Origin of the sequence: Nonomuraea harbinensis (genome assembly GCF_019396385.1) — a bacterium.
Classification (GTDB): Bacteria; Actinomycetota; Actinomycetes; order Streptosporangiales; family Streptosporangiaceae; genus Nonomuraea; species Nonomuraea ferruginea.
The window spans coordinates 286,185-337,725 of sequence record NZ_JAHKRN010000004.1 but is presented as its reverse complement, the minus strand read 5'-3'; the positions used below and the strand labels follow the sequence as shown (position 1 = coordinate 337,725).

General features: G+C 70.6%; 47 protein-coding genes (1 of these 47 running past the window's edge). 26 read left to right on the top strand and 21 right to left on the bottom strand.

What is annotated here, in order from left to right; genetic code table 11:
• Positions 1-71: 71 nt before the first annotated feature.
• The gene (locus KME79_RS06560; RefSeq protein WP_219543681.1) at positions 72-1,958 is read right to left on the bottom strand and encodes a Xaa-Pro dipeptidyl-peptidase; all 1,887 of its coding nucleotides are present in this window, start codon (positions 1,956-1,958) and stop codon (positions 72-74) included.
• A 277-nt stretch (positions 1,959-2,235) separates the two neighbouring features.
• Between KME79_RS06560 and KME79_RS06555 the strand changes: the two genes are divergently transcribed.
• From KME79_RS06555 to KME79_RS06530, 6 genes are all read left to right on the top strand, one after another.
• Positions 2,236-3,309, top strand: coding sequence for a BMP family lipoprotein (locus KME79_RS06555; protein WP_148036934.1), 1,074 nt, complete (start codon positions 2,236-2,238; stop codon positions 3,307-3,309).
• Between the two features lie 87 nt (positions 3,310-3,396).
• Positions 3,397-4,941, top strand: a complete 1,545-nt coding sequence (locus KME79_RS06550) for an ABC transporter ATP-binding protein (RefSeq protein ID WP_219543680.1) — start codon at positions 3,397-3,399, stop codon at positions 4,939-4,941.
• Positions 4,941-6,080: an ABC transporter permease gene (locus KME79_RS06545; RefSeq protein WP_219543679.1), complete on the top strand. Its 1,140-nt coding sequence runs from the start codon at positions 4,941-4,943 to the stop codon at positions 6,078-6,080. Before KME79_RS06550 ends, KME79_RS06545 begins: the two co-directional genes overlap by 1 nt.
• Positions 6,077-7,339 carry an ABC transporter permease gene (locus KME79_RS06540; protein WP_219543678.1) on the top strand — a complete coding sequence of 421 codons (1,263 nt, stop codon included), beginning with the start codon at positions 6,077-6,079 and terminating at the stop codon, positions 7,337-7,339. The genes KME79_RS06545 and KME79_RS06540 overlap by 4 nt, the downstream gene beginning before the upstream one ends.
• On the top strand, positions 7,336-7,731 hold the full coding sequence (locus tag KME79_RS06535; protein ID WP_148036938.1) for a cytidine deaminase: 396 nt from the start codon (positions 7,336-7,338) through the stop codon (positions 7,729-7,731). The genes KME79_RS06540 and KME79_RS06535 overlap by 4 nt, the downstream gene beginning before the upstream one ends.
• Entirely contained in the window at positions 7,731-9,005 is a 1,275-nt protein-coding gene (locus KME79_RS06530; RefSeq protein WP_219543677.1) for a thymidine phosphorylase, read from the top strand. Before KME79_RS06535 ends, KME79_RS06530 begins: the two co-directional genes overlap by 1 nt.
• 44 nt (positions 9,006-9,049) lie before the next feature.
• Here the strand turns inward: KME79_RS06530 and KME79_RS06525 are convergent, their stop codons facing one another.
• Together KME79_RS06525 and KME79_RS06520 are read right to left on the bottom strand one after the other, a co-directional pair.
• Complete coding sequence (locus KME79_RS06525; protein ID WP_219543676.1) at positions 9,050-10,048, bottom strand: hypothetical protein; 999 nt, start codon at positions 10,046-10,048, stop codon at positions 9,050-9,052.
• Between the two features lie 32 nt (positions 10,049-10,080).
• Positions 10,081-10,470, bottom strand: coding sequence for a MarR family winged helix-turn-helix transcriptional regulator (locus tag KME79_RS06520; protein WP_219543675.1), 390 nt, complete (start codon positions 10,468-10,470; stop codon positions 10,081-10,083).
• A gap of 165 nt (positions 10,471-10,635) precedes the next feature.
• On the opposite strand from KME79_RS06520, the gene KME79_RS06515 reads away from it, so the two are divergent.
• From KME79_RS06515 to KME79_RS06500, 4 genes are read left to right on the top strand one after another with little or no spacing between them, the layout of a single operon-like run.
• The gene (locus KME79_RS06515) at positions 10,636-11,211 is read left to right on the top strand and encodes an AMIN-like domain-containing (lipo)protein (RefSeq protein ID WP_219543674.1); all 576 of its coding nucleotides are present in this window, start codon (positions 10,636-10,638) and stop codon (positions 11,209-11,211) included.
• Between the two features lie 4 nt (positions 11,212-11,215).
• Positions 11,216-11,569: a cupin domain-containing protein gene (locus KME79_RS06510; RefSeq protein WP_219543673.1), complete on the top strand. Its 354-nt coding sequence runs from the start codon at positions 11,216-11,218 to the stop codon at positions 11,567-11,569.
• A gap of 16 nt (positions 11,570-11,585) precedes the next feature.
• Positions 11,586-12,659 (top strand): adenosine deaminase, encoded by a 1,074-nt coding sequence (locus KME79_RS06505; RefSeq protein WP_148036944.1) that lies wholly within the window; start codon positions 11,586-11,588, stop codon positions 12,657-12,659.
• Positions 12,656-13,267: a hypothetical protein gene (locus tag KME79_RS06500; protein WP_219543672.1), complete on the top strand. Its 612-nt coding sequence runs from the start codon at positions 12,656-12,658 to the stop codon at positions 13,265-13,267. Before KME79_RS06505 ends, KME79_RS06500 begins: the two co-directional genes overlap by 4 nt.
• A 102-nt stretch (positions 13,268-13,369) precedes the next feature.
• Here KME79_RS06500 and KME79_RS06495 read toward each other — a convergent pair whose 3' ends face one another.
• Positions 13,370-14,134, bottom strand: a complete 765-nt coding sequence (locus KME79_RS06495) for an SDR family oxidoreductase (protein ID WP_219543671.1) — start codon at positions 14,132-14,134, stop codon at positions 13,370-13,372.
• A gap of 122 nt (positions 14,135-14,256) precedes the next feature.
• Here KME79_RS06495 and KME79_RS06490 point away from each other — a divergent pair, with 122 nt between their 5' ends.
• The 3 genes from KME79_RS06490 to KME79_RS06480 all read left to right on the top strand — a co-directional run bounded on the left by KME79_RS06490 (position 14,257) and on the right by KME79_RS06480 (position 16,384).
• The gene (locus tag KME79_RS06490; protein ID WP_246639355.1) at positions 14,257-14,847 is read left to right on the top strand and encodes a TetR/AcrR family transcriptional regulator; all 591 of its coding nucleotides are present in this window, start codon (positions 14,257-14,259) and stop codon (positions 14,845-14,847) included.
• A 67-nt stretch (positions 14,848-14,914) separates the two neighbouring features.
• A complete protein-coding gene (locus KME79_RS06485; RefSeq protein WP_219543669.1) occupies positions 14,915-15,421 on the top strand; it encodes a helix-hairpin-helix domain-containing protein in 507 nt (168 codons plus the stop codon).
• A gap of 99 nt (positions 15,422-15,520) precedes the next feature.
• Positions 15,521-16,384 carry a hypothetical protein gene (locus KME79_RS06480; RefSeq protein ID WP_219543668.1) on the top strand — a complete coding sequence of 288 codons (864 nt, stop codon included), beginning with the start codon at positions 15,521-15,523 and terminating at the stop codon, positions 16,382-16,384.
• 680 nt (positions 16,385-17,064) lie between these two features.
• Here KME79_RS06480 and KME79_RS06475 read toward each other — a convergent pair.
• The 8 genes from KME79_RS06475 to KME79_RS06440 all read right to left on the bottom strand — a co-directional run bounded on the left by KME79_RS06475 (position 17,065) and on the right by KME79_RS06440 (position 25,824).
• Entirely contained in the window at positions 17,065-17,796 is a 732-nt protein-coding gene (locus KME79_RS06475; protein WP_219543667.1) for an enoyl-CoA hydratase/isomerase family protein, read from the bottom strand.
• Positions 17,793-19,283, bottom strand: coding sequence for an AMP-binding protein (locus KME79_RS06470; protein ID WP_308248815.1), 1,491 nt, complete (start codon positions 19,281-19,283; stop codon positions 17,793-17,795). Before KME79_RS06470 ends, KME79_RS06475 begins: the two co-directional genes overlap by 4 nt.
• Positions 19,276-19,950, bottom strand: coding sequence for a TetR/AcrR family transcriptional regulator (locus tag KME79_RS06465; protein ID WP_219543666.1), 675 nt, complete (start codon positions 19,948-19,950; stop codon positions 19,276-19,278). Before KME79_RS06465 ends, KME79_RS06470 begins: the two co-directional genes overlap by 8 nt.
• 123 nt (positions 19,951-20,073) lie before the next feature.
• A complete protein-coding gene (locus KME79_RS06460) occupies positions 20,074-21,471 on the bottom strand; it encodes an ATP-binding protein (protein ID WP_308248814.1) in 1,398 nt (465 codons plus the stop codon).
• A 77-nt stretch (positions 21,472-21,548) separates the two neighbouring features.
• Positions 21,549-23,183 (bottom strand): phospho-sugar mutase, encoded by a 1,635-nt coding sequence (locus KME79_RS06455; protein ID WP_246639354.1) that lies wholly within the window; start codon positions 23,181-23,183, stop codon positions 21,549-21,551.
• Positions 23,180-23,983: a purine-nucleoside phosphorylase gene (locus KME79_RS06450; protein WP_219543665.1), complete on the bottom strand. Its 804-nt coding sequence runs from the start codon at positions 23,981-23,983 to the stop codon at positions 23,180-23,182. Before KME79_RS06450 ends, KME79_RS06455 begins: the two co-directional genes overlap by 4 nt.
• A 1-nt stretch (position 23,984) precedes the next feature.
• Positions 23,985-25,289, bottom strand: a complete 1,305-nt coding sequence (locus tag KME79_RS06445) for a M20/M25/M40 family metallo-hydrolase (RefSeq protein WP_219543664.1) — start codon at positions 25,287-25,289, stop codon at positions 23,985-23,987.
• 82 nt (positions 25,290-25,371) lie between these two features.
• Positions 25,372-25,824 carry a gamma-glutamylcyclotransferase family protein gene (locus KME79_RS06440; protein ID WP_148036953.1) on the bottom strand — a complete coding sequence of 151 codons (453 nt, stop codon included), beginning with the start codon at positions 25,822-25,824 and terminating at the stop codon, positions 25,372-25,374.
• A 71-nt stretch (positions 25,825-25,895) separates the two neighbouring features.
• Between KME79_RS06440 and KME79_RS06435 the strand changes: the two genes are divergently transcribed.
• Both KME79_RS06435 and KME79_RS06430 read left to right on the top strand, forming a co-directional pair.
• A complete protein-coding gene (locus KME79_RS06435; RefSeq protein WP_219543663.1) occupies positions 25,896-27,290 on the top strand; it encodes an NAD(P)H-quinone dehydrogenase in 1,395 nt (464 codons plus the stop codon).
• Positions 27,291-27,342: 52 nt separating this feature from the next.
• Positions 27,343-27,915 carry a dihydrofolate reductase family protein gene (locus KME79_RS06430; protein ID WP_219543662.1) on the top strand — a complete coding sequence of 191 codons (573 nt, stop codon included), beginning with the start codon at positions 27,343-27,345 and terminating at the stop codon, positions 27,913-27,915.
• Here KME79_RS06430 and KME79_RS06425 read toward each other — a convergent pair.
• Positions 27,885-28,520, bottom strand: a complete 636-nt coding sequence (locus KME79_RS06425; protein WP_219543661.1) for a class I SAM-dependent methyltransferase — start codon at positions 28,518-28,520, stop codon at positions 27,885-27,887. The two genes, KME79_RS06430 and KME79_RS06425, sit on opposite strands and share 31 nt — an antisense overlap.
• Positions 28,521-28,537: 17 nt before the next feature.
• Entirely contained in the window at positions 28,538-29,512 is a 975-nt protein-coding gene (locus tag KME79_RS06420; protein WP_219543660.1) for an NAD(P)/FAD-dependent oxidoreductase, read from the bottom strand.
• Between the two features lie 238 nt (positions 29,513-29,750).
• Between KME79_RS06420 and KME79_RS06415 the strand changes: the two genes are divergently transcribed.
• Positions 29,751-30,077, top strand: a complete 327-nt coding sequence (locus KME79_RS06415; RefSeq protein WP_219543659.1) for a hypothetical protein — start codon at positions 29,751-29,753, stop codon at positions 30,075-30,077.
• Positions 30,078-30,375: 298 nt separating this feature from the next.
• Here the strand turns inward: KME79_RS06415 and KME79_RS06410 are convergent, their stop codons facing one another.
• Positions 30,376-31,377 carry a glycoside hydrolase family 113 protein gene (locus KME79_RS06410; RefSeq protein WP_246639352.1) on the bottom strand — a complete coding sequence of 334 codons (1,002 nt, stop codon included), beginning with the start codon at positions 31,375-31,377 and terminating at the stop codon, positions 30,376-30,378.
• Between the two features lie 102 nt (positions 31,378-31,479).
• Between KME79_RS06410 and KME79_RS06405 the strand changes: the two genes are divergently transcribed.
• Positions 31,480-32,094 (top strand): TetR/AcrR family transcriptional regulator, encoded by a 615-nt coding sequence (locus KME79_RS06405; protein ID WP_308248813.1) that lies wholly within the window; start codon positions 31,480-31,482, stop codon positions 32,092-32,094.
• Between the two features lie 20 nt (positions 32,095-32,114).
• On the opposite strand, the gene KME79_RS06400 is transcribed toward KME79_RS06405, so the two are convergent.
• The 3 genes from KME79_RS06400 to KME79_RS06390 are packed head-to-tail and all read right to left on the bottom strand — an operon-like array spanning position 32,115 to position 33,534.
• Positions 32,115-32,741: a dihydrofolate reductase family protein gene (locus KME79_RS06400; RefSeq protein WP_219543657.1), complete on the bottom strand. Its 627-nt coding sequence runs from the start codon at positions 32,739-32,741 to the stop codon at positions 32,115-32,117.
• Complete coding sequence (locus KME79_RS06395) at positions 32,738-33,208, bottom strand: SRPBCC domain-containing protein (protein ID WP_219543656.1); 471 nt, start codon at positions 33,206-33,208, stop codon at positions 32,738-32,740. The genes KME79_RS06400 and KME79_RS06395 overlap by 4 nt, the downstream gene beginning before the upstream one ends.
• Entirely contained in the window at positions 33,205-33,534 is a 330-nt protein-coding gene (locus tag KME79_RS06390) for an ArsR/SmtB family transcription factor (protein WP_148036966.1), read from the bottom strand. The genes KME79_RS06395 and KME79_RS06390 overlap by 4 nt, the downstream gene beginning before the upstream one ends.
• 136 nt (positions 33,535-33,670) lie before the next feature.
• Between KME79_RS06390 and KME79_RS06385 the strand changes: the two genes are divergently transcribed.
• From KME79_RS06385 to KME79_RS06360, 6 genes are all read left to right on the top strand, one after another.
• Positions 33,671-35,968: a TIM-barrel domain-containing protein gene (locus KME79_RS06385; protein ID WP_219543655.1), complete on the top strand. Its 2,298-nt coding sequence runs from the start codon at positions 33,671-33,673 to the stop codon at positions 35,966-35,968.
• On the top strand, positions 35,965-37,266 hold the full coding sequence (locus KME79_RS06380; RefSeq protein ID WP_219543654.1) for an ABC transporter substrate-binding protein: 1,302 nt from the start codon (positions 35,965-35,967) through the stop codon (positions 37,264-37,266). The genes KME79_RS06385 and KME79_RS06380 overlap by 4 nt, the downstream gene beginning before the upstream one ends.
• Positions 37,267-38,130, top strand: a complete 864-nt coding sequence (locus KME79_RS06375) for a carbohydrate ABC transporter permease (RefSeq protein ID WP_148036969.1) — start codon at positions 37,267-37,269, stop codon at positions 38,128-38,130.
• Positions 38,127-38,948, top strand: coding sequence for a carbohydrate ABC transporter permease (locus KME79_RS06370; RefSeq protein ID WP_148036970.1), 822 nt, complete (start codon positions 38,127-38,129; stop codon positions 38,946-38,948). The genes KME79_RS06375 and KME79_RS06370 overlap by 4 nt, the downstream gene beginning before the upstream one ends.
• 25 nt (positions 38,949-38,973) lie before the next feature.
• A complete protein-coding gene (locus KME79_RS06365; RefSeq protein ID WP_219543653.1) occupies positions 38,974-41,850 on the top strand; it encodes a glycoside hydrolase family 3 protein in 2,877 nt (958 codons plus the stop codon).
• 222 nt (positions 41,851-42,072) lie between these two features.
• Positions 42,073-44,763, top strand: a complete 2,691-nt coding sequence (locus KME79_RS06360) for a cellulose binding domain-containing protein (RefSeq protein WP_219543652.1) — start codon at positions 42,073-42,075, stop codon at positions 44,761-44,763.
• A gap of 27 nt (positions 44,764-44,790) precedes the next feature.
• Here KME79_RS06360 and KME79_RS06355 read toward each other — a convergent pair whose 3' ends face one another.
• On the bottom strand, positions 44,791-45,714 hold the full coding sequence (locus tag KME79_RS06355; protein WP_219543651.1) for a carbohydrate ABC transporter permease: 924 nt from the start codon (positions 45,712-45,714) through the stop codon (positions 44,791-44,793).
• Positions 45,711-46,700 carry an ABC transporter permease gene (locus tag KME79_RS06350; protein ID WP_308248812.1) on the bottom strand — a complete coding sequence of 330 codons (990 nt, stop codon included), beginning with the start codon at positions 46,698-46,700 and terminating at the stop codon, positions 45,711-45,713. The genes KME79_RS06355 and KME79_RS06350 overlap by 4 nt, the downstream gene beginning before the upstream one ends.
• 132 nt (positions 46,701-46,832) lie before the next feature.
• Between KME79_RS06350 and KME79_RS06345 the strand changes: the two genes are divergently transcribed.
• Positions 46,833-48,026 (top strand): RNA-guided endonuclease InsQ/TnpB family protein, encoded by a 1,194-nt coding sequence (locus tag KME79_RS06345; RefSeq protein WP_308248816.1) that lies wholly within the window; start codon positions 46,833-46,835, stop codon positions 48,024-48,026.
• Between the two features lie 39 nt (positions 48,027-48,065).
• Here the strand turns inward: KME79_RS06345 and KME79_RS06340 are convergent, their stop codons facing one another.
• Positions 48,066-49,706 carry an extracellular solute-binding protein gene (locus KME79_RS06340; RefSeq protein WP_219543649.1) on the bottom strand — a complete coding sequence of 547 codons (1,641 nt, stop codon included), beginning with the start codon at positions 49,704-49,706 and terminating at the stop codon, positions 48,066-48,068.
• Between the two features lie 177 nt (positions 49,707-49,883).
• Here KME79_RS06340 and KME79_RS06335 point away from each other — a divergent pair, with 177 nt between their 5' ends.
• Together KME79_RS06335 and KME79_RS06330 are read left to right on the top strand one after the other, a co-directional pair.
• Positions 49,884-51,098, top strand: coding sequence for an ROK family transcriptional regulator (locus KME79_RS06335; RefSeq protein ID WP_219543648.1), 1,215 nt, complete (start codon positions 49,884-49,886; stop codon positions 51,096-51,098).
• 105 nt (positions 51,099-51,203) lie between these two features.
• On the top strand, positions 51,204-51,541 hold the start of the coding sequence (locus tag KME79_RS06330; protein ID WP_219543647.1) for a glycoside hydrolase family 3 protein. It continues 2,425 nt past the right edge of the window; the window shows 338 of its 2,763 coding nt (coding positions 1-338); it begins with the start codon at positions 51,204-51,206; its stop codon lies beyond the right edge, outside the window.

The following is a 51,541-nucleotide window of genomic DNA, read 5'->3' as shown; positions in this document are numbered from 1 at the left end:
TCACCTCGGCGCTGGCCTGACGAGACACGGTCCGGCGGCGGGAGACTCCGGTCTCCCGCCGCCGTCCCATGTCAGGAGATCCGGCCGAAGACCACCGGCAGCCGCAGCGACGAGCGGCCGGGCGACAGCGTCACCTCGGTGCCCGCCGGGTAGCGCAGGGTGTAGTCGTGGTCGGTCGAGATGATCACGACGCCGATCCTGTGCCCCTTCTTGAACAGGTAGTCCTGGGGCTGGAAGTCCCAGGTGAAGCTGTACTCCTTGCCCGCGCGGACCGGCTCCGTCCGGTCGGCCCGGTTCCGGTTGCGCACGTCCAGCCAGCCCCGGGTGACGATCTTGTACGCGGTCTCGGCCGTGCCCAGCCGGCGCAGCACCGTACAGCCGGTGTCACCCGGCACGCCCTGGCCGTAGCAGTACTCCTCGCCGGTCGACAGCAGCCTGCCGTCGGGCCGCGTGTCGGTGCCGTAGTCCACGAGCAGCGCGGTCAGGAACGGCGAGGAGCCGTTCTTCAGCGAGGCCCGCACGGTGACCTCCGGTGTGCCGGAGATCCGCACGTCCGTCGGCAGCATCCCGGTGAGGTAGGCCAGCCGGTTCGGGTCGGCGGCCGGGGCGTTCTCCACCAGCTGCTCCGCCGTGCGGGTCTTCTGGTCGACGAACGACTCGCGCGCCGAGAGCGGTCGCGGCAGCAGGCCCAGCTTCGCGTCCGAGCCCATCCACAGCCGCACCGGCGCGGTGCCCGGCAGCGGCCACGACCTGTGCTGACCCCACTGACCGGCCGCGATCTCCACGTCGGCCTGCGGCTCACGCATGATCCCGCTGTCGATCCCGTACAGCCAGTGGTCGAACCAGCCGTGCAGCTGGCGCAGCCACTCGGCGGTGCGCAGGCTGAACGGGTTCATGTGGGTGCCCTGGTGCAGCCAGATCTTGCGCGGCACCTTCCGCTCGGCCAGGGCGTACCACCACTGGGCGGCCTGCTTGGTCTTGACGTTCCAGTCGTTGAGCCCGTGCACGAGGAAGACGCTGGCCCGCACCTTGCGCACGTCGTTGAGGTAGTTGCGGTCGTCCCAGAAGTCGCTGTAGTCACCGGTGACCCGGTCCTGGGCGGCGGTCAGGTGGTCCATGACCGGGCCGCACACCTCCTGGCCGTTCTCCCTGGTGAGCACGTACTTGGCCAGCACGTCCGCGTCCTCGCCCTGGAACCCGCCGGGCGCGACCACGCCGCCGTTGGCCCGGTAGTAGTCGTACCAGGAGGAGATCGCGGCGATCGGCACGATCGTCTCCAGGCCCTTGACGCCGGTCGCGGCCACCGCGTTCGGCAGGGTCCCGTTGTACGAGACGCCGATCATGCCGACCTTGCCGGTGGACCAGGTGGCCTCGACCGGGTTGCCGGCGGCGTCGAAGGCCTTGGCGCGGCCGTTGAGCCAGTCGATGGCGGCCTTGGGCCCGGCCGTCTCGTTGCGGTCGCCGGTGGTCGGGCAGCCGGTGGCGCGGCCGCTGCCCAGGTTCTCGACCAGGGCGACGGCGTAGCCGCGGGGCACGAAGTAGTTGTCGTAGTAGGAGTCGAACGGCTCGCTCGACAGCTTGGACTGCCCCCGCAGGGTGCTGGGCAGCGGATTGCCGTGCTCGTCGACGTCCACGACGTGGTTGGCGACGTCGTTGCCGCCCGCGTAGTACGGGCTGGCCTCCATGATGACCGGGACCTTGAGTCCCTGGTCGGTCTCCTTGGGCCGCAGGATGTCGACGGCGACCCGGTCGGGGCTGCCGTCGTTGTCGCTGTCGGTGCCGGCCACCTCGACGAAGACCGTCTGTTTGATCGCGTCGGCGCGGGAGAAGACCGGTTGGGTCGCGCCTCCTTCGACCTTGACGGCGGGGGTGTCCGCCGATGCCGCGGGCGGCGCGGACGCCATGGTGAGCACCATGGCCGCGGCCAGCGGCACGGTGATTGCCTTCCAGGGGTGCATGCAGGACTCCTGAGTGGTTGCCCCGGTTGGGGGAATGCCCTGTCATGATCGATCCCCTCGGACCGGATGGCGAGGCCCAAAATTGGGCAAAGCTTCCGGACGTGGGTGAGGGCGCGGCCAGGTCACAGTCCCGCTTGAGGTCGATAACGGAGCGGTTGCGACCCTGTGTGCCGGTTTGGTATGGCCTGGTCAACCAACTATCTTCCGTGCAGGGTTGCCGTGCATTTCTTCGCGCCTGCGATGAAGTTTGACGGCCGGGGAAATGGAAGGAGTCGCCTTGCTCAGCAAGCGATTCGGCAGGTTGGCGACCGGCACGCTGGCCGGTGCCATGCTCATGGCGGCCGCGGCTTGTGGCGGCAGCGGCAGCGGCGGGGAGACGACGGCGAGCACCGCGCCGTCCGCGGACAGCAGCAGCGCCCCCGCGGGTGGCGCGCTCAAGGTCGGTCTCGCGTTCGACATCGGCGGACGCGGCGACAAGTCGTTCAACGACGCCGCCTACGCGGGCCTGGAGAAGGCGAAGGCCGAGCTCGGCGCGGAGATCAAGGAACTCAGCCCGGCGTCCGACGGCTCCAACCGCGGCGAGCTGCTGACCCAGCTGGCCGACGCGGGCTACAACCCGATCATCGGCGTCGGCTTCGCCTACGGCGAGGACATCAAGAAGGCCGCCGAGGAATACCCGGAGATCCAGTTCGCGGTCGTCGACTCGGCCTCCAACGCCACCAACGTGACGGGCCTGCTCTTCGCCGAGGAGCAGGGCTCCTACCTGGCGGGCGTCGCGGCGGCGCTCAAGGCCGAGAGCGGCCACGTGGGCTTCGTCGGCGGTGTCGAGAACGACCTGATCAAGAAGTTCCAGGCGGGCTTCGAGGCCGGCGTGAAGTCGGTCAAGAGCGACGCCAAGATCGACGTGACGTACCTCACGCCCGACGGTGACTTCACCGGCTTCCGCGCCCCCGACAAGGGCAAGGTCGCGGCCGAGAAGATGTACCAGGACGGCGCGGAGATCGTCTACCACGCGTCCGGCGACTCCGGCCTCGGCGTGTTCCAGGCGGCGGCCGCGGCCAAGAAGAAGGCCATCGGCGTCGACTCCGACCAGCGCCAGACGGTCAAGGAGACCAACCTCCAGGAGGTCATCATGACCTCCATGCTCAAGCGCGTCGACGTGGGCGTGTTCGAGTTCGTCAAGGCCTTCCAGGGTGGCGCCAAGGGCGGCACCGACGTGATCTACGACCTCAAGGTGGACGGCGTCGGCCTGTCCACCACCGGCGGTGAGATCGACGACATCGCGGACAAGATCGAAGCCGCTCAGAAGGACATCGTCGACGGCAAGATCACGGTCCCGACCAAGCCGTGATCTGAGGAATGCCTCCCCGAGGGCCCGGCGTCCCCTGACCCGGGCCTTCGGCCTGTATCTGCCAAGGAGAGATCGAATGAGCGGCCGATGAACGCCGAGACCGTCGCCGCGGTTCCACCAGCCGTCCAGCTGGAGGGCATCACCAAGCGCTTCCCCGGTGTCGTGGCCAACCACGACGTCAGCCTCACCGTCGACGCCGGAACGGTGCACGCGATCGTGGGGGAGAACGGCGCCGGCAAGTCGACGCTGATGAAGATCCTCTACGGCATGCAGAAGCCGGACGAGGGCACGATCAGGGTCAACGGCGAAGAGGTCGCCTTCCGCACCCCGAGCGACGCCATCGCCGTCGGCATCGGCATGGTCCACCAGCACTTCATGCTCGCCGACAACTTCACGGTGCTGGAGAACATCGTGCTGGGGGCCGAGCCCGGCACGGCCGGCGTGCTCGACAAGGCCGGCGCCCGCCGCCGCATCAACGAGCTGGCCGAGCGCCACGGGCTGCGGGTGGACCCCGACCGGCTCGTGGAGGACCTGGGCGTCGGCGACCGCCAGCGGGTGGAGATCCTCAAGGTCCTCTACCGCGGCGCGCGGATCCTCATCCTGGACGAGCCGACCGCGGTGCTCGTGCCGCAGGAGGTCGACGAGCTCTTCGACAACCTGCGCGAGCTCAAGGCCGGCGGCCTCACCGTCATCTTCATCTCGCACAAGCTCGACGAGGTGCTCAGCATCGCCGACGCGATCACCGTGATCCGGCGCGGCACCACGGTCGCCGGCGTCGACCCCGCGGGCACCACCGCCCGCCAGCTCGCCGAGCTCATGGTCGGCAACGAGCTGCCCACCCCGGAGACCCGCGAGTCCACGGTGACCGACACCGTCATGCTCAAGGTGTCCGGCCTGACCCTGGAGGCGCAGGGCGGGCGGCGCCTGCTGGACGAGGTGTCGTTCGAGATCCGCAAGGGCGAGATCGTCGGCATCGCGGGCGTCGAGGGCAACGGGCAGTCCGAGCTGATCGAGGCCATCATGGGCATCCGCCAGGCGCGCGGCGGGCTCACGCTCGGCGCCGAGGACATCTCCGCCTGGCCCACGCTGCGCCGCCGTGAGGCGGGCATCGGCTACATCCCCGAGGACCGCCACCGCCAGGGCCTGCTGCTGGAGGCGTCCCTCTGGGAGAACCGGGTGCTCGGCCACCAGACCAGGCCACCGGCCCGCCGCGGGTTCTGGATCAACCGGCGCGTGTCCAGGGCCGACACCCAGCGCATCGTCGAGGCGTACGACGTCCGCACGCCCGGCGTCGACACGCTGGCCCTGGCCCTGTCGGGCGGCAACCAGCAGAAGCTCATCGTCGGCCGCGAGATGAGCGGCGAGCCGAAGGTACTCATCGCCGCCCACCCGACCAGAGGCGTCGACGTGGGCGCGCAGGCCGCCATCTGGGAGCACCTGCGCAACGCCCGCGCCGCTGGGCTGGCCGTACTGCTGATCTCGGCGGACCTCGACGAGCTGATCGGCCTGTCCGACACGTTGTACGTGATCTACCGAGGGCGGCTCGCCGCCCGGCTCGACCCGTCCGGCGTCACGCCAGAGCGGCTGGGCGGATACATGACCGGTGCCATCACCGGCACTGAGGAGGCGTGATGCCCGCGGGGCTCTTCAGGGCGCTGCTCACCGTCGCCGGCGCCGTCGCGGCCATCGTGCTGGCCATCGGCATCTCCAGTGTGGCGATCGTCGCCGTGGGCGCCAGCCCGGCGGACGCGTTCGCCGCTTTCCTGAACTTCGGCGCCACCGAGAAGGCCGTGTCGACCAGCATCGCCGACATGCTCAACCGGGCGGTGACGCTGTTCATCGCCGGGCTGGCGGTGGCCATCGGCTTCCGGATGAACCTCTTCAACATCGGCGTCGAGGGCCAGTACCGCATCGCGGCCATCTGCGCCGCGTTCGTCGGCTCGACGTTCGTCGCACCCGCGCCGATCCAGATCACGGTGATCATCATCGTGGCGGCGGCCGCCGGTGGCCTGTACGCGCTGATCCCGGCCGTGATGAAGGTGACCCGGGGGGTGAACGAGGTCATCTCCACGATCATGCTGAACTACATCGCGATCAACCTGGCCGCGTTCCTGGTCCGCGGCCCGTTCGCCGGCGAGCGGGCGGAGGGGCAGCTCACCACGAGCACGCCCGTGCTGCCCGAGTCGGCGTGGTTCCCGAATGTGAACGCGCTGCTGGAGATGTTCGGCCTGCCCGCGCCGCGCGGCGACGGCCTGTGGGGCTTCCTGATCGTGGCGATCCTGCTCGGCGTCGGGATCTGGCTGGTGCTGGAGCGCACCAGGTTCGGCTTCGAGGTCAAGGCCAGCGGCCTCAACGCGCCGGCCGCGCTCGCCTCGGGCGTCGACCCGAAGCGGATGGTCATCTCCGCGATGGTGCTCTCCGGGGCGGTCGCGGGACTGATCGGCCTGCCCGAGATCCTCGGCGACGAGCACGCGTTCGGCTCCAACTTCACCCCGGGCCTCGGCTTCCTCGGCATCGCCGTGGCCCTGCTGGGCCGCAACAAGCCCGCGGGCATCGCGGTGGCCGCGCTGCTGTTCGGCTTCCTCGACCGGGCGCAGGGGCCGCTGCAGTTCGCGGACGTGCCGCCCTCGGTCATCACGATCATGCAGGGCACCATCGTCCTCCTCGTGGTCATCGCCAACGAGATCACCAGCAGGATCGCGCTGCGGCGCGAGGAACGGCGGGCCGCCCAGGCGCTCGGCAGGAACACTCCCGTTGAGGTGGCAGCATGACCAGGACCCGCAAGTACCATCTGGCGCTCGTCGGCGTCGCCGCGGCGATCCTGCTCGTGGCGCTGATCCGCCTGATCACCGGAGCCGACGAGATCACCTCGTCCGGCACCTTCGCGGCCGCGCTCATGCTGGCGGTGCCGATCGGGCTGGCCGGGCTCGGCGGACTGTGGGCCGAGCGCGCGGGCGTGGTCAACATCGGCCTCGAAGGCATGATGGTGCTCGGCACGTGGTTCGCCGGCTGGGCCGGCTACCAGTGGGGCCCCTACGCGGCGCTCGTCGCCGGGCTGCTCGCGGGCGCGATCGGCGGCCTCATCCACGCCATCGCCACCGTCACCTTCGGCGTCGACCACATCATCAGCGGTGTGGCGATCAACCTGCTCGGTCCTGGCGTCACCCGGTTCCTGTCCGAGGTGCTCTACAAGGAGGGCAGCCCCGCCAACCAGGCGGGCGCGGGCATCACCACCTCGCCCGCGATGTCGTCCGCGGCGCCCGAGCTGAGCCTGCCGCTGCTGTCGGACGGGCCCGACTGGCTGGGCAGCCTGGAGAGCACCAGGTGGTTCCTGATCGGCGACGTGGCGGGCATCCTGCGCGGGCTCACGCACAACGTGAACGTGCTGGTCATCCTGGCCGTGCTGATGCTGCCGCTGACGTTCTTCGTGCTCTGGCACACCTCCTTCGGTCTGCGGCTGCGCTCCGCGGGCGAGAACCCGTGGGCGGCCGAGTCGCTGGGCGTCAACGTCTACCGGATCAAGTACATCGCGGTGGTCATCTCCGGCGCGTTCGCCGGGCTGGGCGGCGTGTTCCTGGTCTTCGTCAGCACGAAGTACGTCGAGGGGCAGACGGCCGGGCGCGGCTTCATCGGCCTCGCCGCGATGATCTTCGGTAACTGGCGGCCCGGCGGGCTCGCGGCCGGCGCCGCGCTCTTCGGGTACGCCGACGGCCTGCAACTGCGCAGCCAGGGGGCGATCACGTCCTTCCTGCTCCTGGGCGCGATCCTGCTGCTGATCTACCTCGGCGTCAGGGCCCGCCGGGCGGACGGGCTGTCGGCGCTGACCGTCAAGGACTACACGGCGATGGGCGCCGCCGTGGTGGGCGCGGCCGTGCTCTTCTGGCTCTGGCTGACCGTCGACCGGCTGCCGAACGAGTTCGTCTTCATCACGCCGCACGTGCTCACGCTGCTGGTGCTCCTCGTCGCGTCGCAGCGGCTGCGGATGCCCAAGGCCGACGGCGTACGCTACCGACGGGGGGAACAGCATTGAGCATCGACTGGGAGTCACTGCGCGCCGAGGCCGCGGAGGCCATGCACCACGCCTACGCTCCATACTCGAAGTTCCCGGTCGGCGCCGCCGCGCTGGTCGACGACGGGCGCGTGGTGACCGGCTGCAACGTGGAGAACGCCTCCTACGGCGTGGGGCTGTGCGCCGAGTGCGGGCTGGTGTCCGCGCTGCAGGCGTCCGGCGGCGGCCGGCTGGTGGCCTTCACCTGCGTCGACGGCCACGGTGAGCTGCTCATGCCGTGCGGGCGCTGCCGTCAGCTGCTGTGGGAGTTCGGCGGCGCCGACCTGCTGGTCGAGACCGTCGACGGGCCCAAGCGGATGGCCGAGATCCTGCCGTACGCCTTCGGCCCCGACGACCTGTCCCGGATGGCGTGATGGACGCCATCGAGGTCATCGTCGCCAAGCGCGACGGCGGCGAGCTGACGGCCGCCCAGATCGACTGGGTGATCGACGCCTACACCAAGGGCGCGGTCGCCGACGAGCAGATGGCCGCGCTGGCCATGGCGATCCTGCTCAACGGCATGAACCGGCGCGAGATCGCCGGCTGGACCGAGGCGATGATCCGTTCCGGCGAGCGCATGGACTGGTCGGCGCTCGACCGGCCGACCGCCGACAAGCACTCCACCGGCGGCGTCGGCGACAAGATCACGCTGCCGCTGGCGCCGCTGGTCGCCGCCTGCGGGGCCTACGTGCCGCAGCTCTCCGGGCGCGGCCTCGGCCACACCGGGGGCACGCTCGACAAGCTGGAGTCGATTCCCGGCTGGCGGGCCTCGCTGTCCAACGACGAGATGCTCGGCGTGCTCCGCGAGGCGGGCGCGGTGGTCTGCGCCGCCGGGTCCGGGCTCGCGCCCGCCGACAAGAAGCTGTACGCGCTCCGCGACGTCACCGGCACCGTCGAGTCCATCCCGCTCATCGCCTCGTCGATCATGTCCAAGAAGATCGCCGAAGGCACGGGCGCGCTGGTGCTCGACGTGAAGGTCGGCTCCGGGGCGTTCATGAAGACCCCGGAGCGGGCTCGCGAGCTGGCCGAGACCATGGTGGCGCTCGGCACCGACGCGGGCGTGCGCACCGTCGCGCTGCTCACCGCCATGGACCGGCCGCTGGGCCTGGCCGTGGGCAACGCCCTGGAGGTCGAGGAGTCGGTCGAGGTCCTCGCGGGCGGCGGGCCGTCCGACGTGGTGGAGCTGACCGTACGGCTCGCGCGGGAGATGCTGGAGGCGGCCGGGATCTCCGGCAAGGACCCCGCTGACGCGCTGGGCGACGGGTCGGCCATGGACGCCTGGCGGCGCATGATCGCGGCCCAGGGCGGCGACCCGGACGCGCCGCTGCCCCGGGCGGGCGAGATGATGACCGTCGAGGCGCCGGCGTCCGGGGTGCTGGCCCGGCTCGACGCCTACGCGGTGGGCCTGGCGGCCTGGCGGCTCGGCGCGGGCCGGGCGCGCAAGGAGGACCCGGTGTCGGCGGGCGCGGGCATCACCCTGCACGCCAAGCCCGGCGATCCGGTGCGCCGGGGGCAGCCGCTGATGACGCTGCACGCCGACGAGGCGGCGCGGTTCGAACGGGCGCTCGCGGCCCTGGACGGTTGTTACGAGGTGGGCGAGACCGCGGGGGAGCAGTTGCCCCTCGTGATCGGCCGCGTCACCGCGTGACGGCAGGGTGATCCGCCGCGTCGCCGTCCAGGGCTCGGGTGGGTTCAGACCGTGATGAACGCGTACAGGGCCAGGTGGTTGGACTTCGTGCTGTTCACCGTGTGGTCGACGGGTGACGGCCGCACGGCGCCCTTGACGAACAGGTGGTCGATCTTCCTGGTGCCCATGGTGGCCTTCGCCCCGTAGCCGGTCATGCCGAAGCCGCCGAGGGTGGTGCGGGCGATGCCGGTGCGGTTCGCGTCGATCCCGATCACGCGGACGGCCGAGGCGTTCATCAGTCTCGTGGCGTCCGCGCCGACCTTGATGCCGGAGTTCGCGATGCCCGGGTCGCCGGGCCCCGCGCAGGCGTTCTTGCCGTTCTGCTCCGGCAGGTGCATGGAGGCGGCGAAGACCGACGTCCCCGTCCCCTTGATCGTGAACCTCGCGGCGATGGCGCTGGTGCGCTTCCACTTGTGCTTGTTGGCGGCGGCGGCGTCGTTGCTCGGCGGCTTGTAGAGCGTGCACCCGGCCCCGCCGGAGTAGGACGTGCCGGGCTTGAGCCAGCCCGCGCTCCAGTATTTGGAGGTCTCGGCGAGGCCCAGCGTCCTGGTGTTGTAGATGATCCCGTTGGTCTGGCGCTTCTTCAGGTCGCCCAGCGACTGCTGGCTGCAGTGGTGGGAGCCGCCCCACTGCTCGGGGTCGTCCCAGGCCACGATCGCCCTGTAGGTGCCCGCCGGAAAGCCGAACTTCGCCGAGAGCTGGTCGGCGTAGGCCGTGGCCTGGCCGGTGCCGCGCACCTGCTGCACGATCAGGAGATCGGGAGCCCGCACGCCGGACGTGCCCGTCCTGCCGTTGTCGTCGACCAGCATCGAGGTGAGGTGGTCGGGGCCCGAGATCCGGGTGCAGGAGCCGTCGGCGTTGTTCCTCACCAGGTTCTCGATGTTGTTGGTGTAGACCCGCAAGACCTGGTCCGCGGTCCTGGTCGCTTCGTGCGTCGTCGTGGCCGGGGCCACGGTGAGCGCGGCGGCCACCGCGAGCGTCAATGATCCGTGAATGAGGAGCATCGCCGTAGAGTAGCGACGATTGACAGCCGGAGTCAGGTGCTCAGAGACGTGGCGGCGTCGTCGAAGATCTCGGCCAGGACGGCGCGCTGGGTGGGGAGCGCCGCCGCGTGACGGGCCCGGCCCTCCTCCGTGATGCGCACGAACACGCCCCGCCGGTCGGAGTCGCACACGCCGCGCGACACGAGCGCGGCCTTCTCCAGGCGGGCCACCACCCGCGAGAGCGCGCTCTGGCTCAGGTGGACCTCGTCGCAGAGCTCCTGGATGCGCAGCTTCCTGTCGTGGGCGACCATCCGGTCGAGCACCTCGAACTCGCTGGGCCCCAGCCCGTGCTTGTCGCCCAGCTCGCGCTCCAGCGCGCACATGGCCCTGGCGTGTTTGGAGAGGACGTCATGCCAGGTGTCGACCACGAACCGCTCGTCCATGCGCGGAGGTTACCACGCCGTAAAGATCATGGTTAGATGCACGCGCATCCAGGTGGGAGGTCGCGAAACCGCCGAACCTATCGTGCCCCGTGGTTCCCGGGCGTCCCCCGATGCCGATCAGGTCGCCGGCGCATCGGACGCGCGGTCGCCGGGCATCCAGTGCACATGACCCCGTTCGTACGGGCCGCCGTCGCGTTCCTCGCGTGTGGCGCGGTCCTGATCTCCTGCGGCACGGCGCCTCCCGCGGACACCCCGGCGGAGAGCGCCGCGTCCCCCGGGCCCGCCACCGAGCCGCACACGGCCACGCCCGTCCCCGGCCCCACCGCCACCGCCCCCGTCCGGGTCGAGCGGAACGACGCCGAACCCGCCCTGGTCACCGGGGTGCGGTTCGGCCGGCATCCCTCGTTCGACCGGGTGGTCGTCGACTTCCAGGGCGGCGTCCCCGGCTACACCGTGCGCTGGGTCCGCGAGGCGCACGAGGAGGGCTCGGGCCGGCCGATCGACCTGAAGGGCGGCCGCGCCCTGCACCTCCGGCTCGTGCCCGCCAACGCCCACACCGAGGACGGCACCCCCACCTGGAACGGCACCACCGTGCCCGCGTCCGGGGGCATCACCGGCATCGCCAAGACCGGCGACTTCGAAGGCGTCGTCGGCATCGCCCTGCTGACGGCCGGCGTCACGGGTTTCAAGGTCAGCGAGCTCGCCGCCCCGCCCAGACTGGTGGTCGACGTGGCACACTGACCGGGTGGTGAGAAAGATCGAAGGACCTTCACGCATCCCGGTGCCGGGCGGCAAGCTCATCGACGAGCACGTGGGCCGCGTCAACAGCGGCGACGAGGCGATCTCCATCGCCCACATGGTCGCCCCGCCCGGCTGGGACGAGCCCGCCCAGGCCCCGGCCTTCACCGAATACACGCTCGTGCTGCGCGGCACCGTCCTGGTCGAGCACGCCGGCGGCACCACCGAGGTGTCCGCCGGTCAGACCGTCGTGACCGAGCCCGGCGAGAAGGTCCGCTACCGGGTAGGCGACGAAGGCGCCGAGTACGTCGCGGTGTGCCTGCCCGCCTTCAGCCCTGATTCGGTCAACCGCGACGAGTGACTCGTATCATGGGCGGATGAGCCCCACGATTGACGAGATCCGGCGCGCGCCCAAGGTGTTGCTGCACGACCATCTCGACGGTGGTCTCCGCGCCGAGACCATCGTGGACCTGGCCCGCGACACCGGCTACGACCGGCTGCCCACCACCGACCCGGACAACCTGCGCCAGTGGTTCGAGGAGGCGTCCGACTCCGGCTCGCTGGAGCGCTACCTGGAGACGTTCCAGCACACCGTCGGCGTCATGCAGACCCCCGAGTCGCTCGCCCGCGTCGCCGCCGAGTGCGCCGAGGACCTGGCCGCCGACGGCGTCGTCTACGCCGAGGTGCGCTTCGCCCCCGAGCAGCACACCACCAACGGGCTGAGCCTCGACGAGGTGGTGCAGGCCGTCCTGGAGGGCTTCCGCCAGGGGTCCGAAGGGCGCGGCATCCGCGTCGGCACGCTCCTGACCGCCATGCGCCACCAGGCCCGCTCGATGGAGATCGCCGAGCTGTCCGTACGCTACCGCGACGTCGGCGTCGTCGGCTTCGACATCGCCGGCGCCGAGGCGGGCTACCCTCCCACCCGCCACCTCGACGCCTTCGAGTACCTCCAGCGGGAGAACGCCCACTTCACCATCCACGCCGGCGAGGCGTTCGGCCTGCCGTCCATCTGGCAGGCCATCCAGTGGTGCGGCGCCGACCGGCTCGGCCACGGCGTGCGCATCATCGACGACATCTCCGTCTCCGGCGACGGCACCGCCAAGCTCGGCCGGCTGGCCGCGTACGTGCGCGACAAGCGCATCCCGCTGGAGATGTGCCCCACCTCCAACCTCCAGACCGGCGCCGCCGCGTCCATCGCCGACCACCCGATCGGGCTGCTGCGCCGCCTCCACTTCCGGGTCACGGTCAACACCGACAACCGGCTGATGAGCTCCACCACCGTGTCGCAGGAGTTCGCCAAGCTCATCGAGGCGTTCGACTACGGCTGGGACGACCTGCAGTGGTTCACGGTCAACGCGATGAAGTCGGCCTTCCTGCCGTTCGACGAACGCCTCGCGCTGATCAACGGCGTCATCAAGCCCGGATTCGCGCAACTGAAGTGGCAGCCGTGAAACAGGTCTTCCGTTCCAAGACCGCCTTCGTCTTCGGCTGGATCTGGGTGGCGTTCGTCGCGGCCAACGTCATCGACCTGACCCTCCGCTACAGCGGCAAGCCGTCCATGGTCGCGCTCGCCGTGCTGGGCGTGCTCACCGCCGTCGTCTACGTCGTCGCCATCCGCCCGGCCACCGTCCTCACCGAGCCCGGCCTTGTGGGCCGCACCCCGCTGCGGTCCACGTTCGTGCCGTGGGCCTCGGTCGAGGACGTCACCGTGTCCCACTCGATCAACGTCTCCCACTCCGGCTCGCAGACGCTGCGCCTGTGGACCCCGATGACCTCGGCCCGCGAACGCGCCAAGGCCGTGCGCCGCGGCGCCGCCCCGGTCCGTCACGGCCGCTACCAGACCGAGCCCGTGCTCACCAAGGGCGAGCAGGCGGCGGCCGAGGCGATGGCGGGCAAGACCCACGCCGACTGGGTGGGGGAGCAGATCACCTCCCGGGCCGAGCAGGCGAGACTCCGCAAGGACGAGGTGGGCCAGGTCCATGTGACCTGGGCGTACGACTCGATCGTGGCTTTCGTCGTGGCGGTGGGGTTGATCGTCGCCGCCGTGCTCGTGCCCTGAGATTCGCCCCCGAGCCCCGGGCGAGGGGAGCTACCGCCCCTCGCGCGGCCCGGTCCCAGCGCGAAGCGGTTCAAGGCCGTGCCGTTGTGCGGCGGCCCGCGATCAGAGGCGTGGTCCGAGGAACAGGCCGCCACTCGCGTCGATGACCTGACCGGTGATCCAGCGCGCGGCGTCGGAGGCGAGGAAGGCGACCACGTCGGCGATGTCGCCGGGCCGGCCCAGGCGGTCGAGCGCCGTCGTCGCGGCGATGAGTTCGGCCAGACCCGGCGCTTCGAAGGCGGTCCCGTTGGCCGGTGTCAGGGTGGAGCCGGGAGCGACCGCGTTCACCGTGATCCCTCGGGCTCCGAGCTCGTTGGCCAAGGTCATGCTCATCGTCTCGACAGCGCCCTTGGTCATGGCGAAGGACGTCTGGGCGGGGTTGGCCATCCGGGTCGCCACGGACGAGATCGTGACGATGCGGCCACCGTCCCGCAACAGCGGCAACGCTCGCTGGATGATGAAGTACGGCGCTCGTACGTTGACCGCGAAGAGGTGGTCGAACTGCGTGCGCGTCGTGACCCCGATCGGGCCGGCGGGCGCGGCCGCCGCGTTGTTGACGAGGATGTCGAGCGCACGCCCGGCCAGGCCGGCCTCCACTCCCGCGAAGAGGGTCTCGGCGTCGTCATCCACGCCCAGCTCCGCCCTTACGGCGAACGCGGCGCCGCCGCCGCGCTCGATCTCGTCGACCGTCGCCGTCGCGCCGTCCTGGTCCGTGCCGAAGTGCACGACGACGGTTGCCCCCTTGGCCGCCAGCCGCGTGGCGATCGCCTGCCCGATGCCGCGCGATGCTCCGGTCACGAGAGCCGTCTTGCCGGTCAGATCACACATGTCGATCACCTTTGCCTGTGAGTCACTACCAATCTGGTAGTAACTATCAATGCGATAGTATCTATCACATGCCCGTCCAGCACTCAACGTTGCGCGCGCAGCGCCGAGCCGAGACACAGCGCATGATCCAGGCGCACGCGGTGCGGCTGTTCACCGAGCGCGGATACGACGCCACGACCGTGACCGAGGTCGCCGAAGCCGCGGGCGTGTCACCCATGACCGTGTATCGGCACTTCCCCACGAAGGAGGACCTCGTCCTCGTCGACCAGCACGGTCAGCTCGTGGCAGAGCGGATCGCCGCGTCGCCCGCCGCGCACCCCTTGGTCCGCCGCATCGGCGGCGCGCTCATCGGCTCGGCCGCGACGTTGACCGGAGACGACCTGACGACGGACAAGCAGTTCCTGCTCGCCCGCCTCCGGCTCATGATCTCCACACCGGCCTTGCGGGCCAGGCACCTGGACAACCAGTACGCCTTTCAGCAGGCGATCGTCGAAGCTCTCGGCGACGACGACACCGATCCCGACGCGGCGTTCCACGCCCAGGCGGCGGCCAGCGCATGCCTGGCCGCCCTGCACACGGCTCTGGTGCGCTGGGCCGAGGACGAAGGGCGGACCGAGTTGCCCGCCCTGATCGCCAAGGCGCTCGCCGCCGCCTTCGGCGATGACATGGTCGAAGGCGGCCCCGTCGCGGCGGGCGATCAACCCAGAGGATGAGCGGCTCCTCCGAAGCCGGGCGTTGGCGTCGCCCTCCGCGCGCCCCTCATGTGCCAAGGTGAATCGCATGACGACATTCGCCCAGCTTCGCAAGACCGCGCTTTCCAGCCCTGAAGTGGTCGAAGGCGTTGTCGACGGCGCAAAGGTCTTCGCCGTGGGCGGCAGGGAGTTCGCCCGGCTGGATCCGGACGCCCACGTGCGCCTTCGGCTGCCGGCCGCGGAGGCCGAGGACATGGCCTCCCAGCATGCGACGGCCGAGCGGGCAGGCGACGTCGTAGGCCTGCCTGTCAAGGACATCAACGGCCAGGCCCTCAACTACTGGGTGCGGCGTGCCTGGCTCGCGTGTGCGCCGCCGGAGCTCTCGGCCCGTGCGTCCGCTGCCGACGGGGCCGGCGCGGGCGAGGTCGGCGACCTGCCGAAGGCGATCGGGCGGCCGGCCACCCGGGCGCTGGCGAGCGCCGGCATCACGACGCTCGACCAGGTCGCCCGTCTCTCGGATGCGGAGCTCAACGGGCTGCACGGGGTCGGACCGAAGGCCGTGCGGATTCTCAGGGAGGCGCTCGAGTCCCGCTGATGGCCCCGTGGTCCGCCGTCTCGCGAGACGGTTGATCTTCAGCACGGCGGCGACCTGGCGACTCAGGGCCGGAGCCGACAACGGTTCGAACCTCGCGGAGTGCTCGAACGTCTGAAGGTCATGCGCTTCCTCGCCTTCCTGGCCCTCATCGGGCTGACCGCCTGCGGCACCGGAGCGGCGGCGGACGAACCGGTCACGTACGCGGCCGACGCCGTGTCCGTCCTGGAGAGCCCCAACCACGGGCCGCAGCTGTGCCACGCGATGGCCACGTCGCTGCCGCCCCAGTGCGGCGGGCCGGACATCGTCGGCTGGGACTGGTCCACGGTCCGGCACGAGAACGTCCGGGGCACGAAGTGGGGTCAGTACCGGGTGGTCGGCACCTGGGACGGCTCCCGGCTGACCCTGACCGAACCCCCAGGGGCGGCGGTCCAGGGTGTACCGGAGGAGCCCAGCTTGGACAGTCCGTGCCCCGTCCCGGCGGGCGGCTGGCGGCCGGCCGATCCCGCCAAGGCCACCCAGGAAGCGCTCCAGGTGACTCAGCAGCGGCTGGACAACGAGGAAGCCGTGGGCGGGGTGTGGCTGGACCAGAGCTATCTGGACTCGATCCCCGGCTACGACGGCAGCAAGCGGGAGCGGTCGGAGAAGTACGCCAATGACCCGGCCAAGCTGGTACTGAACGTGAAGTTCACGGGCGATCTGACCGGCAGGGAGGCGTGGATCCGGGAGAGCTGGGGCGGGCCTCTCTGCGTCAGCCAGGCCAGGCGCAGCCTGGAAACGCTGCGGCAGATCCAGGAGTTCATCAATGACGATCTTGGCCAGCCCTCCCTCTCGACCTCCGTCGACATCATGAAGGAGCAGGTGGTCGTGGACGTCTGGGTTGCCAGCGAGGAACTCCGGCAACGGCTGGACGACAAGTACGGCGAGGGCGTCGTGCACCTGCGGGCGACACTGAAGCCGCTCTAATAGCGGAGCCGTGGAGCCAGTGACCGCCCTGACACGGTGACAGAGAGCCGGCACGTCGTCGGCGCCCAAGGCGTTCCGCCCAAGGCGTCCACCGGTTCCAGGCCCGGACTGTCTCCGGCGACCAGCGCGATGGCCTCCCGGGTGGGTCGAAGACGAACAGTAGGTGGATCCCCGCCTCGCCTGGCACCCGGGGCCGTGGTTCCGCGCCGAAGATCGTCTTGATCTCACACCGTCCTGCTTGCCGTCGATCTTTCCTATAGCCGGCGACCCGGTAACTTCGGAGATGCCTGCTTGAAGTGATCGGTGAAAGGGGCTGTCGTGGCGCACCGGTCAAGGTCGGGGAGCGCGAGGGGCGGGCCCCTCGCCCGGGGGCGCGGGGGCTTGCCCCCGCTGAGAACAGCCCGAGCTGAAAGGGCGCGGAGCGCCCTCTATGGCGAGGACCTTGCTGGTACGCACGGCGGGTCGGTGCGAACCCTTGCCCTTGCTAGTGAGCAGGGCGGGCCGGGGGGACAACCCTTCCCTTGAGCAGGGCGGGCCGGGGGGACAACCCTTCCCTTTGCTGGTGCACAGGGCGGGCCGAGGGGGCGAACCCTCCCCAGACCGCCGCGCTGGTGCGCACGGCGGCCTGGGAGGGCGAACCCTTCCAGGCCGCGTGCGGCGGCGAAACGGTTCCGTCGAGGTCAGCGGTCGCGGTTGACGAAGCGGTCCATGCCGGCCTTGGCGATGCCGGAGCCTTCGACCTCCTTGGCCGCCTCCGTCTCCGCCGCGAAGGCGCGCTCCACCTCCTCCAGCGACGGGCGCAGGAGGCGGAGGTGGACTCCGGTGGCCGTGCCGGGGAGGGTCCAGCGGTGGACGAGGCCGATGGCGGTGTCCAGGAGGGCGTCGGGGGCGACGATCTCGTCGAGGATGCCGAGCCGCTGCGCCTCCTCCGCGCTGATCCGGGACGAGTCCAGCACCAGCCGGAGCGCCCGTCCGCCGCCGACGAGGCGGCTCAGCAGCAGGCTCGACGCGTTGGAGACCGACAGGCCGATGTGGTTCTCCGGCCAGAAGTACTCGGCGCCGGGGGTGCCGACGCGGGCGTCGAAGCAGAGCGTCCACTCGGCGGCGCCGCCCACGGACAGGCCGTTGACCGCGGCCACCACGGGCACCCGGGTCTCCAGGACGGCCCTGGTCAGGTCGTGGAACAGTTCGACCTCGTCCAGCAGCGACCGGTCGACGGCCTGGTTGATGTCCTCGCCGGACGAGAACGCCCGCCCGGTGCCCGTCACCACGATGCCCCGGGCCGAGCCGTCGCCGTGGGCGCGTACGGCCGCCGCGAGGTCCCGGCGCATGCCGGCGGTGAGGGCGTTGAGCTTCTCGGGACGGTTCAGGGTGATGACGGCGACCTCGTCGCGGACCGTGATGTCAATCATGATCTCTCCTCTTCGACGGCTTCGACGGCTTCGACGGCGAACGCTCCGGCACGCTGGTCGGGGCGGAGCAGGTGGCGCTTCTCGACGCGGGCGGACGGGGTGAGCCGGAAACCGTCCACGAACTCCACGAACGCGGGGACCTTGAAGCGGGCCAGGCGTTCCCGCGCGTGCTCGGCCAGGCTCACGGCCGTCTCCCTGGAGGCCGGATGGCCCGGCCTGAGCTGGACGAACGCCTTGGGCAACTCGCCCCACAGGTCGTCGGGCACGGGCACGACGGCGGTGTTCAGCACGGCGGGGTGCTCGCCGAGCACGCGTTCGACCTCGGCGCAGGAGATGTTCTCGCCGCCCCTGCGCACCATGTCCTTCAGCCGGCCGGAGTGGTGGATGTAGCCGTGCTCGTCCTGGAAGCCCAGGTCGCCGGTGTGGTACCAGCCGCCGCGGAGGGCCTCGGCGGTGGCCTCCGGGTGGTTCCAGTAGCCCTTCATCATCGGCGTGCCGCGGACCAGGATCTCGCCCGTACTCTCGTCGATCTTGACCTCCTTGCCGTCCGGGGGCAGGCCCATGGCGCCGGTGCCCACCGTGTCGGCGGCGTCCACGGCGGCGAGCAGGTCGGGGCCGCTCTCGGTGGACCCGTACAGCTCCCGCCAGGGCGCGCCCCACCGTTCCTCGAACGTGCGGTGCAGGTTCGGGGCGATCCCGGAGCACAGGACCAGGCGCATGCGGTTCTCCCGGTCGAGCGGGTGCGGCGGCTGCTTGTGCAGGAGCAGCGGCATCGTGCCGAGCACGTACGTGAGCGTCGCGCCGTGCTCGCGGACGGCGGGCCAGAAGCCGGAGGCGGAGAAGCGGGGGAGCACCACGTGCGGGATGCCGCCGATCAGGCACATCAGCGTGGTCCACTGCGGGTCCATGTAGGAGTGCGCCTGCGCGATGATCATGACGTCGTCGTCGCGGAGCCGTACGTGGTCGGCGACGATGCGGGCGCAGCGGATCCAGTAGTCGTGGGTGAGCAGGCAGGCCTTGGGGAAGCCGGTGGTCCCCGAGGTGTACTGAAAATTCGCGATATCGTCCGCGTCAGGCGAGATGTCGGGCGGGACGGCCGGGCCGTCCAGGGCGTCCAGCGTGTACGCGGGACCGGGGATGTGCGGCACGTGCTCCGGCGTCGTCAGCGTCACCACCGCGCCCGAGTCGCGCAGCACGTGCTCCAGGTCGGCGGCCCGGTAGCGGACGTTGACCGGCACGGTGATCGCCCCCGCCTTGAGCACGGCCAGCCAGCTGAGCGGCCAGCCGGGGACGTTCTCCATCATGATCGCCACCCGGTCGCCCCGGCGGACGCCCTTCGCGGCCAGCGCCCCGGCCAGCCGGTCGGACTCGGCGTCCGCCTCGGCGAAGCTCAGAGACGCCTCGGGGAAACGCAGGAACTCGCGCCCGCCGTGCCGCTGCGCGGCGTGGCGGACCAGCTCGGGGATCGTTCGGTACGGTTCAGTCACGGGGCGGCTCCCAGGGCAGTTCGGGCAACAGGGAGAAGTCGGCGATCGGCAGCGGGCGGGCCGGGGCGCGGACGGCCGCCAGCCCGATGGCCACGAACTCCGCGCACACCTGCTCCAGCGTCGAGTCGCCGTCCGGGCGGTACCACTCGCTGGTGCCGGTGCACATGGTCATGAGCGCGAGCCGGGTCAGCCTCTGGTCGGCGACGTGGAAGACGCCCGCGCCGACCCCGTCGGCCACGGCCCCCCGCCAGAGATCCTCGTACGCGTCGCGCAGCGCGATGACCTCGGCCAGGGCGGCGGAGCCGGGGGTGAGGGCGCGCAGCTCGCCGTCCATGACGCGGGTGGTCATCGGGTTCAGCGCGTGGATGGCGGTGAGCGAACTGATCAGCAGGGCCAGCCGCTCGGCGGCGTCCTTCACCCCGTCGAGCACCCGCTCCGCGGCCTCGATGAGCCCGCGATGCCCGGATATGAGCAGGTCGGCGAGGAGGGCTTCCTTGCTGGTGACGTGGTGGTAGATGCCGGCGTTCGTCATGCCGACGGTACGGGCGAGGTCGCGGATGGTCGTGGCGGCGTACCCCTGGCGGGCGAACAGCAGCACCGCGGCCGTCCTGATGCGCAGGCCGGCGTCGGAGTCGCGGTCGGTGAGGTACGCGGAGAGGGGGGTCATATGGCCTACCGAACGTTCGGTTGATCCGATATTCCGCACGATAAAGGACAAAAGCCGTATTGCCTAGAGTGGCAGCGCGGGTGCCTGCGATCTGGTCTCACGGATGAGACCAAAGGCCAGGCTTCAGCGCCACGCCTCGATGAGCTCTTCCGGTGTGACGTGCCGGACCCCGTCCACGGTGCACCCCGCCCGGGAGACCGCGTACAGCGGTGTGTCGGCGTCGGCGCCGGGCATCTTCGACCGGTGCACGATCAGTTCAGTCAGGTCGTGGTGGTCGAACGGCCGGTTCTCCAGCCACTTGATCGACCCGAGCAGGGTGACCCGCTTGGCCACCGGCTCCCGGTCGGCGCCGACGAGATCGATCTCCGGATCATTGGTCCGCGTCCAGTAACCGCCCACGGCGCCCGTCTCCTCGGGCAGGCCGTCCATGCGCCGCAGCGACTCCCGGACGACGGGCTCCACGGCCATCCCCCGCCAAGCGGTCCATGAGCGTTCGATGCGCTTCAGGGCCAGGTCGCCGCGGCCCCGGTCGATCTCCGTCAGTCCAGGCTCGACGAAGGACAGCCAGAACCGGAGGTGGGTGTCGGCGATGTGGTAGCGGGTCTCTCTGGAAGGCTTCGTGGACAGGGGCAGCTCAGCGGTAACCATGCGCTTGTCCAGCAGGACCTGCATGCCGCGCTTCGCTGAAGTGGTCGGCATGCCGCCTGTGGCCCGCAGGACGGACGAGAACGTGCGCTGCCCCGACCCGATGGACTTGAGCAGCATCGTGGCCTGCGATTCGGGCGGGAACTCCGCTGCCATGGCGCGCACGCCGCTCACGGTGAGCGCCGACATGGGGTCGGGGATGGCGCCGTCGAGGTACTCCCAGAGAGAGGCACCCGTGGGCCACTCGTCGAGGATCATCGGCAGTCCGCCGGTCACTAGATAGGCGTCGATGGCCTCGGCCGGCGGCAGTCGAAGCCGCTCGGCCACGTCCGCCGGAGTCAACGGATGGATCACCATGTCCGACGCCCTCATGTAGAAGGGGCGGTCGTACTGGTTGATCGCCTCCATGACCGAAAGATCGGAGCCGATCAGGATGAGCAGCATCGGCCGCCGGGAGAACTCGCGGTCGAAGAGCCGCTGCAGTCTGCCCTCCAGATGCGGGTCCTGAGCGATCATGTACGGCAGCTCGTCGATGACGACGATGCTCGGCGAGTCCTGGGGCACCGCCTGCGCCAGGAGTCTCAGCGCACTGTCCCAGGACGTTGGGGCCACCTCGCCGAAGAGCGCCGCCCCCGGCAAGTCGGATGTGGCGACGGAGGCACTGAAGCTCGCGAGCTGTTCGCTGATCGGCTCCGTGGCCGCGGTGTAGAAGACGGACGGCACACCGGACCGATGGATGAACTCCTCCGCCAGCCGCGACTTGCCGACCCGGCGGCGACCCCGCATGAGGACGGCCCGCCCCGGCCGATCACCGGTGCCCACCCTGGTGAAGAAACGCCCCAGAGCCGCCAGCTCGCGGCTACGCCCGATGAACACGCTGCACCTCCCGATAGAACCAAATTTGGACCCACCAAAAGTGGACGGTCCAAATTTGGTCCTATCTTAGGTGGCCTTCAGAGCCGCAGGGCGGTGGTCAGGTCGGCTTTCAGGGTTTCCAGGTCCTGGGAGGCGCGGGCGCGGGCGGGCGTGACCTCGTCCGTGACCGGGACGACCACCTCCAGGTAGCACTTGAGCTTGGGCTCGGTGCCGGAGGGCCGGACCACCACGCGGGCGTCGCCCGACAGCAGGAAGCGCAGGCCGTCCGTCGGGGGGAGGCCGCCGTCGCCGCGGCTCAGGTCGTCGATCCGGGTCACCTCGCGGCCGCCGAGCCGGGACGGCGGGGTGGCGCGGAGGCGGGTCATGGCCTCGGTGATGAGGGCCAGGTCGCTCACCCGGAAGGACAGCTGGGCCGTGGCGTGCAGGCCGTAGCGGCGGGCCTGGTCGTCGAGGAGGTCCAGCAGCGTGCGGCCGGCGCGCTTGGCGCCGGCGGCGATGGCCGCCACGGTGAGGGCGGCGCCGATGCCGTCCTTGTCGTGCACCGGCAGCCCCGCGGCGCCGCCGACGCTGTAGCCGATGGCTTCCTCGTAGCCGAAGACCAGGCCGGGGCCGGCCTTGATGATCCACTTGAAGCCGGTCAGGGTCTCGCCGTAACCGACGCCGTGGGCGCCGGCGATCTTGCCGAGCAGCGTCGAGGACACGATCGTGGTGGCCACCATGCGCTCGCCCGAGGTGTGGGTGATGACGTGCTCGGCGAGCAGGCCGCCCACCTCGTCGCCGGTGAGCATGCGGCAGCCGCCGCCGGGCAGCGGGACGCCCACCGCGCACCGGTCGGCGTCGGGGTCGTTGGCCAGCACCAGGTCGGCGCCGGTCTTGGCGGCCAGGGCGACGGCGAGGTCCATCGCGCCGGGCTCCTCCGGGTTGGGGAAGGCCACGGTCGGGAAGTCGGGGTCGGGCTCGCGCTGCTCCTCCACGGGCAATGGAGGCTCGAACCCTGCCGCCTCGAAGGCCCGCGCGAGCGTGGCCGCGCCGACGCCGTGCAGCGGCGTGTAGGCGACCCGCAGGTCGCGGGCGTCGCCCAGCGGCAGCGCGGTGACGGCCTCGATGTAGGCGTCGACGATGGAATCGTCCAGAAGGGTCCCCGGGCCGCCGAGCGGCAGCTCGGAGACGGACTCCACGGCGTCGATCGCGGCCGAGATCTCGGCGTCGATCGGCGGCACGATCTGCGAGCCGTCGCCCCAGTAGACCTTGTAGCCGTTGTCGCGGGGCGGGTTGTGGCTGGCCGTGACCGTCACGCCCGCGTCGGCGCCCAGACGGCGGACCGCGAAGGCGAGCACCGGGGTCGGCAGCGGGCGCGGCAGCACGGAGGCGCGCAGCCCGGCGCCCTCCAGCACGGCGGCCGTGTCACGGGCGAACACGTCGGACTTGTGGCGGGCGTCGTAACCGATCACCACGTGCCTGCCGGGGCCGAGCACCCGGGCCAGCCCGGCGGCGGCGCGCATGACGGTGACGCGGTTCATCCGGTTGGGCCCGGCGCCCAGCTCGCCGCGGAGCCCGGCGGTGCCGAACTCCAGCTTGGCCCCGAACCGGTCGCGCAGCCCCTCGGCGTCGCCGCGCTCCAGCATCGCGGCCAGCTCGGCGCGGGTGTCGGGGTCGGGGTCCTGCGCCAGCCAGGCGCGGGCGCGCTCCTCGATGCTCACGACAGAGGTCAAAGCCGGTCGACCACCTTCGCGAGCAGCACCCCCATGCGGGCGGCGGTGGCGCGCCCGACCTGGAGCACCTCCTCGTGGTCGAGCGGGTCGCCCGCCAGGCCCGCGCCCGGGTTGGTGACCAGCGACACGCCCAGCACGTCCAGCCCGGACTCGCGGGCCGCGATGGCCTCCAGCACGGTGGACATGCCGATCAGGTCGCCGCCGAGCGTGCGCAGCATCCGGATCTCGGCGGGCGTCTCGTAGGTGGGGCCGCGGAAGGCGACGTAGACGCCCTCGGACAGGCTCGGGTCGATCTCCCGTACGAGGTCGCGCAGCCGCTTGGAGTAGACCTCGGTCAGGTCGAGGAACGTGGTGCCGGTGATCGGGTTGGCGCCGGTCAGGTTGATGTGGTCGCTGATCAGCACCGGGTCGCCGACCTGCTGCGTCTCGGGCCGCAGCCCGCCCGCCGCGTTGGTCAGCACGATCGTGCGGATCCCGGCGGCCGCGGCGGTGCGGACGCCGTGGACCACCGAGTCGACGCCGCGCCCCTCGTACAGGTGACTGCGCCCGAGGAAGATCAGCGCGTGGCGGCCGGCGTCGGTGCGGACGACGCGGATGCGGCCGCCGTGGCCCGCCACGGCGGGGGCGGCGAACCCGGGCAGGTCGGTGAACGGGACCTCGGCCACCACCTGCCCGATCGCGTCGGCGGCCGGGACCCAGCCCGACCCCATCACGAGGGCCACGTCGAAGGTGTCGAGACCGGCGGCCGCCTGCAGAGCGGCGGCCGCCTCGCCGGCGAGGGAATAGGGGTCGGTGCTCACGTCAGTAGTCTAGGAGGAGGCGCTCCAGCACCCGCACGCCGAACTGGAGGGCGTCGACCGGCACCCGCTCGTCGACGCCGTGGAACATCGAGGCGAAGTCCATGCCGGCCGGCAGCCGCAGCGGCACGAACCCGAACCCGCGGATGTCGAGGTCGGCGAAGAACGTCTTGTTGTCGGTGCCGCCCGACATGCAGTACGGGATCGCGCGCGCGGCGGGGTCCTCGGCCTTCAGCGCCGCGATCATCGACTCGACCAGGGCGCCGTCGAACGTCGTCTCCAGCGCGATGTCGTGGTGCACGAACTCGCGGCGCACCTTCGGCCCGATCAGCGAGTCGATCGTCTTGAAGAAGTCGTCCTCGAAGCCCGGCAGGAAACGGCCGTCGATGACGGCGCTGGCCTGGCCGGGGATGACGTTGGACTTGTAGCCGGCGTCGAGCTGGGTCGGGTTGGCGGTGTGGCGGAGCGTGGCGCCGACGAACCGCACCAGCGGGCCGAGCCGGTCGAGCAGCACCGACGGGTCGTCCTCGTCGAACGGCAGCGCGTACGCGTCGGCGATCTCGGCGAGGAAGCGCCGCACGGTCGGGGTGTAGGCGAGCGGCCAGTCGTGCGAGCCGATCCTGGCCACCGCCTTGGCGACCTCGGTGACGGCGTTGTCGGAGTTGAGCATGGAGCCGTGGCCGGCGGTGCCGTCGGCCACCAGCTTCATCCAGGCCAGCCCCTTCTGGGCCGTCTCGATGAGGTAGAGCCGCAGCGACGGGTCGACCTCCAGCGAGTAGCCGCCGACCTCGCTGATCGCCTCCGTCACGCCCTCGAACAGGCCGGGGTGGTGCTTGGTGAGGTACTTGGCGCCGAAGGTGCCGCCGGCCTCCTCGTCGGCCAGCCAGGCGAACACCAGGTCGCGGCGGGGCCTGCGGCCGTCGCGGGTGAGCTGGCGCAGCACGGCCAGCATCATGGCGTCCATGTCCTTCATGTCGACCGCGCCGCGGCCCCAGATGTAGCCGTCGCGCACCTCGCCGGAGAACGGGTCGACCGTCCAGTCCTCGGCGTTGGCCGGGACCACGTCCAGGTGGCCGTGCACGAGCAGGGCGGGCAGCGACGGGTCCGTGCCCTCGACGCGGGTGATCACGTTGCCCCTGCCGGGCGCGCTCTCCAGGTAGGTGGCCTCGATGCCGACCTCCGCGAGCCTGGCCATGACGACCTCGGCGGCGGCCCGCTCGCCCGGGCCGCTGCCGTCGCCGTAGTTGCTGCTGTCGACCCGGATGAGCTCCACGCACAGGTCGGCGACTTCGAGTTCGGCAGGGGTCATGATCTCTTCTCCAGGGTTGAACGGGCCGGTACGACCTGGATGAGAGTCTGCACTACCCGGGCGGGTCCGGGTATGCGCCGGGTCAGTCGCCGAGTGACTTGCAGGGGCGTCCGCGCAGCTCCTTGACGTAGTCGTCGGGGGCGCCCGCGCGCTCGGCGGCGTCGGCCAGGATGCCGAGATAGCGGGCCGAGGGCAGGCCGCCCTCGTAGCCGTCGAGGACGTAGAACCAGGCCACCACCTCGCCGTCGAGCGTCTGCACCCGCAGGCGGACCTTGTGGTAGAGGCCGCGGGCCGCGCCCTCCCACTGGTCGAGGGACTGCTCGTCGAACTCCGGCACGTCGTAGAGGGCGACGAAGACGTGATCCGTCGGGTCTTCCACGATGGTGGCGAGCGCGCCCTCCCAGCCCAGGGTCTCCCCGCCGAAGGTCAGGCGCCAGCCGGGCAGCCAGCCCACGCCCCGCACGGGAGAGTGAGGGGCCCGCATGGCCATCTGCTCCGGGTCCATGTTGCTGCCGTAGGCGGCGTAAACAGGCACAGCATGCAAGAGTAGCGTGACCGTGGCCGCCCCGTTCGTCAGCAGCTCAGAGGATGCGGGACAATAGGTACGTGACGAGGATCGTGATCATCGGTGGCGGACCCGGCGGCTACGAGGCGGCGCTGGTGGCCGCCCAGCTAGGCGCGCAGACCACGATGATCGAGCGCGACGGTCCCGGCGGGGCGTGCGTGCTGACCGACTGCGTGCCGTCCAAGACGCTGATCACCACCTCGGTCCGCAAGCAGGCGCTGCTCGACGCGCCGTCGCTGGGCGTCGGCTTCGACGGCGGGCTCGACGGCGAGGTCGGTGTGGCCCACGTCGACCTGCCCCTCGTCAACAAGCGCGTCAAGGAGCTGGCCCAGGCCCAGTCCGCCGACATCGGCGCCCGGGTCGAGGCCGAGGGCGTGGAGATCATCAAGGGGCCGGGCCGGCTGGTCGACCCGCAGGTGGTCAAGGCCGGCGACCGCACGATCCGGGCCGACGTGGTGCTGGTGGCCACCGGCGCCACCCCCCGCATCCTGCCCGGCGCCGAGCCCGACGGCGAGCGCATCCTCACCTGGCGGCAGCTCTACGACCTCGACAAGCTGCCCGAGCACCTCATCGTGATCGGTTCCGGCGTCACCGGCGCCGAGTTCGCCGGCGCCTACCGCTCGCTGGGCGCCGAGGTCACGCTGGTCTCCAGCCGCGACCGCATGATGCCCAACGAGGACGCCGACGGCGCCGAGGTGCTCGAAGAGGTCTACCGCCGCCGCGGCATGAACGTCATGGGCCGCAGCCGCGCCGCCTCCGTCAAACGCACCGCCGACGGCGTGGTCGTGACCCTTGAGGACGGCCGCACCGCCGAGGGCTCCCACGCGCTGATGACGGTCGGCATGATCCCCAACACCTCCGGCATCGGCCTGGAGGAGGCCGGGGTCCAGCTCGACGACCACGGGTTCATCAAGGTCGACAAGGTCTCGCGCACGTCCGCGCCCGGCGTCTACGCGGCCGGCGACTGCACCGGCGTGCTCATGCTCGCGTCCGTCGCCGCCATGCAGGGCCGCATCGCCGTCTGGCACGCGCTCGGCGAGGCCGTGCAGCCGCTGCGGCTGGCCACCGTCGCGTCCAACATCTTCACCGATCCGGAGATCGCCGCCGTCGGCGTGGCGCAGCGGGCCATCGAGGCGGGCGAGATCGAGGCCAAGGTGGTCAAGCTGCCGCTGGCCACCAACGCGCGGGCCAAGATGCAGGGCTTCAACGACGGCTTCGTCAAGTTGTTCTGCCGCCCCAACACGCAGATCGTGCTCGGCGGCGTGGTGGTGGCGCCGCGGGCGTCGGAGCTGATCCTGGCGGTGTCGGTGGCGGTGCAGCAGCGGCTCACCGTCGACCAGCTCGCCCACACGTTCGCGGTCTACCCGTCGCTGTCCGGTTCCATCACCGAGGCCGCCCGCCGCCTCATGCAGCCCGAGACCTCCCTCGACATCTGACTCTCCTCCGCCCGGCCGATGATTTCGGTCGGCTGGTGTGGTCTGATCAAACGTGCGCAAACTCATCATCCAAGAGCTCGTCTCGGTCGACGGCTACGTGGCCGGGCCCGACGGGGACCTCGGCTTCTTCGAGTCCGTGACCGACTACAGCCAGGTGGACCAGGACAACCTCCGGATCCTGGCGGACGTGGACACCGTCCTGCTGGGGGCGGAGACGTACCGGATGTTCGTCCAATACTGGCCCACCGCTGACGAGACGGTCGCCAAGACGGTGAACACCCTGCCCAAGGTGGTCTTCTCCGCCACCCTGGACGAGGCGCCGTGGGGTGACTGGGAGGCGGCGCGGGTGGTGCGCGGCGACGCGGCCGAGGAGGTCGCCGCGCTCAAGCGGCAGCCGGGCGGGGACATGATGCTCTGGGGCAGCCTGTCTCTCGCCCGCTCGCTGATCCGCGCCGGCCTGCTCGACGAGCTCCAGCTCCGCGTGATCCCCGTCGCCGTCGGCGAGGGCCGCAAGCTCTTCCCCGGCGACCTCAACCGGCTGGACCTGGAACTGACCGAGGCCAGGCCCTACGCCTCGGGCATCGTCTCCCTGCACTATCGTCCGAGGCGCCCGCCCGCCGCCTGACCGCGCCTGCGGGCCTGGAGGACGGTGTCGTGGAGGGGGATCTCGCGGCCGCCGTGAGACATGACGCGGGACCCGTCCCCGGCGACGGCGATGTCCCATCGGCCGGGGTCGAGGACGGCGGCGAGCTCTCCGATCTCGACGTGGGCCTCCGGGGTGGTGGCGGTGTGGTGGTCCGACGGGTGGTGGCCGACGAGGAGCAGCGTGCCGCCGGGCGCGACCGCTGCCGCCAGCCGCCGGAACAGGTCGCCGGGTGCCGCCGCCGGGTGCACGTAGTGGGAGCAGACGAGGTCGAAGCGCTCTTCGGCGGGCGTCCACGTGGTCAGGTCGGCCTGGATCCAGTCGATCCCGGTCGTGACGCCGGCGGCCGCGGCGTGCTCGCGCGCCCGGTGCAGGGCGGTGTCGGCGATGTCCACCGCCGTCACCTGCCAGCCGTGGGCGGCGAGCCAGATGGCCTCGGCTCCCTCGCCACAGCCGGCGTCCAGGGCCGTGCCGGGCGTGAGGTCCCGGGACGCCGCCAGCAGGTAGGGGTTGGGCCCGCCGGCCCCGGCCGGGGCGTGAGCGTCGTAGTGCTCGTCCCAGTACGCCTTGTCGAAGGTTTCGGACACAGTCGTTCCTTTCGGGGTCAGCGGGATCCGGCCGAGGTCAGCTCGCGGTGGGCGGCCACCGCCTCGCGGGTCTCCTCGGCGACGAGGTCGGCGTTGATCTGGGCCGCCGCGCCGGCGCCCGCCGCCGCCGCGGTGCCGACCTGGGCGACCAGGTCGGTGACGTTGCCCGCCACCCAGACCCCCGGCACCTCGGTGCGGCCGGTCGCGTCGGCGGGGATGTGCTCTCCGGCGCCGCCCGGGTGTTCGACGGGCCGCAGCCCGAGGGTGGCCAGGAAACCGGCACGCGCCTCCATGCGGGAGGCCACCGCCAGGACCTCACGGCTGACCAGGGTGCGGTCGCTCAGCCGTACTCCCACCAGGCGGTCCTCGGCGACCTTCAGGGACGCGACCTCGCCCTCCACCACCCTGATGCCGCGCGCGGCCAGGCGCTCCGCGTCCTCGCCGGTGGGGGCGGGCATGGTGTGCGTGAAGTACGTGACGTCGTCGCTCCACTGCCGGAACAGCAGCGCCTGGTGCACGGACATCGGCCCGCTCGCCAGCACGCCGATGGCCCGGTCGCGGACCTCCCAGCCGTGGCAGTTCGGGCAGTGCACGACGTCCCGGCCCCATCTGGCCCCCAGCCCCGCCACGTCGGGCAGTTCGTCCACCAGCCCCGTGGTGACCAGCAGCCGGCGCGCCCGGACCGTCCGGCCGTCGGTCAGCGTCACCCCGAACCCGTCGTCGTCGCGGACCGCGGCCTCGACCTCGCCGGTCAGCACCTGGCCGCCGTAGTGGCGTACCTCCGCCCGGCCGCGCTCCAGCAGCTCACCCGGCGGCATGCCGTCACGGGCCAGCAGGCCGTGCACGCCTTCGGCCGGGGCGTTGCGCGGGCTGCCCGCGTCGACCACCAGCACCCTCCGCCGGGCCCGCGCCAGCATCAGCGCCCCGTTGAGCCCCGCGGCGCCGCCGCCGACCACCACCACGTCATAGCTGTCGTTCAGCTGCTCGGTCATCGTGACCACCTCCGCGCACACTATGCGGAGTCGCACGCCGGAAACGCAAACCTCTTTGCTGGTTCGGCAAAGCTGGAACTTCCGAGCGGTACGCGATAAATCGGGTCAACTGTGAAAGGGTTGGTGGGAATGGGTTCTTAGGAAGAAATCCTCCTCAAGTGCACCGGGTGGCCTTATGCATCCTTCAGCGAACGCGGTCATGCCTGCCTCGGTACGGGCGGCTCGGGTCATCCTGTGTGTGCAGATGGTGGTGGCGGCCATCGTGACCCTCGTCCTGCTGCTGCCGCTCGTGAGAGGGATCTTCCTGGTCCAGGTGCTCTATGTCTTAGGCGTGGCCGTGGTCTCCGGCGTGGTGGTGTTCGGGATGCGGAGCCGTCGGTCCTGGGTCCGGTGGGCGGGGGTGGCGATCCAGGCCGTGCTGGTGATCCTTTATGTTCTGCAGTTGTCGGTCCAGCCGAGTCTTGAACCAGTGTTCGGTCTTGGCCTAGCTGTGGCGGCTCTCGTTCTCCTGCTGACCTCCTCTTCCGCTGCCTGGTTCGACGACTCGTCCGGTCGGGGAGCGTGACGGCCGGTCAGTCGATCGCCGAGAGGCGGTCATGCCGATGTAGGAGTGCCAGGCGCCGGGGTTGTCGTCGCGCCATACGGTCGTATAGCGGGCGGTGCCGGACATGCGCAGGAGCTTGGCGGAGCTGATGCCGTGCTCGGCCACGAACCGGTTGTCGGGATTCTTGATGAAGATGGACCCTTTCGTCCGAAGGACGGGTGCGCGGTGGGGACCAGGGGCACCGCGCGCCCGCCCACGCGGGCTCGCCTGGATGCACTTTTTCCATTAGAGATGCATCCAGTCAATGTGCGCCCGTGGGTCAGTGCCCGCCGTAGTAACCGGCGAGGGCGGCGAAGGCGGCCTTGGGTTCCCAGGGCAGGCCGGGGTAGGTTTCGCCGGTGCCGTGGTCCAGGATCTTGACCACGCCCCAGCTCCCCAGGTCGAGGTCCTTGCGGGGGTCGGGGCGGTGCGGCAGGCCGTAGCAGACGAAGGTGCAGGCGAAGGCGGCGTCGACGCCCTCCTCGGTGAAGACGTCCAGCAGTTCGCGGAGGTAGGTGGCCTGCTCCTCCTCGTCGCGGACGTAGTCGCCGTTGATCCCCACCGGGATGACGCCGTCGTACTCGATGATCTCCCCGCTGCGGGCGCCGAGGTCGGCCGCGCCGCGGTAGGGGGTGCAGCCGAACTCGGTGATCGCGACCGGCTTGTCCTGGGCGACCAGGGAGCGGATGCCCTGCTGGTAGAGGTGGGCGACCTCCTTCGAGCGGTGCGCGTCCACCGACACGATGTCGAACGGCGTCCAGTCGACGTTCTCCAGGGGGATCGAGGCGTAGGTGACCTTGCCGCCGAACCGCTCGCGCACCACGGACACGGCCTCGCCGAGGAAGTCGTTGACCTGGGCGGACAGCCGGCCCAGCTCCGGCCCCCGGGCGAGGAGGGCGCCCACGCGTTCCTGGATGGTGTCGCCGGGCACGAACCCGCGGTTGAACAGGCTCACCTCCGCCCCGGCGACGAACACCACCTCGGCGCCCCCGCGGCGGACCCGCTCAGCGCGCTCGGCCGCGTCGGCGAGCAGGTCGAGGAGCTCTCCCCGGTCGAGGTGATGCGGGAACGGCGAGAACCAGACCTCCAGGCCCAGGCCGGCCGCGTGGTGGGCGGCGAACTCGATCCGGTCCGGCTCGGTGCCGAATATGCGCACGGCGGTGCAGTGGAGGTCGTCGCGGATGATCTGGAGCTCCCGTTCCATGATCGTCCGGTCGAACGGCCTGTTCTCGACGCCGTCGAGAATGATCCCCGTGTCGTAACCGATGCCCTTGGCTCGCATGCCGGTATGTCCTTTCCCTCGATAGGGTACGAAACGTACCGTAAATTTCAACCGCGAGTCCAGGCATTTTCGGCAATGGGGTACGTACGGTACCCTAAGCGCGTGAGTGCGGCCGGAGAGTCAGCGGCGAAGCCCGCGAGCAGGCGTCGTGGCGCCGAGCTGGAGAGCGCCATCCTGCGCGCGGCCGTGGAGGAGCTCTCCGAGTCCGGCTATCCGGGGCTGACCATGGACCGGGTCGCCCGCCGGGCCGGCACCAACAAGAACGCGATCTACCGCCGCTGGCCCAACCGGGCGGCGCTGGGCGTCGCCGCATACCAGCGGCTCGCCACGGAGAAGCTGCGGCCGCCGGACACCGGAGCGCTCCGTGACGACGCGCTGGCGCTGCTGCGCCGCGTCAACTGCGACCTGTCCTCGCCGCAGGCCGAGATCCTCCGCGGCCTGCTCGCGGGCGTCGGCGACGAGCCGGAGCTGCTGGCGCGGCTGCACGACGCCGTCGCCGACGGCGGTTCCGGCGTCTGGCTGACGATCGTGGGCCGTGCGGTGGCGCGCGGCGAGGTGCCGCCCGAGGCCCTGCATCCGAGGGTCGTCACCGTGGCCCTCGCGCTGCTGCGCAACGAGTACGTCACGCGAGGGCTCACGACCGTGCCCGACGACGTCCTGGTCGAGATCGTCGACGAGGTCTACCTGCCGCTCCTGCGGAGCCGGGGCCCCGCCTGATGAGGGGCGGCCGCGTCCTCCTAGATGAAGGCCGTGACGCCGGCGTACTCGGCCCGGGGCGCCTGGCCTGTCGTCCGGTATTCGAGGAGCAGCAGGCCGTTCGGCGTCGCCTCGTGATGGGTCAGGCGGAAACCGGACGCGTCGCCGTCACCGGACAGGAGGCGGCGGCCGGTCCTGAGCACCGTGGGGGCGACCACGAGACGGAGCGTGTCGACCAGCCCGGCCGACAGCAGCGTGTCGCCCAGGCGGGCGCTGCCGTGGATCTGGAGTTCCCGCCCCGGCCGTGACTTGAGCGCGGCGACCGTCCGGACCGGGTCGCCGGCGAGCACGGTCGTGGGGTCCCAACCGCCCTCGGTGAGGGTGTTCGAGACGACGTACTTCGGCAGCGCGTTCATCCGTCCGGCGAACGGGTCGGCGGGGTCGGTGATCTTCGGCCAGTCACGCGCGAACGCCTCGTAGGTGCGCCGGCCGAGCAGCAGGCCGTCGGCGAGGTCGAGCCAGTCGGAGGCGCGCCGGACGAACGTCCCGTCGATGTGCGGCACGAGCCAGCCGCCACGGGTGAAGCCGTCGCTGGTGTCCTCGTCGGGCGAGCCGGGGCCCTGGCTGACGCCGTCGAGCGTGACGAACTCGGTGATGGTGATCTTCATTGCGGTGCCTCCGTGAAAGCGGCCAGCTGGCCGGCGACGGTGCCCCAGCCCGCGGCGAAGCCGATCTTCTCGTGATGGGCGCGGGACGCCGGGTCGCCGTGCCGGACGAGCATCCGGTAGCGGGTGCCGTCAGGGTGGTCGTCCAGCGTGATCGTGGCCGTCATCGCGACCGGGTCGGGGTTCGCGGGACGCCACGCGCTGGTGATCGCGTTGGTGAACACGATCCGCTCCAGGTCGTCGACGGCGAGGAAGCACGCGTCCAGATGCGGTACGAAAACGGCGCCGTCGTCGCTGAGCCGCGTCAAGAACGCCCCGCCGGGCCGCAGGTCCAGGCGGTCCACGCGGCAGCGGGACGGGGCCGGGACCCACCAGCGGGCGAGCTTGGCCGGGTCGGTCCAGGCGCTCCACACGGTCGCGCGGGGGGCCCGGATGATCCGTTCCAGGGCGAGGTCGAGATCGGGGTTCACTGGTCGTCCTCCGTGACGAACCGTTCGAGGCGGTCGGTGCGCTCCTCCCAGACGCGGCGCTGCTCGGCGAGCCAGTCGTCGACGAGGGCGAGCCGCTCGCGGTTGAGCACGCACGTGCGCACCCGGCCGGACTTGACCGTGCGGATGAGCCCGTTCGACTCGAGCGTCCGCACGTGCTTCATGAACGAGGGGAGGGTCATCGGGAACTCGCGGGCGAGGTCGCCGACGCTCGTGGGCCCGTGGCCGAGGCGCCGGACGACGGCACGCCTGGTCGGGTCGGCCAGGGCGACGAAAACGCCGTCCAGTTGTGCCGAATACTGTGCCATGCGGCTAAGTATTGCGGAGGCCGATGGTTAGCGCAAGGGCTAAGTGTTCATCGCGCTCACGGAATACCGTTGACGTTTGTTGGTATGGGCGCCAAACTAATTCACGAGTTTTGCGCTGTCTGGAAGAGGAGCGTCCATGCCCTACCGCCCCCCACTCGTCGCGCACGAGTACTTCGTCGCCGACCCGCCCGAGCTGCCGGTGCGCGCCCACGGCGAGGGTGGACTGTCCGCGCTGACCGCCGCCGAGCTGGTCGCCGCCGACGGCGCGGGAGTGATGCTGAAGGCCGTCACCACGGCGGAGGAGACCCTGGTCGTGCAGATCGGCGTCGCGGGCGAGGGCGTGATCCGGGTCCGGCTGAGCGAGGACGCCGACGCCCGGCCCCGCTCGGAGCGGGCCATCGCGATGGTGACGCCGGGCTCGTACGCGGGAGCGCGGGCCGAGGTGACGCCGGGGGAGCCGATCGTGATCGACGCGGGCTCGCTGCGGGCCGAGATCAGGCTGGCGCCGTGGCACCTGCGCTTCACCGACGCCACCGGCGCCCCGCTGCTGGAGCAGGACCGGGGGCACACCGACATCAGCGGCCGGCTGCGTACGCTGCCGTTCGGCCGGTCGTCGGCGGGCGGCGCGCACGTGGCCTTCCACGAGAGCTTCGAGGTCGCGCCCGACGAGGCGTTCGCCGGGTTCGGGGAGTCGTTCGCGCCGCTCGACAAGCGCGGCCAGCGGCCCCTGATGTGGAACTTCGACGCCTTCGGCGCCGAGTCGCAGCGCGCGTACAAGAACATCCCGCTGTACGTGTCGAGCAAGGGGTACGGGGTGCTGGTCGACAGCGGCGCGCCCACCGAGTTCGACGTGTGCCAGTCGACGCACAGCGCGGTGCAGATCGTGGTGCCCGACGACGTCATGGACTACTACGTGCTGGCCGGGCCGACCCCGGCCGAGGTGCTGGAGCGCTACAACGGGCTGACCTGCCGGCCGGTGCTGCCGCCGAAGTGGGCGTTCGGCACCTGGATCTCCTCCGGCTTCTGCGTCGACAGCCAGGAGCGGGTGCTGGCCAGGGCGCGCACGATCAGGGAGCGCGGCATCCCGTGCGACGTGCTGCACCTGGACACCTACTGGCAGACCGACGGCCACTGGTCGGACCTGCGCTGGGACCCGGTCAACTTCCCCGAGCCGGAGGCGATGCTGGCGGAGCTGGACGGGATGGGGTTCAAGGTCTGCCTGTGGATGAACCCGTACATCTCCCATCAGAGCCCGGCGTTCCAGGAAGCAGCCGATGCCGGATATTTCCTGAAAAAGCCCGATGGTGAGCCGTACGTGGCCGACACCTGGCACGGCTCCTACCCCGCCTGCGGCATCCTCGACCTCACCCACCCCGACGCCGTCCGCTGGTTCCAGGACCGGCTCAGGGCGCTGCTGCACCAGGGCGTGCAGGCGTTCAAGACCGACTTCGCCGAAGGCGTGCCGCACGACGCGGTCGCGGCCAACGGGATGACCGGCACCGACCTGCACAACGTCTACACGCTGCTGTTCAACGACGCCGTCGCCGAGGTCACCAGGGAGGTGCACGGGCACAGCCTGGTGTGGGCGCGCTCGTCGTTCCTCGGCGGTCAGCGGCACAGCGCCCAGTGGAGCGGCGACACCTACACGAGCTACGCCGCGATGGGCAGCACGATCCGGGGCGGGCTGGCGCACGGCCTGTCCGGGGTGCCGTTCTGGAGCCACGACGCGGGCGGCTTCACCGGCAGGCCCACCGACGACCTGTTCGTCCGGTGGACCCAGTTCGGCGCGCTGTCGCCGCTGCTGCGGCTGCACGGCACCACCAGCAGGGAGCCGTGGGAGTTCCCGGCGGTGGAGGAGCACGCGGTGGCCGCGCTCCGGCTGCGCTACCGGCTGATGCCCTACATCTACTCGGCGGCCGTGGACGCCGCCAGGACGGGCGCCCCGATGATGCGCGCGCTCTGCGTCGACCACCCGGGCGACCCGGTCGCCTGGCAGGCGGACCTGCAGTACCTGCTCGGCCGCGACCTGCTGGTGGCGCCGATGACCTCGCCGGAGGGCGCGCGGGAGGTCTACCTGCCGGAGGGCGAGTGGGTGGACTACTGGACGGGCGAGGTGCACGCCGGCTCCCGCTACGTCCGCGTGGTCAAGCCGCTCGCCGAGCTCCCGCTGTTCGTCCGGTACGGTGCCTTGATCCCTGTCGCCGAGCCGGGGGACACCGTGCGGACGCCGGACCGGATCACGCTGGTCGCCTTCGGGAGCGGCGACCGCCGCATGCGGATCCACGACACCGACGGAGAGACCGCCGTCACGGCCACTCTGGAGGGCGACACGCTGCGCGTGACCGTCACCGGGCCGAAGCGGGTCGCCGCCGTCGAGTTCGCCCCGGTGCCGGGCGCGCCCGGCCGGGCCGTCATCACCCAGGAGGAAATATGATCAAAAAGTCTGGCGTGGCGGCGCTGGCAGCCATGGTGCTGGCCCTCTCGGCCTGCGGTTCCGGCTCGGAGAGCCCGCCCGCGCAGAGCGACGGGCCCCGTGTGCTCAAGCTCTGGCACTACGAGGCGGCCGAGTCCGCCATGGGCAAGGCCTGGGCCGAGGCGATCAAGAAGTTCGAGGCCTCCCACCCGAACGTCAAGGTGGAGTTCGAGGAGAAGAGCTTCGAGCAGATCCAGAAGACGGCGAGCATGGTGCTCAACTCCGACGAGGCGCCCGACCTCATGGAGTACAACAAGGGCAACGCCACCGCCGGCCTGCTGTCCAAGCAGGGCCTGCTCGCCGACCTGAGCGCCGAGGTCACCGGGCGCGGCTGGGACAAGCTGCTGCCGGGCGGCCTGCAGACCACGGCCAAGTACGACGAGCGGGGCGTCATGGGCGCCGGCAAGTGGTACGGCATCCCGAACTACGGCGAGTTCGTGATGGTCTACTACAACAAGGACCTGTTCGAGAAGCACAAGGTCGAGGTGCCGACGACCTTCGAGGAGTTCACCGCCGCGCTCGACACCTTCGTCAAGGCCGGGGTGACCCCGATCGGCACCGCCGGGGCCGAGTATCCGGCGCAGCAGATCTTCTACCAGCTCGCGCTCAGCAAGGCCGACCGGGCCTGGGTGGACGCCTTCCAGGCGTACCAGGGCAAGGTCGACTTCCACGGCCCCCAGTTCACCTACGGCGCGCAGACGTTCGCCGACTGGGTCGGCAAGGGCTACCTCGACAAGAAGTCCTCCGGGATCAAGGCCGAGGACATGGGCGTGTCGTTCATGAAGGGCGAGCACCCGATGATGGTCAGCGGAAGCTGGTGGTACGGCCGGTTCGCCTCGGAGATCAAGGACTTCGAGTGGGGTCACTTCCTGTGGCCCGGGGCCACGATGGCGCCCGGCTCCAGCGGCAACCTCTGGGTCGTGCCGGAGAAGTCCGAGAACAAGGACCTGGCCTACGACTTCATCGACATCACGATGAGCAAGGACGTCCAGAACCTGCTGGGCAACTCCGGCGGCGTGCCGGTCGCGGCCGACCCGGCGGCGATCACGGACGCCAAGAGCAAGGAGCTGATCGAGAGCTTCAACACGCTGACCGCCAGGGACGGGCTGGCGTTCTACCCCGACTGGCCGGCGCCCGGCTACTACGACGTCATGGTCGCCGCCACGCAGAACCTCATCAACGGCAGCAAGCAGCCCGCCGCGATGCTGGACGAGCTCGCGCAGCCGTACGAGGACAACCTCGCCGACCTCGGCAACTAGATGCGCGTCCGTAAGAAGGGCTACTGGCTCTACCTGGTGCCGAGCCTGGTGCTGTTCCTGGCCGTCATCGTGGTGCCGTTCCTGATGAACCTGGGCGTGAGCTTCACCCGCTGGTCGGGGGTGGGCACGCCCAGGTGGGTCGGGCTGGAGAACTACGCCCGGTTACTGGAGGACGAGCGGTTCTGGCTGTCGTTCCAGAACAACGTGGCGCTGATCTTCGCGATGGCGATCGTGCCCACGGTGCTCGGCCTGGTCCTGGCGGCGGCGCTGTTCGACTACATCGGCAGGCGGTTCGGCCCGCGCACCGCCTCGGCGCTGCGCGCCATGTACTACCTGCCGCAGGTGCTGCCCGTGGCGGTGGCCGGCGTGGTGTGGGGCTGGATGCTGCACCCGTCGTACGGCGCGGTCAACCAGGCGTTCGGCCTGGAGCTCGACTGGCTGGGCGACCCCGACCTGGCGCTGGCCACCGTGATGGCGGTGATGGTGTGGTTCCAGCTCGGCTACCCGGTGGTGATCTTCATGGCGGGGCTGCAGCGGGTGGACCCGGCCTACTACGAGGCGGCCGAGCTGGACGGGGCGTCGTGGTGGCGCAAGGTGTGGCACATCACGATCCCGCAGATCCGGCCGGAGATCTTCGTGGTGCTGCTCACCTGCACGATCGCCGCGCTCAAGGTGTTCGGGCCGATCTTCGTGCTCACCCGGGGCGGGCCCGGCAACGCCACGCTGGTGCCGTCGTACTTCTCGTACCTGAACTTCTTCCAGAAGAGCAACGTCGGGTACGGGTCCGCGATCGCGACCGTGCTGGCCCTGATCATCGTCGTGGTGACGTTCCTGTTCCTGCGGGTGCAGGAGCGTGAGTCATGAGAGGGCCGGGCCGGTGGGCCGTCCTGGCGTCGATGACGGTGGCGGCGCTGGTGATGGTGTTCCCGTTCGCCCTCGTGGCGCTCAACGCGGTCAAGACGCCCGAGGAGTACGCGTCGGAGGGGCCGCTCGGGCTGCCCGGCGGGCTCTATCTCCAGGGCATCGTGGACTTCTGGAACCGGGTGGACTTCGGCGAGAAGCTCTGGAACAGCCTGCTCATCAGCGGCTCCGTGGCGGTGCTGGCGGTCGTGCTGTCGGTGCTCAACGCGTACGCGCTCGGCATCGGGCGGGTGCGCGGGCGGCTGTCGATCCTGGTGCTGTTCCTGGTGGCCAACACGCTGCCGCAGGAGGCGCTGGCCTACCCGCTGTACTACCTGGCCAAGGAAGCCGGGTTGTACGACACCAGGCTGTCGATGATCATCATCTTCACCGTGATCCAGGCGGCGTTCGGCACGTACCTGCTCAGCGCGGTGCTCGGCCAGTTCCCGAAGGAGATCCTGGAGGCGGCCGAGATCGACGGGGCCGGCCGGTTCAGGGCGCTGGTCCGGGTCGTGGTGCCGATCAGCAGGCCGACGATCAGCGTCCTGATGATCTTCTTCTTCATCTGGACCTGGAACGAGTTCTTCCTGCCGCTGATCTTCCTCATCTCCAACGACAACCAGACCGTGCCGGTCGCGCTGGGCGTGCTCCAGGGCGAGCGGTACATGGACGCGACCATGTCCAGCGCCTCCGCCCTGCTCGGCATCGTCCCGGCGGTGGCGTTCTTCCTGATCTTCCAGCGCACGCTCACCCGAGGCATCACGGTCGGCGCCGTGAAGTGAGCCTCCCTCCCGAGGAGAACCCCCCATGAAGAAACCGATCCTGATCGCCTTAACCCTGGTCGCGTCGCTGCTCGCGGCACCGGCCGCGGCGCAGGCGGAGTTACCGTTCCGCGACCCGTCGCTGCCGGTGGAGCAGCGGGTCGCCGACCTGCTGGGCCGGCTCACCTTGCAGGAGAAGCTGGGCCTGCTGCACCAGTCGCAGGAGGCCATCCCGCGCCTGGGCGTCCCGTACCACAAGAACGGCACCGAGGCGCTGCACGGCGTCGCCTGGTCCAACGCGCTCGACGACAACTGGAACCAGAAGCTGGCCAAGGGCACCGTGTTCCCGCAGGCCGTCGGCCTGGCCAGCACCTGGGACCCGGAGCTGATCAAGCGGGTCGGCTCGGCCGTCGGCGACGAGGCGCGCGGCTACAACGCGACCGACCCGACGCTGTGGGGCCTGCAGGTCTGGGCGCCGGTGGTGGACCCGCTGCGCGACCCCCGGGCGGGCCGCAACGAGGAGGGCTACTCCGAGGACCCGCTGCTGACCGGCGCCATCGCGACCGCGTACGGCAAGGGCCTGCAGGGCGACGACCCGTTCTACCTGAAGACCGCGCCGGTGCTGAAGCACTACCTGGCCTACAACAACGAGGTGAACCGCAGCCTCACCTCGTCCAACCTGACGCCCAGGCTCAAGCACGAGTACTACGAGCAGGCGTTCAGGTCGGCGATCTCGGCTGACGCCGCGACCGGGGTCATGGCCTCGTACAACCTGGTGAACGGCCGGCCCAACCACGTCAACTCCGACCTGGAGGAGGTCGTCAGGTCCTGGACGGACAAGACGCTCTACAACGTCAGCGACGCCTGGGGCCCGCACGCGCTCACCGACCTGGAGCGGTACTACGACGACAAGGCCGAGGCGTTCGCCGCGGTGCTCAAGTCGGGCCAGGACAGCTTCACCATCGACGGCAGCGACAAGGGCCCGATGGTGCAGCACCTCACCACGGCCCTGGAGCGCGGCCTGATCACCGAGGCCGACGTCGACCGGTCCGTCAGCCGGGCGCTGACCATCCGGTTCCGCCTGGGCCACTTCGACCCGGACGGCGGCCCGTACAAGGGCATCGGCGCGGGCGTGATCGACAGCCCCGCGCACCGCGCGCTCAACCGTGAGACCGCGGCCAAGGCGGCCGTGCTGCTGAAGAACTCCGGCACGCTCCCGCTCAGGTCGCCGAAGTCGGCGGCCGTGGTCGGCCCGCTGGCGGACGAGCTCTACAGCGACTGGTACGCGGGCACGATGCCGTACGAGGTCACCCCGCTGGACGGGATCAAGGAGCGGGTCGCCGACGTGACCACCGGGGCGGGCCTGGAGCGCGTCGCGCTCAAGCACGTCGAGTCCGGCAAGTACGTCACGGCCACCGGAACCGGGCCCGACGCCAACGCCGCGCTCGTGGACACCGCGCCGACGCCCGCCTCGCAGTGGGACGTGACCGACTGGGTGAGCGACATCTCGACGCTGCGCAACGCGGGCAACGGCAAGCTGCTCGGCGGCGACTGGCGCTCGCTCGACACCGACGACGACGACCCCAACGGCTGGTACGTGTCGCAGCAGTTCTCGCTGGAGAAGCAGGGCGACGGGACCTTCCTGATCCGGTACGCCGGGTTCGAGGCGGTCGAGGGCTGGTACGCGCTGCCCGACCCGTACGTGACCGTGACCGCCGACGGCGCGCTCGCGCTGGCCCCGAAGGCGGAGGCGGCGAGGTTCGCCAAGGAGGTCGTCTCCGACGGCATCGCCGCGGCGGCCGAGCAGGCCCGGAAGGCCGAGGTCGCGGTCGTGGTCGTCGGCAGCCACCCGTGGGTGCACGGCCGCGAGTTCCACGACCGCGACGACCTGCGGCTGGGCGACGGGCAGAAGCGGCTGATCGAGGCCGTGCGGAAGGCGAACCCGAGGACCGTGGTGGTGCTGGAGACCAGCTATCCCGTGATCGTGGACGCCCCGGCGCTGCTGTGGACCACGCACGCGGGCGCGGAGACCGGGCACGCGGTCGCCGACGTGCTCTTCGGCGAGGTGAACCCGGCCGGGCGGCTCACCCAGACCTGGTACGCCGGTGGCGAGCTGCCGAGCATCCTGGACTACGACCTGGCCAAGACCGGGATGACGTACCTGTACCACGAGGGCCGGCCGCAGTTCGCGTTCGGCCACGGGCTCAGCTACACCACGTTCGGCTACCAGGGGCTGAAGGCGCAGGGCGAGCAGGTGAGCGTCAAGGTCACCAACACCGGCCGCGTGGCGGGCGAGGAGGTCGTGCAGCTCTACACCCACCAGCGGCAGTCCCGCTTCGACCAGCCGGTCAAGCGCTTGCGCGGCTTCCAGCGGATCGCGCTGGCGCCGGGCGAGTCGAAGACGGTGACGTTCCCGCTGAAGAAGTCCGACCTGGCCGTGTGGGACCACACGCGGGACACGTGGGTGGTCGAGGACGCCGCGCACGACGTGCTCGTGGGCTCCGCCTCGGACAAGATCAGGCAGCGTACGACGCTGAAGGTGAGCGGGGAGAAGGTGCCGCCGCGCGACCTGACGAAGCCGACCAGGGCGATGAACTTCGACGACTACGCGGGCGTCACGTTCGCCGACGAGAACAAGGTGCGCGGCGACGTGGTGGCCGGGTCGGACGGCGGCTGGATCTCGTTCACCGACGCCGTCTACGGGGCTGAGCTCAGCGCCGGGGTGGCCTCGGTCGCGGGCGGCTCGATCGAGCTCCGCCGCGGCTCACCGAAGGGCGCTCTGCTGGCCTCCGTCCAGGTGCCGGCCACGGGCGGGGTGTACGAGTACGCCACGGTCACGGCGCGGCTCAAGCCCGGCAAGGGCGACCTGTACGTGCTCTTCAAGGGCGGGATCCGGCTCAGGGATCTGACCCTGGCCCGGTGACGGAGCGTCGGCCCGGCACGGGGAGCATGGCTCCGCGCCGGGCCGACTTATTTGGTTGTGCGTCCAAACTATTGACGGGCCGTTGAGGCGTGTGTGAGCCTCTAATTGCTCATGCGCGAGGGCGCGGCGATGGTCAGGGTCCTGCAACCTGGTCGTGCATGGCGGTCATCTGTTTGTCCTCAGGTGCGCTCTTTCGGCGTGCCAGGAAAGGGAGAGCCGCTCATGCGAAAGGCATTACTCAGCCTGCTCGCGATCACCGCCGTCCTGCTGGCCACAGCAGTGGTGCGGATGACTCCGGTCGCCGCCGTCGCGGCGGACCCGTACACCTACAAGAACGTGCGGATCGACGGCGGCGGGTTCGTGCCCGGCATCGTCTTCAACCCCACGGAGCGCAACCTGATCTACGCCCGCACCGACATCGGCGGCGCGTACCGCTGGAACCAGTCGTCGAAGTCCTGGACGCCGCTGCTCGACTGGGTGGGCTGGGACAAGTGGGGCTGGAACGGCGTGATCAGCCTCGCCACCGACCCCGTGCAGACCAACCGCCTGTACGCGGCCGTCGGCATGTACACCAACGACTGGGACCCGAACAACGGCGCCATCCTGCGCTCCACCGACAAGGGCGCCACCTGGCAGGCCACCCAGCTGCCGTTCAAGCTCGGCGGCAACATGCCCGGCCGCGGCATGGGCGAGGCGCTGTCGGTCGACCCCAACCGCAACAGCGTGCTCTACTTCGGCGCCCCCAACGGCAACGGCCTGTGGCGCAGCACCGACTACGGCGCCACCTGGGCGAAGGTGACGAGCTTCCCCAACCCCGGCAACCACGCCGACGACCCGAGCGACCCCAACGGCTACCAGAGCCACCGCCCCGGCGTCGTCTGGGTGACCTACGACCCGCGCTCGTCCTCCTCGGGCACCGCCACCAGGACCATCTACGTGGGCGTGGCCGACAAGCAGAACACCGTCTACCGCACCACGGACGCCGGGGCCACCTGGCAGCGCGTGGCGGGCCAGCCGACCGGCTACATCGCGCACAAGGGCGTGCTGGACGCCCAGAACGGCCACCTGTTCATCGCCACCAGCGACACCAGCGGCCCGTACGACGGCGCCAAGGGCGACGTGTGGCGGCTCGACACCGCGACAGGCACGTGGACCCAGGTCAGCCCGGTGCCGTCGTCCAGCTCGGACGACTACTTCGGCTACAGCGGCCTCACCCTGGACCGGCAGGACCCCGGCACGCTGATGGTCGCCACCCAGATCTCCTGGTGGCCTGACGTGATCTTCTTCAGGTCGACCGACTCCGGCGCCACCTGGACCCGGGTCTGGGACTGGACCTCGTACCCGAACCGCAGCTTCCGCTACCAGATGAACGTCTCCGAGGTGCCCTGGCTGACCTTCGGCACCAACCCGCAGCCGCCCGAGGTCACGCCCAAGCTCGGCTGGATGACCGAGTCGCTGGAGATCGACCCGTTCGACTCCAACCGGATGATGTACGGGACCGGTGCCACGATCTACGGCACCGAGAACCTCACCCAGTGGGACTCCGGCGGCACGTTCACGATCAAGCCCATGGTGCGCGGGCTGGAGGAGACCGCGGTGCTCGACCTGATCAGCCCGCCCAGCGGCGCCCCGCTGATCAGCGGCCTGGGTGACATCGCCGGGTTCCGGCACACGAACCTGGACGCGGTGCCGCCGATGATGTTCACCTCGCCCAACTTCACCTCCACGACCAGCCTCGACTACGCCGAGCGGAACCCGTCCGTGATGGTGCGGGCCGGCAACTTCACCGACGCCGACCGGCCGAACGACAGCCACGTGGCCTTCTCCACCGACGGCGGCGCCAACTGGTTCCAGGGCAGCGAGCCCGGCGGTATCAACGAGGGCGGCACGGTCGCGGCGGCGGCCGACGGCTCCCGCTTCGTGTGGGCGCCGCGCGGCGTCACCCCGCACTACTCGGTCGGCTTCGGCAACTCCTGGACCCAGGTGCAGGGCCTGCCGACGGGCGCGATCGTCGAGTCCGACCGGGTCAACGCCTCGAAGTTCTACGGGTTCGACGGCGGCCGGTTCTACGCCAGCACGAACGGCGGCGCGTCGTTCACCGCCACCGCCGCCTCCGGGCTGCCCACGACCGGCAAGTTCAAGGCCGTGCCCGGCGTCGAGGGCCACATCTGGCTGGCGGGCGAGGGCGGCCTGTGGCGCTCGACCAACGGCGGCGCGTCCTTCACCAAGATCTCCGGGATCACCGGCTCGGTGAACGTCGGCTTCGGCAAGGCCGCGCCCGGCGCGACCTACATGGCGATCTTCGCGGTGGCCACGATCGACGGCGTCACCGGCCTCTACCGCTCGGACGACACCGGCGCGAACTGGCTCCGGATCAACGACGACCAGCACCAGTGGGGCAACATGGGCGAGGCGCTCACGGGCGACCCGCGCGTGTACGGCCGCGTCTACCTGGGCACCAACGGCCGCGGCATCATCTACGGCGACCGCACCGGCCCGCCGGTCACCGTGACGCCCACGGTCACTCCGACGGTCACTCCGACGGTGACCCCCACGGTGACCCCCACGGTGACCCCCACGGTGACCCCCACGGTGACCCCGACCACCGGCACCGACTGCACGGCCACCTACCAGGCGGGCAACCAGTGGCCCGGCGGCTTCCAGGCCGAGGTCACGGTACGCAACACCGGCGGCTCGGCCATCACCGGCTGGCGGGTGACCTGGACCTGGCCGGGTGACCAGAGGATCAGCCAGCTCTGGAGCGGCTCGCACACCCAGTCGGGCGCGAACGTGAGCGTGACCAACGCCGGCTACAACGGCAACCTGGCGCCGAACGCGGCCACGTCGTTCGGCTTCAACGGCAGCCAGACCAGCGCCGGCTCCACGCCGGCCCTCACCTGCACGCCTGTCTAGCCTGAGGGCGCCCCTCCGGGGGCGCCCTCACCCCTTGACGGCACCGATCAGCACGCCCTTGGTGAAGTGGCGCTGCACGAACGGGTAGATGACCAGCGCGGGGACCACGGCGACCACCACGATCGCCATCTTGATGGCCAGTGTCGGCGGCATGTCGCCCGCGCCGGTGACCCCCACGGTCGCCGTGGGCAGCGGGTTGGAGTCCACCACGTACTGCCGCAGCACCAGCGCCAGCGGCCACTTGCGGGTGTCCTCGAGGTAGAGCATCGCGTTGAACCAGGCGTTCCAGTAGCCGACCGCGTAGAACAGGCCGACGACGGCGGTGACGGCCTTCGACATGGGCAGCACGATCCGCCACAGGATGCGGAACTCGCCCGCCCCGTCGATCCTGGCGCTGTCCATGATCTCGCCGGGGATGTTCATGAAGAACGCCCGCATCACCACCACGTTGAACGCCGACACCGCCGTCGGCAGGATCAGCGACCAGTAGGTGTCCTTCAGCCCGAGCCCGCTGACCATCAGGTAGACGGGGATGAGGCCGGGGAAGAACACGAACATCAGCAGCACCGCGAAGAGCAGCGGCCGGTGCAGGAACGAGCCGGGCCGGGCCAGCGAGTACGCGCCGAGGATGCTCACGCCCAGGCTGATGGCGGTGCCGACGACGGTGACGCCGGTGGCGACCAGCACGGCCCGCCGCACCACCGTGTCCGAAAATATCTGGATATAGGCGTCGAAAGTGATGCCCTCCGGGATCAGCACCAGCCCGCCCACCCGGTTCACCGTGGCCTTGGAGCTCAGGCTCGTCAGCACGATCGTGTAGAGCGGCAGGAGCACGGCCAGCACGATGACCGTCAGCACCGCGCCCTTGCCGACCCGCCCGGCCGGTGAGGGCGGCTCCTCCCACGCCGCCAGGCCCGACGGCTTCTTCTTCCTCGTCGCCAGCAGCGTCATGATCTCGAATACACCCCTCGCTCGCCGAACGCGTGCGCCACCCGGTTGGCCGCGACGATCAGCAGCAGCCCGACCAGGCCCTTGAACAGCCCGGCGGCCGCGCCGTAGCCGAGATCCCCGGTGCGCAGGCCCGAGTAGAAGACGAACGTGTCGAACACCTCCGACACCTCGCTGCCGACCGCGCCGCGCTGCAGCATGAACTGTTCGAAGCCGACGTTCAGCGCGTCGCCCAGCCGCAGGATCAGCAGCAGGATGATCACCGGTCGCAGCCCCGGGAGCGTGATGTGCCACATCCGGCGCCACCGCTTGGCGCCGTCGACCGCCGCGGCCTCGTACAGGCTGGGGTTGATCGTGCTCAGCGCGGCCAGAAAGATGATCGCCCCCCAGCCGGCGTCCTTCCAGATCGTCTGCGTGGTGAGCAGCAGGATGAACGTGTCGGAGTTCGTCATCCAGTCGACGCCCTCGTGCCCGCGCTCGCGCAGCAGCTGCGCCAGCAGGCCGGCGCCGCCGAACATCTGCTGGAAGATGGCCACCACCAGCACCCAGGAGAAGAAGTACGGCAGGTAGACGACGCCCTGCACGAACGCCCGCAGCCTGGCCGAGACCACGCTGTTGAGCAGCAGCGCCAGCATGATCGGCACCGGGAAGTAGAAGATCAGCTGGAAGGCGGTGATCGACAGCGTGTTGACGATCGCGCGCAGGAACTGCGGGTCCTGGAAGAGCAGCGCGAAGTTGGTGAAGCCGATGACCGGGCTGCCCAGGATGCCGCCCGAGTAGGGGCTGTAGTCCTGGAAGGCGATGATGTTGCCGAGCCCGGGGATCCACCAGAACGCCACCACGAGCAGCAGCATCGGCAGGTTCATCAGCAGCAGCGGCCAGTCGCGGCGCAGCTTGGCGCGCCAGGTCACGGGCTTGCCGCGGGCCCCTCCGGCCCGGGGGTCGGTCCGGCCGCGCCGGGCCGGCTTCTTGACGGTTACCGTGCCCACAGCGGGCTCCTACCGGGAGTCACTGGTTATCAACAGGCTGGATGCCCCGTCGTTCAGAGCGGGGAGCAAAGCCGGAACGGTCGGACACTTCTGTCTCCGGTTTTGTCGGTAGCGGTCGGTAGGTTGATCGGCGTGTCCCGCTATAGGCTCAAGCCTTCGCCTGCCCAGGAGCAGGCGCTGCTGGAGCACTGCGGGCACGCCCGGTATGTGTGGAATCTCGCGGTCGAGCAGCACGCTTGCCGGCAGCCGGGACGCAAGTCCGCGCCGGGGTTCGCCGAGCAGTGCCGTCAGTTGACCGAGGCGCGGAAAGACTCCGCGTGGCTGCGCACCGGATCGATCATCGTTCAGCAGCAGGCTCTGAAGGACTTCGCGCAGGCCATGGCGACCTTCTTCGGTGGCACCCACAGGCGTCCGACATGGCGCAAGCGCGGGCGGGGTGAGGGGTTCCGGATCGTCGCCGTCAAAGCGGGTGACGTGCGCCGCCTGTCCCGGCACGTGGGCGAGGTGAAGGTGCCGAAGGTGGGCTGGATCCGCTTCCGCTGGTCCCGCGCCGTCCCCGACGGGGTGAAGTCCTACAGGGTCACCCTCGACCGAGCCGGGCGGTGGCATGTCGCGTTCGCCGCGATCCCGGATCCGATCCCCGCGCCGGGCCTGGGCGAGGTGGTCGGTGTCGACCGTGGCGTCGCGGTCTCGGCGGCCCTGTCCACCGGCGAGATGCTGCACCCTCCCGGCCTGCGCGACACGGAGAAGGCGCGACTGCGGCGGCTGTTGCGCAAGCTCGCCAGGGCCACGCGCGGATCGAACCGGCGCGCCGAGGTCAAGGCCGCCATCGCCCGGGTGAAGGCGCGCGAGAGCGACCGGCGCAAGGACTGGGTGGAGAAGGTCAGCACGGACCTCGCCCGGCGTTTCGACGTGATCGCCGTCGAAGACCTGAAGATCCGCGACATGACCCGGTCGGCGCGTGGCACCGTCGAGGCGCCGGGCCGCAATGTCCGGGCCAAGGCTGGGTTGAGTCGGTCGATCTTGGCCGCCGGATGGGGCGGTCTGGTCCGACGCTTGGAGGACAAGGCGCCCGGGCGGGTGGTGAGGGTCAGCCCCGCGTACACGAGTCAGCGGTGCTCGGCGTGCGGGATCGTGGACCGGGAAGCGCGTGAGAGCCAAGCGCGTTACCGGTGCCGGTCGTGTGGATACGCCTGCAACGCCGATGTGAACGCGGCCAGGAACATCGCACACGCGGCAGGGCATGCCGTGTCCGCGCGGGAAGGGCCACGGGTTGCCGGGCCGGTGCACCGCGAACCTCAACGCGACCTCCTCCTCGTGGGGTGATTGGCGGTTGGAATCCCTGTGGTCAGCACGGGGAGGATGTCAAAGGCGGCCGTTCTCCTTGGCGACCTTGCTGTAGAACTCGCGTGCCTCGTTGCCGCCCTGCTCCTGCCATTCCTTCACGATCGTCTTCCACTCGGAGACCGGCCGCTTGCCGCGGTAGATCTCGTTGAGCTTGTCCTCCGTCGGCTGGACCAGGCCCGCCATCTTCGACGGCACCTCCACCCGGATCCCCACGAACGGGTCGTTCTCCAGATACTTGGCCGCGCCGGTCTGCCAGTCCCACAGCGACTGGACGAGGCCGTCGTACTGGCTCATGGAGTTCGCCGGCGGCCGTCCCGACAGGAACATGTACGTGGGCGCGACCTCCTTGCGGCCCAGGGCGGTCTGCGCCACCTTGCCGCCCTCGACCTTGTAGTGCTCGCCCTCGACGCCGTTGTTGACCAGCTCGTACTCCTGGGTCCCGAACGGGGCCGAGCACCAGTCGGCGATGGCCAGCAGCTCGCGGGTGCGGGCGTCGCCCAGGCCCTTCTTGACGAAGCAGAACATGCTGGCGGGCTCGTTGCGCCAGACGATGGGGGCCTGTCCGGCGGTGGCCGCGAACGGCGCCACGGGCTGCTGGTCGAACTTCGGGTTGTCCGGCAGGAAGCGGCCGAGGTTCTCGTGCCAGGAGCCGAGCCCGTCCTTCAGCATCATGAGCTGGCCGCTGCCGAACGGCGCCTTCTGGTCGGCGAACGCGTTGGCCACGATGTCGGGGTGCACCCAGCCGTTCTCGAAGAGCTTGGTCAGGAACTCCACCGCCGCCGCGAACTCGTCGGTCTCGTACTTGTGGACCAGCGTGCCCTGGGCCGTCTTGCGCCACTCGCGGGGAGCGCCGAAGGCGCGCTGGAGCTCCTGGTCGACGCCGCCGAAGGCCCAGCGCTTCTTCTTCGCGTCGGTCAGCTCCTTGCCCAGGGTGAGCAGGTCGTCGGTGCTCTTGGGGTGCGGCAGGCCCAGCTCGTCGAGGATGTCCTGGCGGACGAAGAGGGCGAACGGGAAGGGCTCGTTCTGCCAGGGGATGCCCTGCAGCACGCCGCCGAACACGCCGAACTGCCAGGCGGCCGTGTCGTAGTTGGCCAGCAGCGGGAACTCCTTGGCCTTGTCGCCGGCGAGATAGGGCGACAGGTCGGCGAAGAGCTTGTTGGCCGCCTCGGTGAATCGGGCGATCTTGATCAGCTCCCAGCCGGGGATCTGCATCAGCTCGGGGACGTCGCCGCTGGCCAGGAGGGTGGAGACCTTCTGCACGTAGGTGTTGCCGTCGGAGATGTTGAACCGGACGGTGCCGCCGAGTCGCTCGTTGACGGCCGCGTAGTAGGAGTTGTCGCCGAGGCCGGGAGGCACCGTGCCCCACAGCGGGGTCATCGCGGTCACCTCCTTGCCGCTGGTGATCGGCTTGGTGGTGACCGCCTGCACCATCTGGGCGGGCCGGGTGAGGAAGCCGGGGGCGACGAACTCGTTGCCGGGCAGGTCGGGCCGCAGGCCGGGGATCTCGTACGGCATACGGGTCGGCACCAGGCCCGCCAGCTTGTCGGCGGCGACCGCGGTGCCCTGGGCGGGCCCCCGCTTCTCGGCGCAGCCGGTCGCCGCCGCCAGGACGCCCGCGCCGACCAGGCCGAGGAACCCTCGGCGAGTCGTCGGATTCATCGCTCGCACCCTTCTCCGAGTGGGAATGGCCAACTAGGATTAATTAGTTGGTATTACGCCCAAACAAATTAGTAGACTGTGACCGCTACCACAAGGGAGCGGCACGGTCACAGGTTGGTGAAGGGAGCCCGCGATGCGGCATGCTGGGGTCACTTCTCGGTGGGAACGGGGCTGATATTGATCACATCCACGACCGGCCCGCAGCCGGCCGACTTCGCGGACGTCCGGGCCACCAATCTCGCGGTCGTGCTCCGGTTCGTACGCGAGCACGCGCCGTGCTCCCGCGCTGACATCGCCGCCAACACGGGGCTCAACAAGGCGACCGTCTCCAGCCTGGTCGCCGACCTGATCGACCGCCGCCTGGTGCGCGAGACCGGGCTCACCGAGAACCGCGTCGGCAGGCCCGCCACCATGCTCGTCCTCGACGGCTCCCCGTACGCCGCGATCGGCGTCGAGATCAACGTCGACTACGTCGCCGCGGTCGCCACCGACCTGGCGGGGCAGCGGCTGCTGGCCTGGCGGCGCTCCTTCAGCGCGGGGGAGTCGGTCAACCAGGGCGTGGCCAACGTCGCGGCCATCGTCCGGCGGGTGGTCAACCGCATGGCCAAGGAGGAGCGGCAGGTCCTCGGCCTGGCCGTGGCCGTGCCCGGCCTGGTCGACGTGCAGGGCGCGGTGCGCATCGCGCCCAACCTCGGCTGGCGCGACGCCGACATCGGCGGCGACCTGGCCAAGGCGCTGCGCGACCCCGGCTTCTCGATCCAGGTCGACAACGACGCCAACCTGGCGGCGCTGGCCGAGCAGCGCTTCGGCGGCAACGCGGGGGCCGACGACCTGGTCTACCTGACCGGGCAGATGGGCGTCGGGGCGGGCGTCATCCTCGACGGGCGGCTGCGCCGCGGCGGCCTCGGCTACAGCGGTGAGCTCGGCCATGTCCAGCTCGACCCCGAGGGCCCCGCCTGCCGCTGCGGGCGGCGCGGGTGCCTGGAGGCGATGGCCGGCATCGGCGCCGTGCTCCGCCGGGCCGACCCGTCACCGGCCGAGATCGAGATCGAGCTGGAGGAGGTCGTCAGGTCCGCGCGGGCCGGCGACGAGGCCACGCTGGCGACGCTCGCCGCCGTGGGCGCCGGCCTGGGCAGGGGCGTGTCGATCATCGCCAACCTGCTCAACCCCCAGGTGGTCATCCTGGGCGGCTACTACGTGGCGCTGGCCCCGTGGCTGCTGCCGCCGGTGCGCGCCGCGGTGCGCGACGGCTCCATCGCGCCGCAGGCCGGAGGCTGCGAGGTGGTGGCCTCCACGCTCGGTCACGACGCGGCGGCGCTGGGCGGGGCGGCGCGGGTGCTCGACTCGCTCGATTCGGGAAGATTGCCCGGCGGAATCTCACGAACCACTTGACCTAGCTTCACAGACGCGTGCACCCTTCATGAAACCCCCAGAAACACCGACGTAACTCCACCGGCCGGTCATCGAAGCGCTTCGACACTCCCCCAGAGGATGGCCATGCACGAACCCTTCCGCGACCCCGAGATCCCCCTTCCCGACCGGATCGCCGACCTGTCGCGCAGGCTCACGATCGAGGAGAAGATCGGCCTGCTCCACCAGTACCAGGCGCCGATCGACCGGCTGGGCGTGGCGGCGTTCCGCACCGGCACCGAGGCCCTGCACGGCCTGGCCTGGCTCGGCCCCGCCACGGTGTTCCCGCAGGCCGTCGGGCTGGCCTCCACCTGGGACCCGGAGCTGCTGCGCCGCGTCGGCGAGGCCACCTCCGACGAGGTGCTGGCCTTCCACCACAAGGACCCGACGGGCGCCGGGCGCAACGTGTGGGCCCCCGTCGTCAA

What these genes read in the sequence shown, in the direction of transcription:
- KME79_RS06540 (WP_219543678.1), top strand. Translation starts at nt 6,077, where the DNA reads ATGACCAGGACCCGCAAGTACCATCTGGCGCTCGTCGGCGTCGCCGCG.
- KME79_RS06420 (WP_219543660.1), bottom strand. Translation starts at nt 29,512, where the DNA reads ATGACCGAGCAGCTGAACGACAGCTATGACGTGGTGGTGGTCGGCGGC.
- KME79_RS06560 (WP_219543681.1), bottom strand. Translation starts at nt 1,958, where the DNA reads ATGCACCCCTGGAAGGCAATCACCGTGCCGCTGGCCGCGGCCATGGTG.
- KME79_RS06370 (WP_148036970.1), top strand. Translation starts at nt 38,127, where the DNA reads ATGAGAGGGCCGGGCCGGTGGGCCGTCCTGGCGTCGATGACGGTGGCG.
- KME79_RS06355 (WP_219543651.1), bottom strand. Translation starts at nt 45,714, where the DNA reads ATGACGCTGCTGGCGACGAGGAAGAAGAAGCCGTCGGGCCTGGCGGCG.
- KME79_RS06515 (WP_219543674.1), top strand. Translation starts at nt 10,636, where the DNA reads ATGACCCCGTTCGTACGGGCCGCCGTCGCGTTCCTCGCGTGTGGCGCG.
- KME79_RS06360 (WP_219543652.1), top strand. Translation starts at nt 42,073, where the DNA reads ATGCGAAAGGCATTACTCAGCCTGCTCGCGATCACCGCCGTCCTGCTG.
- KME79_RS06365 (WP_219543653.1), top strand. Translation starts at nt 38,974, where the DNA reads ATGAAGAAACCGATCCTGATCGCCTTAACCCTGGTCGCGTCGCTGCTC.
- KME79_RS06375 (WP_148036969.1), top strand. Translation starts at nt 37,267, where the DNA reads ATGCGCGTCCGTAAGAAGGGCTACTGGCTCTACCTGGTGCCGAGCCTG.
- KME79_RS06490 (WP_246639355.1), top strand. Translation starts at nt 14,257, where the DNA reads ATGATCCAGGCGCACGCGGTGCGGCTGTTCACCGAGCGCGGATACGAC.
- KME79_RS06485 (WP_219543669.1), top strand. Translation starts at nt 14,915, where the DNA reads ATGACGACATTCGCCCAGCTTCGCAAGACCGCGCTTTCCAGCCCTGAA.
- KME79_RS06385 (WP_219543655.1), top strand. Translation starts at nt 33,671, where the DNA reads ATGCCCTACCGCCCCCCACTCGTCGCGCACGAGTACTTCGTCGCCGAC.
- KME79_RS06520 (WP_219543675.1), bottom strand. Translation starts at nt 10,470, where the DNA reads ATGGACGAGCGGTTCGTGGTCGACACCTGGCATGACGTCCTCTCCAAA.
- KME79_RS06410 (WP_246639352.1), bottom strand. Translation starts at nt 31,377, where the DNA reads ATGCGAGCCAAGGGCATCGGTTACGACACGGGGATCATTCTCGACGGC.
- KME79_RS06550 (WP_219543680.1), top strand. Translation starts at nt 3,397, where the DNA reads ATGAACGCCGAGACCGTCGCCGCGGTTCCACCAGCCGTCCAGCTGGAG.
- KME79_RS06495 (WP_219543671.1), bottom strand. Translation starts at nt 14,134, where the DNA reads ATGTGTGATCTGACCGGCAAGACGGCTCTCGTGACCGGAGCATCGCGC.
- KME79_RS06545 (WP_219543679.1), top strand. Translation starts at nt 4,941, where the DNA reads ATGCCCGCGGGGCTCTTCAGGGCGCTGCTCACCGTCGCCGGCGCCGTC.
- KME79_RS06445 (WP_219543664.1), bottom strand. Translation starts at nt 25,289, where the DNA reads ATGACCCCTGCCGAACTCGAAGTCGCCGACCTGTGCGTGGAGCTCATC.
- KME79_RS06390 (WP_148036966.1), bottom strand. Translation starts at nt 33,534, where the DNA reads ATGGCACAGTATTCGGCACAACTGGACGGCGTTTTCGTCGCCCTGGCC.
- KME79_RS06340 (WP_219543649.1), bottom strand. Translation starts at nt 49,706, where the DNA reads ATGAATCCGACGACTCGCCGAGGGTTCCTCGGCCTGGTCGGCGCGGGC.
- KME79_RS06465 (WP_219543666.1), bottom strand. Translation starts at nt 19,950, where the DNA reads ATGACCCCCCTCTCCGCGTACCTCACCGACCGCGACTCCGACGCCGGC.
- KME79_RS06400 (WP_219543657.1), bottom strand. Translation starts at nt 32,741, where the DNA reads ATGAAGATCACCATCACCGAGTTCGTCACGCTCGACGGCGTCAGCCAG.
- KME79_RS06505 (WP_148036944.1), top strand. Translation starts at nt 11,586, where the DNA reads ATGAGCCCCACGATTGACGAGATCCGGCGCGCGCCCAAGGTGTTGCTG.
- KME79_RS06530 (WP_219543677.1), top strand. Translation starts at nt 7,731, where the DNA reads ATGGACGCCATCGAGGTCATCGTCGCCAAGCGCGACGGCGGCGAGCTG.
- KME79_RS06380 (WP_219543654.1), top strand. Translation starts at nt 35,965, where the DNA reads ATGATCAAAAAGTCTGGCGTGGCGGCGCTGGCAGCCATGGTGCTGGCC.
- KME79_RS06525 (WP_219543676.1), bottom strand. Translation starts at nt 10,048, where the DNA reads ATGCTCCTCATTCACGGATCATTGACGCTCGCGGTGGCCGCCGCGCTC.
- KME79_RS06475 (WP_219543667.1), bottom strand. Translation starts at nt 17,796, where the DNA reads ATGATTGACATCACGGTCCGCGACGAGGTCGCCGTCATCACCCTGAAC.